Source organism: Duganella sp. FT27W (assembly GCF_009295655.1).
Lineage (GTDB): Bacteria > Pseudomonadota > Gammaproteobacteria > Burkholderiales > Burkholderiaceae_D > Rugamonas > Rugamonas zoogloeoides.
Genome location: NZ_WHIV01000003.1, coordinates 576,125 through 633,795, shown reverse-complemented (window position 1 = coordinate 633,795; position 57,671 = coordinate 576,125). Strand labels below are relative to the sequence as shown.

Genomic DNA, 57,671 nt, shown 5'->3' with positions numbered 1-57,671 from the left:
GCCCGCTCGGGCCGCTGGGCGCGGTCACCGGCGCGGCCGGCGCGGCAGCCGGCGATATCGACGGCCTGAGCATCATCATCCGCAACAGCAATGCCATCGGCTACACGTCGCCCGACTGGTCGGGCGTGCGCCTGGGCCTGATGGCAGCCAGCGGCGAACAGGCCGGACATCAAGGCAGCGGCGGCGCGTTCAGTGCCGCCCTCAAGTACGACGGCGCGGCCTGGCGCGTCGGCCTCGGCTACCAGCTGCTCAAGAACGGTCCGCAGCGTACGGCGTGGGATCCGGCGGCATCGAGCAACTTCGCCAGGTCGCCTGTCAATGCCGGCTACCTGTCGGCTGGCGGTGTGCGCTACCTGGCCGCCGGCGCCCGCCGCCAGCTTGGCGCCGTCAGCGTGGGCGGCACCTTGACCAACGTCCAGTACCGGCCCGACGGCGGCTCGCGCTTTCGCGAGGCGGCCATCTTCAACACAGCCGGCCTGGTGGCCACGTGGCAGACGGCCAGCCCGTGGTTGCTGGGCGTGGCCGCCAACTACACCCGCACCCATGCGGCCAACGGCATCGCCAACGCCGCCAGCTATCGCCAACTGGCGCTGCAACAGGCGTACTGGCTGTCGCCGCGCACCGCGGTATATGTGCTGGAGTCGTTTCAGCGCGCGCGCGGCGCCACCCTGGCGGCCGACGGCGTCACCGTTGTGGATGCGGTGGCGGTGGTGGGCGATTCGCAGGCCGGCACGCCGTCGTCGAATGGTCGCCAAAACGTCATCATGATCGGACTTCGACACGCGTTTTGATCAATTGCCGTATGTAACAATCATCAGCTTGACGCATTTGCCTGATTACTCGCGGTTACACTCCCATTTGCGACCGGACCCTCATGGTGATCCGGCCGGTCCAAAACAACTCAAATGAAGGAGACGTACTTGATGAATTCCTCGAAGCTGCGCCGCTGCCTGACAGGCGCACTCGTTGCCGGCTTGTTCCCGGTGGTGTTCAACGCGGTGGCGCAAGACGCCCCGGCCGCGCAGGAAAAGGGGCCGGCCCCGGCCGACGCCATGCTGCACGCGCTGACGGTCGAGTATCCGACGCCGTACCGTGCCATGAGCGCGGAAGAAGTCAAGACGGTCCTCGACCGCGTGTACACCTACCTCGAACGCACCACGCCGGCAGAGCTGATCCACAAGTCCGACGGCACGCCGATCGCCAATCTGACCACGGCCGATCCCGACGCCGTGTTCAAACCGGGCGACTTCCGCCTGACCAGCTACGAGTGGGGCGTAACGTACCTGGGAATGCTGGCCGCCGGCGCCGCCACCGGCGACGCGCGTTACACCGACTACACCATCAAGCGCCACCAACTCCTCTCCGACCTGACCAGGCTGTACAACCCGGTGGTGCAGGCCGACCTGAAAAATTCGCACGCGCCGCACAAGAGCTTCCTGAACCCGCATGCACTCGATGACGCGGGCGCGCTGTGCCACAGCTTCCTCAAGGCCAAGCTGGGTGGCTCCAAGGTCGATTACACCCAGATGATCGGCATCTGCGGCAACTTCGTCACCAAGAAGGAGTACCGCCTGCCGGACGGCACCTTCGCCCGTGGCGGCCCCGATGGCAATGGCGGCTTCAAGGCCCGTCCGCTGAAAAACACCGTGTGGCTCGACGACATGTTCATGGGCGTGCCGACGATTGCCTACCTGGGCGCCGTCAACGGCGATAGCAAGCAGTTCGACGACGCCGCCAAGCAGGTGCTGCAATTCTCCAAGCGCATGTTCAACCCGCAGCTGGGCATCTACATGCATGGCTACGTGGAAGGCCAGGCCGACCATCCGGAAATGCACTGGGCCCGCGCCAACGGCTGGGCCGTGATGTCGATGGTGGAGGTGCTGGAAGTGCTGCCGAAAAATCACAAGCAGCGCGACGCCATCCTCAAGCAGCTGCGCGCCCACATCAAGGGCCTGTCCACTTACCAGACCCGCGACGGCTTCTGGCACCAGCTGATCGACCGCCCTGACACCTACCAGGAAACCTCCGCCACGGCCATCTACACCTACGCCATCGCCCGCGCCGTCAATCGCGGCTACGTCGAAGCGCAGGCCTACGGCCCGATGGCCAACCTGGCCTGGAACGCCACCGCCTCGAAGGTGCTGGCCAACGGCCAGATCGAAGGCATCTGCGTGGGTACCGGCATGGCGTTCGATCCGGCGTTCTACTCGTATCGCCCGACCAGCGTGAAAGCGGCCCACGGCTACGGCCCGGCGCTGCTGGCCGGCGCCGAGATCATCGAGATGAACAAGAAGTTCAAGTTCGGCCTCAATGACAGCGGCTTGATGTTCCAGGGTCCGCGTTAAACCACACTGACAGGTCAATGCGCGCGGCCCGCGCCGGCAATGCTGGCGCGGGCCGCAGCTTTTCGGGATAAGGATAAAAACGATGAAAACAGTATTCACATTGCGCCGCAGCGTGGCGCTGGTAGCCGCAACCCTGGCGCTGGGCGCCGCGGTGCATGGTCCGGTATCTGCCCTGACGCCGTTCACCCCCAACATTGCACCGCGCTGGGTGGAAGCGCTGGACCGTGGCGTGGTGGCCGTGCCTGCGGTCGAGCAAGGCAACCTGGTGAGCTGGCGCCTGCTGGCCAGCGACGCCCCGAGCACCACCTTCGACGTCTATCGCGACGGCCAGAAGGTCAACGACAAGCCGCTGGCCGGCGCCACCAACCTGGTGGACAAGGCTGGCACCAAGGCATCGCGCTACACGGTGCGCACGCTGGCCGGCGGCAAGGAAGTCGCCGCCAGCGCGCCGGTGGGCGTATGGGCCGACGGCTTCCTCGGCATCGCCATCGACCAGCCGGCGGGCGGTGTCACCCCTACCGGCCAGGCATACACTTACAGTGCGCAGGAAGCCAGCGTGGCGGACCTCGATGGCGATGGCCGCTACGAAATCATCCTGAAATGGGACCCGACCAACGCCAAGGACAATGCCTTCGACGGCTACACGGGACCGGTGATCCTGGACGCCTACACGCTCGAGGGCAAGCGCCTGTGGCGCATCGACCTTGGTAAAAACATCCGCGCCGGCGCCCATTACACCCAGTTCCAGGTGTACGACTATGACGGCGACGGCCGCGCCGAACTGGCCGTGCGCACCAGCGATGGCACCATCGACGGCACCGGCAAGGTGCTGGGCGATCCGAACGCCGACTGGCGCGAGCAGGGCGGCGAAGTACCGTCGCGCGACCGCACCGGCGGCGTGGTCAAGGCCGACGGCACCATGGTCGCGCCGCTGCAGGGCCGCATCCTGAAAGGCCCGGAATTCCTCACCATCTTCGATGGCCTGACCGGCAAGGCACTGGCCAGCGCGCCATACTGGCCGGCCCGCGAGGGAAGCAACCCCGGCACCGATGCGCCGACCGCCGAGCAAATGAAGGAAACCTGGGGTGACGGCTATGCCAACCGGTCCGACCGCTTCCTGGCCGGCACCGCCTACCTCGACGGCCAGCGCCCCAGCATCGTGATGGCGCGCGGCTACTACGCGCGCACCACGGTGGCGGCCTGGGACTGGCGCGACGGCAAGCTCACCCAGCGCTGGACCTTCGACAGCGCCACTCCCGGCAACGAAGCCTTCGGTGGCCAGGGCAACCACCAGTTCAGCGTGGCCGATGTCGATGACGATGGCCGCGACGAGATCCTGTACGGCGCCATGGCGCTCGACGACAACGGCAAGGGCCTGTGGAGTTCGCGCCTGGGCCATGGCGATGCGATGGCCGTGAGCGACCTCGATCCCACCCGTCCGGGCCTGGAAAAGTTCGGCGCCCACGAGGACGTGCGCGGCAACGGCGGTATCGGCTCGGCCATGCTCGACGCCAAAACCGGCCAGATCCTGTGGAGCACCCCGGCCGAGAAAGACACCGGCCGCGCCGTGGCTGCCGACATTGACCCGCGCTTCCCCGGTGCGGAGGCCTGGGCCACCAACAGCACCACGCTGTACACGGCGCAGGGCAAGCCGATCGAGGGCGTCAAGCGTCCCGGCGAAGCGAGCTTCGTGGTCTGGTGGGATGGCGACGACCTGCGCGAACTGTTCGACAAGAACCGCATCAACAAGTGGGACTGGAAGGCAGGCAAATCGCACACGCTGCTGCAGGCGGACGGCGTGGTCGCGTCGAACGGCACCAAGAACGTGCCGGTGGTGTCGGCCGACCTGCTGGGCGACTGGCGCGAGGAAGTGATCTGGCATACGCCAGACGAGAAATTCCTGCGCGTGTACACCACGCCGCACCCGACCGAACGCCGCCTGGTGACGCTGATGCACGACCCGCAGTACCGCGTGGCCGTCGCCTGGCAAAACACCGCTTACAACCAGCCGCCGTACCCGAGTTTCTTCATCGGCGAAAGCATGGCAACGCCGCGGGCGCCAAACGTGGTGGTGCGCAAGGCCGGCCCGGTGCGCTGAACGTGCGAGGAGGGCTACCAGCGGTGCTGGTAGCTCAGGTTGAGCACCGCGCCGGGCGCGGGCAGGCGGCTGGTGTTGTTACTGTTGCGCATCAACTGGCTGTAGGCCGGCAGGTAGTAGCGGTCCAGCAGGTTCTCGATGCCCAGTGACACGGTGTGGCGACGATCGAACTGGTAGCGCGTGACCAGGTCCAGCGTGGTGTAGCTGGACACTTCGCGCCGGCCAAAGCCGGTTTGGCCATTGAGCCGATAGTCGCGCGCGCCGAAGTGGGTCACTTGCAGGCGGCTGCTCCACCGCGCGGCCGGCTTGTATTGCACGTAGCCGGTCACCTTGACGGGTGGGATGCGATAGCCGGACATGGCCTGGTCGCCGATGGCGCCTTGCGGCGTTTCTCGCCCGCGCATGGCGGTGACGGTGGCGCCACCGCCCCACGGCGTTGCAGCAGGTACGTAGTCCACGCTTGCCTCGACGCCGCGGATCTTTTCCGCCGTGCGGGTGAGGATGAGTCCATTGTTAAAACTCTGTACGTCGCCGAGCTTCGAGGTGGTGTGGAACACGGCGGCGGTGGCTGCCAGATCTCCGGTGGCGCCGCGCCAACCGAGCTCGTAGTGGTTGGTCTTCACCGGTTTCAAGTCCGACGACGCCAGGTTGAATGCCGGCGTGGCATTGCGCAGCTGGATGCCCATGTCCGGCAGCTGGAAGCCCTGGCTCAGCGACGCGTATACCTCGTGTGCGGGCGCCGGCTTGAACACCGCGCCGGCATTGGTCATCCACGCCGCATACGACAGCGCGCCGCCGCGCACCGGGCGCGGGCTGGCGGCGCGTAACTGGGACAGCGGCACGAAGTCGTCGAACTTCGCCCGTGCCTGCTCCCGCCGCACGCCGCCCTCGAACGACCACTGGGGATTCAATTTGTATTGCAGCTGGCCGAAGGCGCCCACGCTGCGCGTGGTCAGCGGCGGCATGTACATCAGGGTGCCGGTGCGCTGAAACACGCTGCCGCCGCTGGTGTCGTATGCAACCGGGTCGAACACGTCGTCCGGCATGTCGCTGCGTTCGCGGTTCACGTCCACGCCCCACAGCAGTTTGAGGCCGGTTGCGAGCGGCGTGTCGATGGTGGCGCGGCCGCCGGCCACGCGCGAGTTCTGCATCACCTGGTCCACGTTGTTGCCGCGGGTGGCGACGGCGCGCGCATCGAACGGCGTGAAGCGGGTGTAGTAATCGCGGTAATAGAGCTGGGTGGAGACGGCGCTGCCCAGCAGGTCGCGGTGCTGGTAGCTGAGGCTCGCCAGGCTGTTGCGTAGCTGGTTCTGGCGCGCCAGTTGCAGGCCCGTTCGCGGCAAGGCCACCGCCGTACCGGCCGGCAGGCGCGCCACCGCCGGATCGGAGCCGTAATCGCTGTCCTGGTCGGCCACATAGCGGCTGGCGGCCAGTTGCAGGCGCTGGTTGCGGTCGATGCGCAGGCCGATCTTGGCGCCGAAGGTGTAGTTGTCGCTGTCGAACAGGTCGCCCTGGCTCGGCTCGGGCGCGATGCGGCGCCCCTTGCCGTCGTACGACGCGCCAATATGCTGCAGCCCGGCGTTGACGGCGTAATCGATGTCGCCGCCGGTGCCGGACAAGTAATGCGTGACCTCGGCGCCCAGGCCGTCGCGGCCCGGGCGCGACAGCGACGAGCGCACCGAAGCGCTGGTCTCGGCAAATGGTGCGCCGCCAGCCGGGCGGGTGGTGATGGCAATGATGCCGCCGCTGGCGCCGGCGCCATACAGCGCGCTGCTGCCGCGCAGCACCTCCACTTTATCGATGCTGGCCAGGTTGATCGACGCCATATTGCGCGACGAATCGCGGTTGGTGTTGAGCGGGATGCCATCGACCAGCACCAGCGCCGTACGGCCGCGCAGGGTCTGGCCGTAGTCGGTGATGGTGCGGCTGGAATCGGCCATACCGGGCACCACTTTGGCCAGCACCGTGGCCAGGCTATCCGATGCCTGCCGCAGCTCGTCGAGTTCCTCGCGGCCGATTTCCGTGCTCTGGCGGGTAGGGCGGATCAGGGTACTGTTGGTGCGCTGGGCCGTCACTTCGACGGTTGCCATTACCGGCACGGGCACCTCGCCGCGCGGCGGGGCTTCCGGCGCAGCAGACGGTGCGGCCCCGCCGCCTCTCGCCACGGTTGCCACCTTGAGTGTATAGGCGCCGCCGGCCAGCCGTTCGGCCTGCAGGCCGGTACCGCGCAGCAGTTGCGCAAAGCCGTCATCGACCGAGGCGGCGCCTGTCAAACCCGCGCTGGTTTTGCTTGCCACCAGTGCGCCGTCGAACGACAGGGCCACGCCGGCGCGCGCCGCAAAGCGCGACAGCGCCGGCCCTAGGGCGCCGGCGGGTATGCCGTCGGGTTGGTTCGATGTGGCGACGGCGACAGGTGCGGATTGGGCTTGCGCTGTCGCCACCTGGCTCAAGCCAGCGAGCGCGATGAGCGGTACCAGTGCCAGGGTGGCCGGGTGATGCGGTTGCTGCCGAACTTTCATTGCTGTCCCTTATCAGTTTGTGTGGTTAACTGATATGCCGTACGAGACGCAAAAACAGCTCATTTTTTTGCCTGAACTTCGCTTGGCAGCACCCGTACCCAGTAGCGGGTAAGGTGCTGTATCCGTACCGGCAAGGTTTGCGCCAGCAGCGTCAGCGTAAAGTCGGTGTCGTCCACCGGGAACGCGCCCGATACCGCCAGGTGCGCCAGCGCCGGATCGCACTGGAGCGTGCCGCTGCGGTAGCGCCCCAGTTCGCGCAGGAAGTCTGGCAAGGGCTGGCGGTCGGCGACCAGCATGCCGTTTTGCCAGGCGGCGGCGTTGGCATCGAGCGCCACTGGCGCGGCGATGCTGCGCGTGGTGAAACCGGTCTGCATGCCGGCCCGGATTGCTGATGATGCTGCGGTTGCGCGTAGCCGGATGTCCACTGTGCCCTGCTGCACCGCCAGCCGGCATTCGTCGCCCAGTTGGCGCACCATGAAGCGCGTGCCGAACGTATCCAGGGCTCGCAAGACGCCTTGCGCCACCTCCACCAGGAACGGCTGCGCCGTGGCGACCAGGATATCCCCCCGGCGCAGCTGCACGCAGCGCTCGCCGGCCATGGAGGCGACGACGATCTCGGTATCAGTGTTGAGATGCAGGCGGGTGCCGTCAGCCAGCACCAGCTGGCGGCGTTCACCGACGGTGGTGCGCTCGATACCGGCCGGTTGCCACGGTCCCGCGCGCCACGCCAGCCAGCCGGCGGGCGCGGCCACCAGAAGTGCGGCCACGACCTTGACGGTGCGGCGGCGGTCGGGTCGCGCGGACAGCTTGGTCAGCGCCGCCGCACCGCCCGGCGGCAGGGCCTGGAATTTCCCCAGCAGCGCGGTGGCGCGTTGCCACGCCAGCGCATGCTCGTCGCTGCGCTGGCGCCACTGCGCCAGTTGCGCGCGCCGCTCGGGCGACAGCGGACCGTCGTGCAGTTCCATCAGCCAGGTCGCCGCTTCGGTCAGGATCTCGGGGGCGATGGCGTCTTTCACCCGGTGGCTGCCAGGCAAGCGGCAAACGCCTGCACCATGTGGCGCTTGACGGTGCTGAGCGAGATGTTCAAGCGTTCTGCAATCTCCCCGTACGACAGGCCGTCGAGCTGCGCCAGCAGGAACACCTGCCGCGCGCGGGCCGGCAGGCGGTCGAGCATGGCGTCGATGTCGGCCAGGGTTTGCAGCACAGCCAGGCGCTCCTCGGGCGATGGTTGCGCCGGCTCGGGCATGGCGGCCAGCGCTTCCAGGTAGGCCAGTTCCAGCTTCTTGCGCCGCAGGTGGTCGTTGAGCAATCCCTTGGCGATGGTGGTCAAATAAGCGCGCGGTTCGCGCAGCAGGGGCGGTTGGCCGGCGCCGACCAGGCGCACGAACGTGTCCTGGGCCAGGTCGTCGCCCAGGTTGCGGCAGCGCAGTTGCCGGCCCAGCCACCCGGACAGCCAGCCGTGATGCTCGCTGTACAAGGCGCCGAGCCACTGCTGCTGGTTGTTCTGGGGGAGTTCGATGTCCATGTCAGCGACCGCGCCGGCCACATTATTTAAATGAGAATTATTCTCACTATAGCCGAAACTGCGCGGTGCATGCAAGCTAGCGCCGGCTGCGCTGGCGCAGGTAGTCGAGTAGGTCGTCGGCGATCGGGATGATGGACAGCGCCATCAAGGTCACCGCCAGCGGCACCGTGGCCGAGTAGCCGAGGTGCTTGAAACCGAGCGCGCCGGTCACGCCGCCGACAAAAAAGCACAGCGCCAGCATGGCCAGCAGGCGCAGGCGGGCGCGGTCTGGAGCGTTCGCGTCGGGGCACAGCAGCTTGCCCAGTTCGATGCCGATATCGGTGATCACGCCGGTGATATGGGTGGTGCGGATTTCGGCGTTGGACAGCTTGGTGATCACGGCATTTTGCAGGCCCATGATAAAGCTGAGCAGCATCACCGTGGCCGACACATAAAAACCATTGAAGCCGCTGATCTGGCTGCCCAACAAGCCAAAGCACAGCAGCAGGCCAGCTTCCACCAGCAGCGGCAGCGCGTACTCGCTGTGCAGATTGCGCTGGCGCGAATGACGCACCATCAAGGTCGATAAGGTGGCGCCCAGCAGGAACGACACCAGCGCACTGAAACCCACCAGCACCAGGCTGTACATGCCCAGCGCCAGCTGGTCGGCCATGGCCGAAACGATGCCGGTCATGTGCGACGTGTAGTGCTGCACCGCCAGGAAGCCCCCCGCATTGACCGCACCGGCGATAAAGGCCAGCATGCAGCCCAGTTGCCGGTTGGCCGGCTGGGTGCGGGTGCGGCCGGTCAGCCGCCGCGAGTAGTTGAGTGAGTAGTTGATGGGCACGGGCACAGCCTCCAAAGGACCATGACCGAGTATAGATCAACTGGTCACACCAAGGGGCCTCACGCGCCGAACAGTTGTACATCGAACGCCCGCTCGATAAACCACGCCAACGCCAGCAACGCGATCAGCGCCGAGCCGCCGGTAAGCAGCCAGCGGTAGAACCGCGTATTGCGCAGCACATACGCCAGCGGCAGGAACACCGCCACGATGCACAGCTGGCCCAGTTCCACGCCCACGTTGAAACCCAGCAGGCTGGTGATCAGCGCGCCCTGCGGCAAGCCCAGGTCTCCGAGTACGCTGGCAAAGCCGAAACCGTGCAGCAGCCCGAACGCGAACGCCGCCACCGGCCGCCGGGTGCGGAACAGCGGATAGATATTGTTCACCGCCGCCAGCACCACCGACGCGGCAATCGCCGACTCCACTAGCCGCGAGGGCAGGGAAATCAGCGACAGGCTGGCCAGCGTCAGCGTGAGCGAGTGCGCCAGCGTGAACGCGGTGACCACTTTCAGCACGTCGATAAAGGCGCCGCGCAGGTTGTTCGCCGGTGGCGCGAGCAGCACGGCCGGCAGCAGCAGCGACAGCAGGAACAGGATGTGGTCGTAGCCGATCCAGATATGCCACACGCCTTCCTTGATATACGTGGCGAACTGGCGCCAGCGATCGGGCGCGGCCACCGCCAGCGTCTGGCGCGCGTGCTGCGGATCGAAGATGGCGGTCGAGGTTTCGCCATCGTGGGTCAGGCGCAACAGCCCCTTGTGTTGCGGATCGACGTCGGCAAACAGGCGGTAGTCGAGGTCCAGCGAGTCGATGGCGGCCGGGCAGGTGGCGGTGAAGCGCAGCACGCTGTAGGCGCCGTCGGTATGGTTGTCGATCAGCTGTTCGTTGGCCTTGAGCGCGCACGGCCCCTGGCTGGTCGATAGCGCCAGCCGTTCGATGGCGTAGGCGGCAATCGCCGCATGGCGCGCGCGGATTTCGTCCCAGGTCAGTTTGCCGTCGCCGTCCTGGTCCAGGCCGATGGCGAAATCGAGGTCGCGCAGCGCGATGTCCCACTGGCCGCTCACCTGCGCACCGTGCACGTCGAGCGCCAGGTAGCTGTCGCTGGGCTTGTGGGCCAGCGCCGGCAGCGCCACGCCGCACAGGGAGAGCAGGCAGCACAGCCGCACCAGCCAGTGGGCCATCATGCGGACTCCCCGAGCTGGCGCATCAGCTTTGCGGCGGCTGCATCTTCGGTCTTGTGCTTGGCAATCCAGTCGATCACCGGTTGCGCGGCCTCGCGGTCGCGCGCTTGCAGGGCCGCTTCAAGATAGATGCGCATGTCGGCAGGCTCTTTCTGGATCGTCCAGTTCTTGCGCGCCAAGGTCAGAGCCTTGGCGGTGTCGCGCCGCAGCAGCTCGAAGCGGGCCTGTTCGCGCTGATGCACTGTGTCGCCGCGCAGCATGGCGGCGTCGAAACGCGCGGCCAGTTCCGCCACGTCGGCGGCCAAGGCCGCGGTCTTGCCTTGCTGCTGCAGCGCCAGCGCGCGGCGCAGCAGCAGGGCGTCGATGCGGGTCTGGTCGGCCAGCAGCGCTTCCACGCGCGACGGGCGTTTTTGATCGAGCAGGAAGTCGCTATAGGCGCCGAGCAAATAGCTGTCGTGCGGGTCGAGCGCCAGTGCGCGCTGGAAGCGGGTTTCGGCCAGCGTCACGGCCTCGCGCCGCTGCGCCATTTCGGCCAACAGGGTCAGCACCCATACCTGCAACTCGGGCGCGGTCGTGCCACTGCGCTCGAGCGTCAGTGCCAGCAGCTGCTCGCTTTGCAGCGCGCGGCCGGTGATGCCGCCCACCTGGGCCACGCAGGTGACGGTAATGAGTTCATTGGCCAGCGACGACAGCCGCGCGCAACTGCTGGTGGCGTTGGCGTAGTCGCCCTGCACGGTTTGCACCGTGGCCAGCGTGAGCCAGGCCTGGGCATTTTGCGGTTCGGCCGCCAGCACGCCTTGCAGGTCGGCCAGCGCGGCGGGAAATTGATGGGTGCTTTGCAGCAGCGTGGCGCGCAGCAGGCGCACTGGCGGAGGCGGCGCGGCCTGTTTCCACCACGGCGCCAGCGCGGCCTGGGCGTAGCCAAGGTAGCGTGGATCGGTCTCGCTGCGACCCAGCGCGATGTAGCGGCGCGCCAGCGTGGTGGCCAGCGCCACGTCGTTGGGCTGGGCGTTCAACTGCGCGCGTAGGCGGCGCAGCTCCTGCTGCACCGGATCGCCCCGGCGCGGCAGGGTTTCAATCACTTGTGCGCCGCTGGTCGGCAAATAAGGCGCGGCCTGGGTCCACAGCGGCGCACACAAGGCGGCGCCCAGTAGCGCCAGCAGGGAAAACAAATTCGGTAGTCTGGTCATCGATGGATCCTGCATAGGCAAACGGCGCCGGTCCTGGAGGACCGGCGCCGGAGTTACGTCCGACTGCTTATTTGACCGCGACTGGTTCCGTGTCTTCCGGTGCGGTCGCCACCATGGTGTCGGTGGCTACCGGCTCGGTAGTGGTCTCGGCGCCGTCGCCGATCAGCGCCAGGACCGCCGCATAAAACGCGTCCACCATGCTCACCGGCGGCGTGGTGCCACCGCCGCCGGTGCCGCCGCCGTTGTTGCTGATCGCATGGTCATCGCTGCTGCCGCAGCCGGCCAGTGCCAGCAGCGCTGTAGCGCCTATTACTGCCATCAGTTTTTTCATGGTGCGCTCCTGGCAGCGGTCGTGGTAGCCGCAGTCTGTGGCGAACCGGCGATCGGGGTTTTCAGGTACGGGAAGCTGGCGTTGAAGAAGCTGTCGTCCAGGTATGCGCCGTCAGTAAAGCGCAGGGCGCCGGCCGGGGCATCGGCTGGCGCGCATCCGAGGTTGAGCGTGCACAGTTTGCCCATTACCACGCGCAGCGCGATATCGACCACGTCGTCGCCGGGACGGCGGCCGTTCGGGAAGCCGGCATTGTCGCCGCCGATCACGCCGAGGCGGTTTTGCGCACCCATCGCCACGGCAGGCGTGGACGTGTTCAGGCGCAGCATCTCGGAGGCGGTAACGGTCGCCGGCTGGTTCAGGCCCTTGACGCCGGTGAGGAACGCGGCCACCAGGTCGTTACGCGGGAAGTTGGTCGGCGCCTTGGCACCGGCGCTGCCGTACAGGATTTCGATCAGCGCAGGCAGGGTAGGGTTGGTGACGTAGTCGGCGAACTTGGTGTCGCCCGACGGCTTGCTGGCGTTGAAGGTGTCCTTGTCTTTCAAACCGATGACCACTTCGTTGACTAGCGGCGCACCCAGGCGCGACACCTGGGTCCAGGCGCCGCCTTCTTTCGATGGCGTGGAGCTGTTTGGCGTCGGGTTCAGTACGCGCGCCTGGCGCACGCTGGCCGTGGTCCAGCCGCCGATCACTGGGTCGGTGCTGTTGGCGGCGGTGAGGCAGCTGCTGGCCACTTCCATTTCGATCGAGGTCACGTTCTTTTGCGCCAGGTCGTCCTTGGCGGCGCGTTCGGCGTTGGCGGCAAATTCAACGGCCGGGGCCTTGATGTTGACCAGGTCGAAAGTCTCGCCCAGGTTGACCACGAACGGGTCCTTGCGCTGGCCGACGAACACGCGCGCGGGCGTGGCGCAGCCGGGGATGTTGACGCTATAGACGTGGGCGGCGGCATACGCGGCGTAGTCGGGGATCGACTTGTTACCGATATTGTCGAGCGGCTTGTCGAACGTGGTGGCGCCGGCGGCGTTGGACACTGCGGCCTTGGTGCCGGTGCGGCGGTCGCCGCGCACCACGTTGATGGTGTAGGTTTCGCGCACATTGGCGCCGGGGGCGTTGGCGCCGGCGATGGCGCCGCCGTTGACGACGAGCGGGATCGACATCGACTTGCCGCCGATGGTCAGCTTGGTGTCCTTGTTGGTATTGGTGAAGCGGAACTGGAAGGTGAGGTCTTCCTTGGCGTCGCCGTTGTTATCGATATGGATTTCGTACAGCGCGTTGGGATCCATGGCGAAGTAGTTCGGGCCGCCGTAGGCATCTTGCAGCGGCACGTAGTCGGCGATCAGGGTGACGAAGCCGGCGCGGCCCGTCTCGTAGCTGCGGAACATGTAAAAGTCGGTGCCATCGACTTTCGGACTTTGGGTGACGAACGGTGCTTCGCGGTGGCTCGACGCCAGCGCTGCCGGCGCCAGCGCGCCAGCCAGGGTGCCCAGTACTGCCATGCCGAGCGCATGTTTCATAAACGTTTGCATTGTATATCCCCTTTTGATTGTAACTTCCGTACCTGCACGACTGCGGTTGCTGCCCACTCCTATACGGCGCACGATAGACGCCGGATTCAGATTTGATAATTTTTTTTACATTGTTAAAAACGGTGATTCAGTGTCAGCCGCGCGGTGCGCTGCTCGACCGGGTGAAAGTGGATGTCGTTCACGCCTTCAGCCGGCTCGCCCGGCAGGCGCGAGGCGTAGTAGTAATCGATGTCGCTGGCCTTGCGGTTGAGCAGATTGAAACCGTCGAGCGTCAAGCGGGTGCGCGGCGTGAGCTGGTAGCCGATGCGGCCATACACCAGCGTGGTGGACTTCGAGCGCACGCTGTTGTCTTCGATCAGCGGACGCTGGCCGAAGTAGCGCACTTCCAGTGCGCCCTGCCAGCGGTCCAGGTCCTTGACGGTGACGCCAAACGAGGCCACCTTGCTCAGCGACTCGGGCACGTAGTTGCCGGCCGGGTCGTCCTGGCGATAGCGCGCCCGCGAGGCGGACAAATCGAGGTCGAACAGCAGCCACGGCGCAGCGATGTAGTGGCTGGTCCATTCCACGCCTCGGCGGCGGCTAGGACGGCTCGCTTCGGTCTGGCCGCTGTCGCCGGCGAAGACCAGTTCCGAGTCGATATCGAGAGTCCACAGCGAAAGCGAGGTTTGCAGCCCGGGCAGCCACTCGCTGCGCACGCCCAGCTCCGCGCCGCGCGTGGCTACCAGCGGCATGGCGGGATCGACGGCCTGCACCACGCCGCGCGCGTCGTTGCTGTGGAAACCGCTGCCGTAGTTGATGAAGTACTCGGTGCCGGCCCACGGACCCAGGATGATCGACAGCTTGGGCGACGTGCGGTGCGCAGTCACCTTGTCGCTGTTGACGTCGAAACGGTAGGCATCGTGGCGCACGCCGAGCACCGTGCGCAGCGTGGGCTGCCAGTAGGCGGTGTTCTCGAAATAGAAGCCGGCGCTGCCTTCCTTGACGCGGTCTTCGCGCACGGTGGCAAGGCGCTCGCGCGCCCTGGTGGCGTACAGGCCCAGGGGCGAGACATGGTCGTAGCGGGTTTGCACGCCGACCTTGTTGCGCACATCGACGCCGCCCCAGTTTGCGAGCCACGCGGTACTGGCGTTCACGCCCGTCATGGTGCGCCGCTCGCTTTGCTGGAACTGGTCGCCGTTGACCGGGTCGTTCAAGAAGTAGGTGAAATTGCTGAACAGGTCCAGGCGCGAGCGCACGATGTACGCGGCCGCCTCGGTCACGCTGTCGTCGGTCTTGATGTGCATATTCCAGGACAGGCTGGCGCGGTCGGTCTTGCCGCCGTCGCTGGGATCGATCACGCCATAGCGGCCGATCAGGCCTTGCTGCACGGCGCGCTGCGGCACCTGGTCGGTAGCGTTCCAGCGATTCCGATAAGCCATGGCGGTGACGTTGTAGCCGCGCGCGGCGTCGCCGCTACTGTAGCGCAGCAGGGCGCTGGCCTTGCGCACGTTTTCCGGGGTGTCCCACGGGCCGTCGTTGCGGCCGGCATCGACGCCGTACAGCAGCTTGCCGCTGCCGGCGTTGAAGGAGTCGGCCAGCACCGCGCGCTGGTAGCCATAGCTGCCAAGGGTGACGCTGGCGATGCCCTGCGGCAGGGTATCGACCAGGCTCAGGCGGGCGGCGCCTGCCGAGGAGAAGTCGCCTTCGTCGGCAAAATAGGGGCCCTTGCGGTAGTCGATGCGCTGTACCAGTTCGGGGATGATGAAATTGAGGTCGGAATAGCCCTGGCCGTGGGCGTTGCTGCGCAGGTTGACCGGCATGGCATCGACATAGGTGGCAAAGTCGGTGCCGTGGTCGAGGTTGAAACCGCGCAGGAAGTACTGGTTGGCCTTGCCGTCGCCGCTATGCTGGGTGACGATCATGCCGGGCACGAATTCGAGCAATTCGCCGGTGCGCAGGGCGGGGCGGTTGGCGATCAGGCTGGCCGTGACCGTGCCTTCGCTGGCCGCGTCCGACGTGCCCACGGCGTTGTCATAGTTACCGAGCACCGTCACGCGCGGCGGCGCGGCATCGTCTTCCCCGATGGCCGCAGTCGCCGCATTGCTGGCATCCGCACCGGGCGCCATCACCATGGCCATCATTCCACCCATTACCAAGTCGAATCGCATCCTGTCCCCTGAAGTCGCTGGTTTTATTTGCGTTATGCAAACGATTCTACGTAATGGGCATGAAAGCGGATTCATCTTTCGTACAGTGCGCGGGCGCAGTGTGGTATTTTCATGTCGCTTCAACAATTCAATCCACTTCGTCCCCAACACACAGACAAGCTCATCGTGCCAGACACCATTACCCCCGACCCCCAGCAACTGAGATTGTGGCTCGAAGGCGCCGCCCGCCGCGATGCCGCCTCGTTCCGCGCGTTATATGACGCCACGTCGCCGAAACTGTTCGGCTTCGCGCTGCGTATACTGAACAAGCGGGAACTGGCCGAGGATGTCTTACAGGAGAGCTTTGTGGCGATCTGGAATAACGCAGGCAACTACCAAAGCCACCTGGCCGCGCCGATGACGTGGATGACGACCATCGTGCGCAACAAGGCGTTCGATCTGCTGCGCCGCGCCGATCACGACACCGAAATCGATGGCGACCCGTTCGCTGCCGAGGTCATGGCCGCCTTGCACGATCCCGGCGCCACGCCGATCGAAGCGCTGCAACTGAGCCGCGACGCCAAGGCACTGGCCTACTGCATGTCGGCGCTGGAAGGCTTGCACCGGCAGGTGGTGGGCCTGGCCTTTTTCCACGACCTGTCGCACAGCGAGGTGGCCGCGCAGATGGCGCTGCCGATCGGCACCGTCAAGACCTGGATCCGCCGCAGCCTGGAAAAGCTCAAGGCCTGCCTGGCCAAAGGAGAGCGGGCATGAACCTGCGCGACAACCTGCCGCTGCGCGAAAAACTGGCCGCCGAATATGCGCTCGGCACCTTGAGGGGCGGCGCGCGCCGCCGCTTCGAAGGTTATCTGCACAACGACGCCGCACTGCGCCGTACCACCGCCGAATGGCAGGACCGCCTGGCGCCGCTGGCGGAATTTGCTGGCGCGCAGGCGCCGCGCAAGCAGGTGTGGGCCGGCATCGAACGGCGCCTCGGCCTGCGCCCGGCGGCATCGGGCTGGCAGTTCTGGCGCAGCGACGCTTTCGCCTGGCGTCCGCTGGCGCTGGCCTCCACGGCCGTGGCGCTGGTGCTGGCGGCGATGCTGGCCACCCACACCCTGCAGGCGCCGCAGGTCGATTACATGGCCACGCTGATCGACGACAAGGCGCAACCAGTGCTGGTGCTGGCGGCCGACCATCGCAAGCAGCAGTTGACGGTGCGCGTGGTGCATGCCGCGCCGGTGCCGGACGACAAATCGCTGCAACTGTGGGCGGTGCCCAAGTCCGGCAATCCGCGTTCGCTGGGCCTGGTCGATCCGGCCGGCCAGGTGACGCTGGCGCTGGGCGCACCGGGCCGCGCCATCGGCGACGACGTGGCGCTGCTGGCCGTGTCGCTGGAGCCGAAGGGCGGCTCGCGCGATCCGAACGGGCCGACCGGTCCGATACTCTACAAGGGCAACTGGGTGCGCACGCTGTAGGGGAGACTGTCTCCGGTTGACTGCGTAGCCCAAATGGGCGATGATCGTGAAATCGTTTTCATGGTGACGGCGGGCATGGCTGTCGAACAGTCGCTGTCGGGCCGGCCTTGCGCCGGCCGCAGCGAGGAACCGACTGCACCACGAAAACCAATCACAACAACAATGAGACATGACATGCCAACTTCCCTGAAATATCTGGCGGCCGCCATGGTCTGCCTGGGCGCGGCCGGCGCATCCGCTGCCGAGATCAAGCTCAATCAACTGGGCTTTCTGCCCGGTGCGGCCAAGGTGGCGGTGGTGCCCGCGGAAGCAGCGACGGCGGGCGCCACCACCTTCACCGTGATCCAGGCCGGCGGCGGCGCCGTGGTCCGGCAAGGCACGCTGGGTGCGGCCAGGGCGGCGCCGGATTCGGGCGATACGGTGCGGCTGGCCGACTTTTCTACGCTCACCACGCCGGGACGCTACCGGTTACGCGTGGCAGGTCTGCCCGATTCGCTGCCGTTCGAGGTCGCCCCCGGCGCCTACCAGGCCCTGAACGCCGGCGCCATCCGCGCCTATTACTACAACCGCGCCGGCATCGCGCTCGACACGAAGCATGCCGGCGCCTACGCGCGCGCGGCCGGCCACCCGGATACCAGTGTGATGGTGCATGCTTCGGCCGCGTCCCCGGCGCGCCCGGCCGGCACCATCATCTCCAGCCCCAAAGGCTGGTACGACGCGGGCGACTACAACAAGTACATCGTCAATTCGGGCATCGCCACCTATACCTTGCTGGCCGCGTGGGAAGACTTCCCAGGCTTCTTCCAGTCGCAGGCTTTGAATATCCCCGAAAGCGGCAACGGCATTCCAGACATCCTCAACGAAACGCTGTGGAACCTGGAATGGATGCTGACCATGCAGGACCCCAATGACGGCGGCGTCTATCACAAGCTTACCGATAAAAACTTCGACGGCTACGTGATGCCGGCCGACGCCCACCAGCAGCGCTACGTGGTGCAAAAGACCACCGCCGCTGCACTCGACTTTGCCGCCGTGATGGCCACCGCCAGCCGCGTGCTGGCCCCTTACGACAAGCAACTGCCCGGCATGGCCGCGCGCATGCGCACCGCCGCCGAGCACGCCTGGCGCTGGGCCCAGGCCAATCCCAAGACCTACTACCAGCAGCCGGCCGACATCAAGACCGGCGAGTACGGCGACAAGGACGTGCGCGACGAATTTGCCTGGGCCGCCGCCGAACTGTTCATCACCACCGGCGACCCCGCCTACTACCAGGCCATGCAGGCGCCTGCGCTGCAGGCCACGGTGCCGACATGGGGGGAGGTCAGCGGGCTGGCGTGGCTGTCGCTGGTGCGCCATCGCCAGCACTTGAATCCGGTGGCCGACCAGGCGCTGATCGCCAGCCGCATCGATGCGTTATCGAGCCAACTGGCGGCAGTCAAGCAGCGCTCGGCCTACGGCTTTGCCATGCAGACCGCCGACTACGTCTGGGGCAGCAATGCCGTGGTGCTGAACCAGGCCATGGTGCTGGTGCACGGCTACCGCTTGACCGGCAAGCGCGCCTACCTCGACGCGGCGCAGGCCAATTTCGATGTCATCATGGGCCGCAACGCCGTCGATCTGTCGTTCGTGACCGGCTTCGGCGCTCGCTCGGCACAGCACCCGCACCACCGGCCGTCGGAGGCGGACGGCATCGCCGCACCGGTGCCGGGCTTCGTGGTCGGCGGCCCGCAGCCGGGTCGCGAAGACCAGAAGGATTGCAAGGTGCAGTACGCATCAGCGCTGCCGGCGCGCGCCTATCTCGACGATGCCTGCTCGTACGCCAGCAACGAGATCGCCATCAACTGGAACGCGCCGCTGGTGTACGTGTCGGCGGCGTTGCAGGTGTTGACGCCGGCGCCGGGCAAGTAGCCACCGCCACCGGGACGAGGTGGAATTTGCTGCTGGGGTACTATCGAGTCGCAAGCGCGCCGCCGGTGGCGCGCCACGACGGGAGACACGATGAAGGGGACCAATACACCACGTAGCGCGCTGCTGTTGGCAGGCGTATTGATACTGGCGGCCAGCACGCCTGCCACGGCGCAACGACAATCTGCCGCGAGCCCAAGCCCAACCGCAACCGCAGCCCCAGCCCAAGCGCCAGCCTCAGCCTCAGCCCCAGCCCCAGCCCCAGCCCCAGCCCCAGCCCCAGCCCCAGCCCCAGCCGCCCCTGCCCCCGCAACTGCAACTGCGCCTCAGGACGTGCCCACGCCGCAGCAACTGTTCGGTCCCCTGTACCAGGCGGTGCAGACCGCCCACATCTATCCAGACGCCAAGACCTTCGCCGACGCCGTACCCCGGTCCGATCCGCAAGCGATACTGGCCAAGTACCAGCAAGAGCAGCCGCAGGACAAGGCCGCGCTGCAAGCATTCGTCGAACGCCATTTCGAGCTGCCCGCGCCGGCCACCATCACGCTGCGCCAGCACATCGCCTCGCTGTGGCCGGTGCTCACGCGCCCGCCGCTCGATCCTCCCAAGTGGTCGTCGGCTTTGCCGCTGCCGGCCAATTACGTGGTGCCGGGCGGGCGCTTCCGCGAGATTTATTACTGGGATTCGTACTTCACCATGCTGGGCCTGCAGGCCGACCATCGCAGCGACCTGGTCGATTCGATGATCGTCGGGTTCCAGAGCCTGATCGAGCGCTATGGTCATATCCCCAACGGTACCCGCAGCTACTACCTGAGCCGCTCGCAGCCGCCGTTCTTCGCGGCCATGGCGCAATTGAAACCGCTGGGCGACAAGGGCGCCGACGCCAAGGCGGAAGGCCGCCTGCTCGCTGCGCTCAAGCGCGAACATGCTTACTGGATGCGCGGCACGGCGTGCCTGCCCAAGACGGGGCAGGGTGCGTGCGAACACGTGGTGCGCCTCGCCGACGGCACCATACTCAACCGTTACTGGGATGCGAAAGACACACCGCGCGACGAAGCGACTCAACCCGACCTCGACACTGCGAAGGATACCGACCGTTCCAAACCGGAGTTGTACCGCGACCTGCGCGCCGCAGCCGAAAGCGGCTGGGACTTTTCGTCGCGCTGGCAGGACGATCCGCAGCGCCTGGCCACCGTCCACACCACGACGATCGCGCCGGTGGATCTCAACAGCCTGCTGTACCAGCTGGAGGGCGAAGTGGCGCGCCGTTGCGAGGCCGCGCGCGACACCAGCTGCGCCACCCGGTTCAAGCAGGCCAAAGCCACGCGCGCAGCGGCGATCAACCGCATCTTCTGGGTCGCCGCCGAACAGCGCTACGCCGACTACGACCTGCGCCACCAACGCCCGACCAAGGTGCTGAGCGCGGCCACGTACTACCCGCTGTGGGTTGGCATCGCCACGCCGGCACAAGCAGCAGCCGTGGCCGATACCACGCAACAGCACCTGCTGGCCGAAGGCGGCCTGCGCACCACCTTGCTGCGCACGGGCCAGCAGTGGGACGCTCCCAACGGCTGGGCGCCGCTGCAATGGATCGCCATCGACGGCCTGGCACGCTACGGCCACGCCCCGCTGGCGCACGAGATTGCCAGACGCTGGGTAACCACCGTGCACCGCACCTGGGTGGAAACCGGCAAGCTGCTGGAAAAATACGACGTCGAGGAACGCAAGAGCGGCGGCGGGGGAGAATACCCGACCCAGGACGGCTTCGGCTGGACCAACGGCGTCACCAGCGCGCTGCTCGAGCGTTACCCGGACCTGGCGCAAGGCGGGAAATAAATGCGGCGCAAAAGCCGATGCATTGTTGATCAATGAACGGAAGTAACATCACGTTTCGGTTATTTCGTTTAGAATCAGTGATGATTATTCGCCGAGAGGGCCTTCATGAGTGCTCCCATTATTCCTGTCGCGCTGCCTACAGCGGACGACATCACGCTCGCCCGCGAGTCTGGACGTACATTGTCTTCAGTATCACGAAGCCGTGCAGCTACCCAGAAAATTGATTTTTACGACGAGCAAGGGGGCGTACACGCAGTACGCATCCCGACGTCCGCATTACGCTTGCTGGTGGACGTGCTGACAGAAATTGGTCAAGGCAATGCGGTGTCGATTATCCCGATTCATGCGGAGCTGACGACGCAGGAGGCAGCCGATGTGCTCAATGTCTCCCGCCCATTTCTGATTCAGTTGTTGGAGAAAGGCGAGATACCTTTCCATAGGATCGGCACGCATCGCCGTGTGCGTTATCAGGACGTCATCGCTTACAAAAAACGTGTCGATGTAGCACGACGTACTGCGCTTGAAGAATTGAGCAAGCAGGCCCAGGAACTCGGCCTGGGATATTGATGCGATGAGCTCGCACTTCACCGTCATCTATGACGCCTGCGTGCTTTACCCTGCGCCGTTACGCGACTTGTTGATGCATCTTGCACTATCCGACCTATATCGTGCGCGCTGGAGTGACATGATCCATGATGAATGGACGCGGAATGTTCTGGCCAGCCGTCCTGACCTGACCCAAGCCCAGTTGAATCGGACGCGCCAGTTGATGAATGCGCACGTCCGTGACAGTCTGGTGACCGGATTTGAATATCTGATCCCGTCAATCATCTTGCCTGATCAGGACGACCGTCATGTCGTTGCGGCCGCGATCCATTCTGGCGCCAGCCTTATCGTGACATTCAACCTCAAAGATTTTCCGCAGGCCGCACTCCATCCCTACCATCTCGCAGCCCAGCACCCGGATGACTTCATCGTCGATCTTCTTGATCTGCACACTGCTGCTGTGCTACAGGCAGCGGCCAGCCACCGTCGTTCACTGAAGAATCCACCTAAAGCGACGGATGAATATCTCGATACGCTGCGGGCACAGGGGCTGACACAGTCGGTCGCCGTCATGCGGCAATGGACCGTTGCCATCTGAACGCTGACGGGCAGGATACTTTAGTTGTCAACAAAGGCCGCATATGGCGCAGGCTGGTTTAGAATGCTGTTCAATCATTCATACTTGCCGAAAGACTAAATAATGCACGAATTTCTGACCCTGCTGGCCGCCTGGTTCCTGCACCTCGATGTGCACCTGGCCGAACTGGTGGCGGCATACGGCCACTGGATTTACTTGCTGCTGTTCGCCGTGATTTTCATCGAAACCGGCGTCGTCATCATGCCGTTCCTGCCCGGCGATTCGCTGCTGTTCATCGCTGGTGCGCTGGCCGCCAAGGGGCTGTTCGATCCGTGGATACTGTTTTTCCTGCTGCTGACTGCCGCCATCACCGGCGACGCGCTCAACTTTGCCATCGGCACCTATGTGCGGCGCAAGGCGGTCGATACGTCGCGCATTCCGTTCCTGAAAGCAGAACACATCGTCCTGACGCAAAAATTCTTCGAGCGCCATGGCGGTAAGACCATCATCCTGGCCCGCTTCGTGCCGATCGTGCGCACGCTGGCGCCGTTCGTGGCAGCGCTCGGTTCGATGCCGGCGCGCGTGTTCTTCATGTACAACGTGGTCGGCGGCCTGATCTGGGTGGGCAGCCTGCTGCTGGCCGGCTATATGTTCGGTAACATTCCATGGGTCAGCAACAACCTGACCGCCGTGGTGCTGGGCATCGTGTTCCTGTCCATCCTGCCGGGCATCATCGCCTGGCTGCGTTCGCTGGGCACCCGGTCCAGCAAAGCGTAGTGTTAGACATCCTGGCGATCACCAGCCCCATCTACCTGGTGGTGCTGGCTGGTTACCTGGCCACGCGGTCCGGCGTGTTCAACCGCGCCGACATGGCCGTGTTCGGCAAGTTCGTGCTGAACCTGGCGCTGCCTGCGCTGATCTTCAACGCGCTGGCGCAGCGCCATATCTCCGACGTGCTGCATCCGACGTACTTGCTGGCCTACCTGGGCGGCTCGCTGCTGTCGATGACCACGGCCTACCTGATCGGCCGCCGCCTGTGCGGCTGGAACGGTACCCGCAGCACATTTCTTGCCATGGGCGTGTCGTGCTCGAACAGCAGTTTTATCGGCTATCCCATCTTGCTGCTGATGGTCGCGCCGGTGGCTGGCGTGGCGCTGGCACTGAATGTCCTGATCGAAAACCTGCTGATGTTGCCGCTGCTGCTGGCGCTGGCCGAGAGCGCGCGCGGCAATGGCGGCACGTGGTCGCAGGTGCTGCGGCAATCATTGCTGCGTCTCGCCCGCAATCCGCTGGTGCTGGCGGTGTCAGCCGGCCTGGTGATCAGCCTGGCGCAGGTGGATTTGCCGCAACCGCTGCTGCGCACCGTGAACCTGTTCGCCCAGGCTAGTGGCGGCCTGTCCTTGTTTGCCATCGGCGGCATGCTGGTGGGCTTGCCGTTGCGCTCGGGCTGGCAAAAAGTGGTGCCGGTGGTGCTGGGCAAGCTCGTGGGCCATCCGCTGGCCGTGCTGCTGGTACTGACCGTGGTCACCGCCCTGGGCGTGGCGCCGATGGAACCGCAACTGCGGGCAGCGGCGCTGCTGATGGCGGCCATGCCGATGCTCAGTATTTATCCGATCCTGGGGCAGGCGTACGGCGAGGCCGATCGTAGTGCGACGACCTTGTTGCTGTGCATGGTGGCGTCGTTCTTTACGTTGAGTGCCTGGATGTGGGTGCTGAAGTAAAAAAAAGCCCCGTGAGCGCTGGCGCTGACGGGGCTTCGTACCAAGGGGCGTTCGCCCCTTTATCTACAGCTTAGATCGTATCGAGCGCAGCGTTGAAGGTCGCGCTAGGACGCATGGCCGCAGCCGTTTTGGCTGGATCAGGCTGGTAGTAGCCACCGATATCGACTGCCTGGCCTTGCACCTTGGCCAGCTCTTCCACGACCGTGGTTTCGTTTTCCGACAGGGCCTTGGCCAGCGGCGCGAAGTGCGCTTGCAGTTCGGCGTCGTCGGTCTGCGCGGCCAGGGCTTGTGCCCAGTACAGCGACAGGTAGAAGTGGCTGCCACGGTTGTCCAGTTCGCCGGTGCGGGTCGAAGGCGACTTGCTGTTGTCCAGCAGTTTGCCGGTGGCGGCATCCAGGGTCTTGGCCAGGATCTTGGCCTTGTTGTTGTCCTGCTTGATGCCCAGCTCTTCCAGCGACACGGCCAGCGCCAGGAACTCGCCCAGCGAATCCCAGCGCAGGTGGTTTTCTTCCACCAGCTGTTTCACGTGTTTAGGGGCCGAACCGCCAGCGCCGGTTTCGTACATGCCGCCACCAGCCATCAGCGGGACGATCGACAGCATCTTGGCCGAGGTGCCCAGTTCCAGGATCGGGAACAGGTCGGTCAGGTAGTCGCGCAGGATGTTGCCGGTCACCGAGATGGTGTCCAGGCCGCGCGAGACGCGCTCCAGCGTGTAGCGCATGGCGCGTACTTGCGACATGATTTCGATGTGCAGGCCGCTGGTGTCGTGGTCTTTCAGGTACGTTTGTACCTTCTTGATCACTTCGTTTTCGTGCGGACGATACGGGTCGAGCCAGAAGATGGCAGGCATGCCCGAGTTGCGCGCGCGGGTCACGGCCAGCTTGACCCAGTCGCGGATCGGCGCGTCCTTGACCTGGCACATGCGCCAGATATCGCCTTCTTCCACGGTTTGGGTCAGCAGCACTTCGCCCGTTGCCAGGTCGGTGATGTTGGCGATGCCGCCTTCGGTCACTTCAAAAGTCTTGTCATGCGAGCCGTATTCTTCGGCTTGCTGCGCCATCAGGCCCACGTTCGGCACGGTGCCCATGGTGGTCGGGTCGAAGTTGCCGTGCCATTTGCAGAAGTTGATCATCTCCTGGTAAATACGGGCAAAAGTCGATTCCGGCATCACGGCCTTGACGTCGGCGGTGCGGCCATCGGCGCCCCACATTTTGCCGCCGATGCGGATCATCGCCGGCATCGACGCATCGACGATCACGTCGTTCGGCGAATGGAAGTTGGTGATGCCCTTGGCCGAATCGACCATGGCCAGCTTCGGACGGTGTTCCAGGCAGGCGTGCAGATCCTTGAGGATTTCGTCCTTCTGCGACGCTGGCAGCTTTTCGATTTTTTCCAGCAGGTTGGACATGCCGTTGTTGACGTTTACGCCCAGTTCTTCGAAGACCTTGGCGTGCTTTTCGAACGCTTCCTTGTAGAAGATGCGCACGCAGTGACCGAACACGATCGGGTGCGACACCTTCATCATGGTGGCCTTGACGTGCAGCGAGAACATCACGCCGGTTTTATAGGCGTCGTCGATTTCCTTCTCGTAGAAATCGAGCAGCGCTTTTTTGCTCATGAACATGCTGTCGATGATTTCACCGGCTTGCAGCGAGACCTTCGGTTTGAGCACGATGGTTTTGCCGGATGCGGTGATCAGTTCCATCTTGACGTCGCGCGCTTCGCCGATGGTCATCGATTTTTCACCGTGGTAGAAGTCGCCGGCATGCATGTGCGACACGTGGGTGCGCGAAGCCTGGCTCCATTCGCCCATCGAGTGCGGGTGCTTGCGGGCGTATTCCTTGACGGCCTTCGGTGCGCGGCGGTCGGAATTACCTTCGCGCAGGACCGGGTTCACGGCGGAACCAGTGCACTTGCCGTAGCGTGCCTTCAGGGCTTTTTCTTCGTCGGTTTTTGCATCTTCCGGGTAGTCGGGCAGGGCGTAGCCCTTGCCTTGCAGTTCGCGGATGGCCGCTTGCAGCTGCGAGACGGACGCGCTGATGTTCGGCAGCTTGATGATGTTGGTGTCGGGGTTCTGGGTCAGTGCGCCCAGTTCGGCCAGCGTGTTCGGCAGGCGCTGCGCTTCGGTCAGGAACTCGGGGAATTCGGCGATCACGCGGGCGGCGACGGAAATGTCGCTGGCGACAACGTCGACGCCGGCCGGGGCGGTGAACTTCTGGATGATCGGGAGCAGGGAATAAGTCGCCAGCAGCGGCGCTTCGTCGGTCAGGGTGTAAATGATTTTAGATTTTTCTGTTGCCATGTTGATTCCCTCGGTTTTACCAAATTGGATCGGTGCCAGACGGCAGGAGTGTTAGCGGTCAACTAACCCAAACGAATATTTTAGACGTTCCACGTGTAGTTTGTGCAAATTCCGTGCTCGACAGAGGGCTAATCGCGGCAATTTAATCATTCAGTAAATAAAAAACCCGGATCGTCGAGCGCAACAACATGGCTCAACTTGCCGATTGAATAATTTTGTGCTGGACATCATTGACCGCATGAGTCAATATTGCTTGTTATCAATAAACTACCGATTCCGCCATGCGCGACCATGCCCTCCGCCTGCAGTCCCTGTCCAAGTCGTTCGGCCGCCCGGCTGTCGATCACCTTGACCTGGCGGTGCGCCGGGGCGAGTTTTACGCGCTGCTCGGCCCCAACGGCGCCGGCAAGACCACGACCTTGCGCATGGCTACCGGCCTGCTGGCGCCCGACAGCGGCAGCGTGGAAGTGCTGGGCGTCGATATGTTGCACGACCCGGCCGCCGCCAAGCGCCACCTGGCCTACCTGCCGGACGAACCGATGGTATATGCCAAGCTCAAGCCCACCGAGTACCTGGAATTCGTCGCCGGCTTGTGGGGCATCGGTGCGGCGGAGGCCGAGCCGCGCGCGCGCCACCTGCTCGACTGGCTCGACCTGACCAAGCACGCGCACGAACTGACCGAAGGCTTTTCACGTGGCATGAAGCAAAAGCTGGCGCTGGCCGGCGCCCTGATCCACTCGCCGCAACTGCTGATCCTCGACGAACCGCTCACCGGCCTCGACGCCGCCGCCGCCCGCCAGGTCAAGGACTTGCTGCAACAGCACGTGGTCGATGGCGGCACCGTGGTGCTTACCACCCACATCCTGGAAGTGGCCGAGCGCCTGGCCGAACGCATCGGCGTGATCCGCGCCGGTCGCCTGATCGCCGAGGGTACGCTGGACGAACTGCGCGCACTCGCTGGCCTGGGCGCCGCTGGCACGCTGGAGGACGTGTTCCTGCAACTGACCGGGGAGCCGGCATGACCAAAGTGAACGGCGCCCCGGGCGGTACCTGGTGGCTGCTCCGCCACGAAGTGCGCATGTATTTCAGCGCCACGCGCAAGCTGCGTGCCAATGGCAAGATCAGCGCCAGCTGGCTCGGCACGTCGCTCACTGTGGTGTTGCAACTGCTTCTGCACTGGGGCGCGTACCTGCTCATTCCTCTCATCCATCGCCATGGCCCGACGCCGGCGCTGGCGGCCATCCTGGCCACCGCCGCGTTGCTGGTAGGCGTGACGCTGATGCTGGCGACAGCCTTGCGCGGCAGCGTGGCCGCGCTGTTCGAGCGGGGCGACCTGGACTTGCTGCTGTCGTCGCCGTTGCCGGCCAAGAGTATTTTCTTTGCGCGCTTGCTGGGCATCGTGGTCAGCGTGGCCGGCATCTTCCTGTTCTTCCTGGCGCCGCTGGCCAACATGGGCTTGCTGACCGGCCATCCGCAATGGCTGGCGCTATACGTGGTGGTGATTGCGCTGGCGCTGCTGGTATCGTCTTGCGCGATGCTGCTCACGTTGATCCTGGTGCGCCTGATCGGTGCGCGCCGCACCAAGGTGCTGGTGCAGGTGCTGTCCGCCGTGGCGGGGGCGCTGGTATTCCTGCTGTCGCAGGCGGCCAATAGCCGCAACGAGCTGGGCGCGCGCTTGCAGGAGATGCTCCACGGCGACTGGTCGGGCGTGTTGTGGCTCGGTCACGCCGTGCTGGGCCAGCCGGTGCCGCTGGCCGGCCTGCTGGCGGCCGGCGTGGCGCTGTTCTTCTTCACCACGCGCACGACCCGGGGCTTTTTTGTCAGCGGCGTGCAGCAGGCGGCCGGGTCGGGCAGGGCGGCGGCAGCGCCGTCCGGCGGCCCGCGTTTCAATTTCGGTCGCGGCCTGGTGTGGGCGACCATGGTCAAGGAATGGCGCCTGATCGCGCGCGATACCCGCCTGCTCACGCAAGTGCTGCTGCGCCTGTTGTACATGCTGCCGCTGGGATTCATTATTTTTAAAAATTCCGCCACCATCAACCACGCGGCCGGCGCCTCGCTGGTCTTCGTGTGCGCGTCGCTGGCCGGTTCGCTGGCCTGGATCATCATGTCGGCCGAAGATGCGCCGGACCTGCTGGCCAGCGCCCCGCGCAGCGCCAGCCTGATGCGCCGCGCCAAGCTGGCGGCGGCGACCGTGCCGCCGCTGGCCCTGGTGCTGCTGCCGGTGCTGTGGCTGGCGCTGCACCAGCCGGTGATGGGCGTGGTAACCCTGATCGCCTTGCTGCTGTCGTCACTGGCCAGCGGGATCATCGTCATGTGGAGCGGCCGCCCCGGCACCCGCGCCGACTTCCAGCGCAGCGGTGGCGGCGTGGGCGGCACGCTGCAAGGCGTCAGTTGCCTCGCCTGGGGCGCCGTGGTGTGGTTGCTGCTCGCAGGACTTGAGCACGGCTTGTGGCTGAAATGGTGTGCGCTGGCGTTGGGGATCGCGCTGGCGGCAGTGTTGATCGCTTGGGCGATTCACGGCGCCAGGGTGGGAAGGTGGAAGCGGCAAGCTCCGATTAGTCAGGTCAAGGTGGATTGAGGCGTCTGCGGCCAGGGGGCAAGCCCGGATCAAGCAAAATACACAACAGGAACAGCATGCAGCCAACCAGTATCGCCAGCCTGACCTCCACCTTGCGCGCCATCTTGCGGGGCGCCAGCGACAGCGCGGGACCAAGCCTGGCGCCGGTGCTTGCTACGCTCGAACGCCCCGAAGGAACCCGCCATTACCTGGTCGCCGCGCCGTCAACTGCAAGTTCCGTTGCGACCTCCGGCGAGCGCGCGCTGGTGATCGTGCTGCATGGCGCCGGCGCGTCGGCGCAGCAGGTGCTTGGCCTGGCGTTCCCGCCGTCGCCCATGTCCGTGTGGCTGGAAATCGCAGCGCGCGAACAACTGGTGGTGATCGCGCCCGATGCGGGCAAGGGCGGCTGGAATGACTGCTACGCTGCCGCCGCGCGCGTAGCGCAAAAAAATGACGCGGCCTTTATCGAGGCCTTGATCGATCAGGCAATCGACCGCTACCAGGTCGATCCGCGCCGGGTATACGTGATGGGCGTGTCGCGCGGGGGCTGGATGGCGTACGCGGTGGCCGCAGCGATTCCCCACCGCTTGGCCGCCGTCTCGGCGGTGCTGGCCAGCATGCCGCTGCCGGGCCGCAGTGAGATGCCCAGCCTGCCGCTCTCCGCACTGATCATCGGCTGCACGGCCGACCCGCTGATCTACTACCACGGTGGCAGACCCTGGTATGCACTGGGCTTTGCCGAGCCGGTGCGCGGCATCGAAGCCACGGCCCACGCCTGGCGCGCCATGGCGAAACTGCCGGATACGCCGGAAGTCACCAGGCTGCCAACCAGCGACCTGCACGGCAGGACCAGCGTTACGCGATACCTGTGGGGCGGGGCGGCGGACGGCGTGCAGGTGGGCCTGTACCGGGTCGATGGCGCCGGCCACGCGGAGCCAAGCCGCCTGAAACGCTATCCGCGTTTTATCAACTGGCTGACCGGCTGGCAAAATGCGGACTTCGAGGCGGCCGAGGCGGCCTGGGATTTTTTTCGTCCAAAGAGCTCCGCTCAGGCGTTGCAGCCGGGTTAATCAGTCTGCCGATGCAAAGCCGCCAAACAGCTCCAGTACCTCGCGCGGCGCCTGTGCATCGAAAAACATCGCCATATTCTGCGCCGACTCGTGCGCGCACGGTTCGCTGCGCGCGAACATCGCTGTCTCGTAACTGGCCAGGGCTGCTTCCAGGTCGTGGGGACTGGCGGCAATCGCCTGGCCCAGTTCTGCGCCGTCGAGCAGGGCCAGGTTGGCGCCTTCGCCGGCGAACGGTGACATCAGGTGGGCCGCGTCGCCAAGCAGGGTGACGCCTGGCACGCGGTGCCAGCGGTGCCCGACCGGCAGCGCGTGGATGGGGCGCAGCAGCGGTGCGCCGTCGCCGCCGGTGATGAGAGCGGTGAGTGCCGGCGCCCAGCCGTCGAACTCGCGCGCGAGCAGGGCTGTCGCCTGCGCGAGGGCAGAAAAGTCGATGGCTTTGAACCATGGTTCGGAACGATTGAGGGCGACATAGGTTTGCATGGTGCCGTCGCCGTGCCGGTGCGTGAAGATGCCCTGGCCGGGCGCGGTGGCGATCATGGTGCCGTTGCCGGCCAGCTCGGCGCTGGCCGGATGCCGGCGCTGTGCATCGGTCATCGTGATCTCGACGAACGAGGTGCCGCTGTACGCTGGTACGGCCATCGTCACCAGTGGACGCACGCGCGACCAGGCACCGTCGGCGCCGACCAGCACGGTGGAGGTGACCGTGGCGCCGTTGGTGAAGGTCACTTGGTGGCTGCCGTCGCCGAGTGCGCGCGCACTGGCGAGCTTGTGGCCCCAACGAATGCTTTCCGGCGGCAGCGAATCGAGCAGGACACGCCGCAGCGCGCCCCGGCCCACTTCGGGCCGGCCGCTGTGCACGATGTCCGGGCGGTCCAACAGGATCTCGCCAGCAGTGCTGACCACCCGCTTGGCGTCGGCGCCGGGAATGACGATCGCCAGGAATTGCGCGTACAGTCCGCCAGCCTTGAGCGCCAGTTGGCCGTTGTATTCGTGAATGTCGAGCAGACCACCCTGCACGCGGGCGTCCGGGCCCGCTTCCGCTTCGTAAATGGTGGCGGCGATGCCGTGCACGTGCAGTACGCGCGCGAGCATCAGCCCGCCCAGGCCGGCGCCGATGATGGTGATCTGTGGTTGCATGAGTTTTCCATTGGAATGACGTTCCATTATATTGGAATGTTATTCCAGGTGTGTCAAGATGCGGGATGAGTAAAAAAACCGTCACCAGAGCGCGGCGCGACGACTCGCTGTCGCGCGAACGCATCATCGAGGCCGCCATTGATCTGCTCGACCGTGAGGGCGAGCGAGGGCTGACCTTCCAGGCCTTGTCGGCGCAACTGGCCACCGGTCCCGGCGCGATTTACGGCCACATCGCCAACAAGGCCGACCTGCTCACCGCCGCCTGCGACGCCATCGTGGCGCGGACCGTCATGGCGCCGGAGGACGGTGTCGCACCGCAGGCGGCGATCCGGACCGTGGCATTGGCGCTGTTCGATGCGATGGATGCCCACCCCTGGGCTGGCGCCGCGCTGATCCAGTCTGGTGGAAAAATGCCGGTGGTCCGTATTCTGGAGTGCGTGGGGCGCCAGATCAGCGCGCTGGGCGTACCCGAGCCGGCACGCTGGGCCAGCGCCTGCGCGCTGGTCAACTACATCCTGGGCGTGAGCGGGCAAAACGCCGCCAACGCGCAACTGGCGCGCTCGCAGGGAGCCGACCGTAGTAAATTTTTAGCCGCCGTGGCAGATGCCTGGACCCAGCTCGATCCGGCGCTGTACCCGTTTACGCGCAGCGTGGCGGGGCAGTTGCGGGTGCATGATGACCGCGAGGATTTTTTGGTTGGCGTGGATTTGTTGTTGGCCGGTTTAATGTCGCAGGAAGTGAGGTGAAGTGAAGTGACAGCGCAGAAGCAGCGTGCAAAGGTGGGCAGCGGGCTGCGCGTCATTCGCGAGCAACTGCAGCTGCCCGGCGACGCCTGGCATTACATCCGCTGAACCGCCACCTGCAACGTCGCCCTCAACCCCGGCAAATTATCAGCCAACGCCAGGCTGCCGCCGTGCAGGCGCGCCACTGCCGATACTACCGATAGCCCCAGTCCCACGCCCGGTGTGCCACGGCTGGCGTCGCCCCGGTAGAAGCGTTCGATCACTTTCGGCCGTTCGTCCTCGGCCACGCCGGGGCCGTTGTCGGCCACGACCAGCTCCAGCGTGTCGTCGGCCAGGCGGCGGGCGGTGATCGCGATCACGCCGTTTTCCGGCGCATACTTCAATGCGTTTTCCACCAGGTTGCCCAGCGCTTGCGCCAGCAATACCGGGTCGCCCACTGTGTGCAGGTTGCCGGTGGGCGTAAAACTCAGTGCGATGTCTTTCAATTCCGCCACTGGCAGATAGAACTCGGCCACCTCGGCGCCCAGGCGCGCCAGGTCCACGTCGACGAAACCGCCACGGCGGCTGCCGCTGTCGATTTCGGCCAGGCGCAGCAGGGCGTTGAAGATGCTCATCACGCGATCGACATCGTTGATCGCCGCGTCGATCTCGGCATACGTCTCCTCGTCGGACGGGCGGCCCACCGACAGTTCCTCGAGCCGCGCGCGCAGTTCGGACAGCGGCGTGCGCAGGTCGTGCGCGATGGCGTTGGAGACGTCTTGCACGCCGGTCACCAGGTGTTCGATCTGGTCGAGCATGCGGTTGACGGTCTGCGTGAGCAGTTGCAGTTCGTCGCCATCGCCCGGTTCTTCCAGGCGGCGCGAGAGCTGGCCTTCGATAATGGCCGACGTGGTCTGGCTGATATTTTGCACGCGCGAGAGCAGGGCGCGCCGTATCATCATGCCGCCCAGCGCCGCGACCAGCAGCACCGCGATGGCGCAGCCCAGCAGGCCGTAAATGAACAGGCGCTCCAGCACGTCGAAGCGATTGAGATTGCTGGCGACCAGCAGCCGGTGGCCGTCTTTCAGCGTCACCTGCACCATTTCGATCCGGCGCGGCATGCCATCGACCTCGATGGTGGCCGAGCTGCTGCCATCGACGCGCGGCAAATTGGCCGGCCATCGCGGCAGGTTGCCGGCCAGCTTGACGCCGTTGGGTGCAGTAAACAGGATGATCTTGCGCACGCCGTCGTTGGTGCCCATCACCTGACTGTCGATGGCGGCGGCCAGCGCGAAGGCGCCGTTGCGGGCAAACAGGTTGCACATGCGGCGCGAATCGGCTTGCAGCAGCTCGGTGCGCACCTGCTCGATATTGGTGTTCCATGCCCACCACAGCGGCCCCGCGAACATCGCCAGCACCAGCAGGCTGATGGCGGCGTAGCCGATGGCGATGGTGCGGGCGGAAAAGCCGGGCAGTTTCAGCATGGTGCGTGGTTATTCGTGGTCGGTCAGCATGTAGCCGGCGTTGCGCACGGTACGCAGCAGCGGGGTGGGGAAGCCGGCGTCGATCTTTTGCCGCAGCTTGCTGATGTGGACATCGATCACATTGGTCTGCGGGTCGAAGTGGTAGTCCCACACGTTTTCCAGCAACATGGTGCGCGTGACCACCTGGTTGGCATGGCGCAGCAGGTACTCGAGCAGCTTGAATTCGCGCGGCTGCAGGGCCACCGGCTTACCGGCGCGCACCACCTTGTGCGCCAGCAGGTCCATGGTGAGATCGCCCAACGCCAGCGTGGTCTCCACGGACACGCTTTGCGACCGCCGCATCAGGGCATCGAGGCGGGCCAGCAGCTCGCCGAACGCAAATGGCTTGATCAGGTAGTCGTCGCCGCCGCTTTTCAGGCCGCGAATGCGGTCATCGACGCCGTCGAGCGCCGATAAGATCAGGATCGGCACGCGGTTGCCGTGCATGCGCAGCGCTTCGATGATCGACAGGCCGTCGATCCCGCCGGGCAGCATGCGGTCCATGATGATGGCGTCGTACGGCTCGCTCACCGCGTGGTACATGCCGTCTTTACCGTTGTCTGCGTGGTCCACCGTGTGGCCGGCCTCGGTCAGCCCCTTCTTGACGAAGCGGCCCACGCGTTCATTGTCTTCGACCAGTAATAGTTTCACCGCTGTCCTCCACCCGCCATCACGATGCGGGAATCTGCGCGCCGCTGTCGGCCGCCGCCGGCGCATCGCCCGTGTGCTCGATCCAGCCGCCGCCCAGGGCGCGGTACAAGCCCACCAATGAACTGAGGCGGTTCTGGCGCGCCGTGATCAGGTTGATCTGGGCGTTGTACAGGTCGGTCTTGGCGGTCAGTACGCTCAGGTAGTCGTTGATGCCGTTGTTGTACAGCAGTTCGGCCAGCGTGACGCGGCGCTGCTGGGCATCGACATTGCGCTGGCGGGCGGCGAGCTCGGTATCGTAGGTGCCGCGCGCGGCCAGGCCGTCGGCCACTTCGCGGAACGCCGTCTGCACGCTCTTGCGGTATTCGGCCACGCCGATATCGCGGTTGATGCGGGCCGTATCGAGATTGGCCTGGCGCGTGCCGCCGTCGAAGATCGGCAGCAGCAGTTCGGGCGCGAACGACCAGGCGCCGGAGCCGGCCTTGAACAGGCCCCCCAGCGAATTGCTGGCCGTGCCGGCAGCAGCGGTCAGGCTGATACGCGGGAAGAAGGCCGCGCGGGCAGCGCCGATGTTGGCGTATTCGGCGCGCAGCAGGGCCTCGGCCTGTTGCACGTCGGGACGGCGCAGCAGCAGGTCCGATGGCAAACCGGCCGGAATATCGGCCAGCATGGTTTGCTGCGCCAGCGGCACGGCGGCAGGCAGGTTCTCGGGCAGCGGTTGGCCGAGCAGCAGCACCAGGGCGTTTTCGGCCTGGGCGCGCAGGCGCACTTGCGCGGCGTGATTGGCCTCGGCCTGCTGCAAGGTCACTTGCGCCAGCGATTCATCGAGTTCCGACGTGGTGCCGGTGTCGTATTGCAGCTTGACGATGCGGTACGATTCGCGCGCGGCCCCCAAGGTTTCATCGGTCACCTTGAGCTGTTCGTCGTAAGCCAGCATGGTCAAGTACTGCTCGGTCACCTGCGACACCAGCAGGATGTGCGCAGCCTGGCGCCCGTAGGCGCTGGCCAGGTACTGTTCGCGCGCGGAGTCGCTCAGGCTTTGCAGGCGGCCGAACACGTCGAGCTCCCACGCCGTATTGAGCATCACCGAATTGCTTTGCGTGGTGTTGCGGGTGTTGGCGGCATTGGCCGTGCTGGACGAACGCGCACCGGAAGCTTCGGCATTCAAGGTCGGCAGGGCCGCTGCGCGCTGCAATTGCAACGCGGCTTGCGCCTGGCTTACGCGCAGCAGCGCCACGCGCAGGTCCTGGTTGTTGTCGAGCGCGATGCGCACCAGCGTATGCAGGCGTTCATCGACCAGGAAGTCCTGCCAGCCCGTGTCTGCGGCAGCGGTGGCGTTCGACGTGGTTGGCGCTGCGTAGGCCGCACCGCTTGGGTAGGCCGGCGTGGCGGTCGTGGCGCTGGTGGCCGGCTGCTGGTAGGCCGGCTGCAAGGCGCAGCCCGATACCAGCGCGGCGCCCACGGCAAGGATCAATGTTTTAATAGTCGTATTCATCTCAGTGCGCCTCCGGTTTGGCGGCGATGGCAAGCGGCGGTCCATCTTCGGATGGCTTGCGCTGCTTGATCTTGCCCGCGATGAGGACAAAGAACAGCGGGATCAGGAACGTCGCCACGAAGGTGGCGGTGAGCATGCCGCCGATCACGCCGATACCGAGCGCGTTCTGGCTGGCCGCGCCGGCGCCGCTGGCAATGGCCAACGGCAGCACGCCCAGCACGAACGCCATCGACGTCATGATGATCGGACGCAGGCGCAGCTTGGCCGATTCCATCGCTGCATCGAGGATCGAGTAACCCTGGATTTGCAGCTCGCGCGCAAACTCCACGATCAGGATCGCATTCTTGGCCGAGAGACCGATCGTCGTCAGCAAGCCCACCTGGAAGAACACGTCGTTCTCCAGCCCGAACATGGTGGCCGCACCGAGTGCGCCAAGCACACCCACCGGCACTACCATGATGACGGACACCGGGATCGACCAGCTTTCATACAGCGCGGCCAGGCTCAGGAACACCACCAGGATCGACAGCGCGTACAACAACGGCGCCTGCGCACCGGCCTGCGATTCCTGCAGCGAGATGCCGCTCCACTCGTAACCGAAACCTTCGGGCAGCTGAGCGACCAGGCGCTCCATGATCTTCATCGCTTCGCCGGTACTGTGGCCCGGCGCCGGCTGGCCCAGGATCTCGGCCGACTCGATGCCGTTGTAGCGCGCCATGGCCGGTGCGCCCCACGACCACTGGGCCGTGGCGAACGCGGAGAACGGCACCATGTCGCCCGCCTTGTTGCGCACGTAGAGCAGCTTGATGTCGTCCGGGTTCATGCGGAACTGGGCATCGGCCTGCACGTACACGCGCTTGATGCGGTTGTCGGTGTCGAAGAAGTTGTTCACGTAACGCGAACCCCAGGCGGTGGAGAAGGTCTGATCGACATCGGTCAGGCTCACACCCAGCGCCGCCGCCTTTTCGCGGTCGATATTGATTTTATAGGTCGCATTGTCGGCCTGTCCCGTGTAGCGCACGCGGCCCAGGGCAGGTTCCTTCCTGGTCAGTTCCAGCAACTGGTCCCGGGCCTTGGCCAGTGCTTCGTGGCCGGCGTTGCCGCGATCCTGCAATTGCAGCGAGAAGCCGGAAGCCGATCCGAGGCCGCGGATTGCGGGCGGCTCCACCGCCGTGATCTGCGCACCCTGGAAGTTCGCATAGCGCGCGGAGATGCGTTCACTGAGCGCGGTCACACTGAGCTTGTCGTCTTCGCGTTCGTCCCATGGTTTGAGGCGCACGAACAGGCGACCCTGGTTCTGGCCGCGCTGCGGCTGGCTGGCGCCGTTGGTCATGAAGGTCGATTCGACCATCGCTTTTTCGTCGGTGAGCAGGTAGTTGCTGATCTCGTCGAGCACCTTGCCGGTGGTTTCCAGCGTGCTGCCGGCGGGAGTCTGCACCTGCACGAACATATAGCCCTGGTCTTCCTTGGGCAGGAAGCCGCCGGGCAGGCGCAGGAACAGGAACAGCACCACGCCGATCATCACCGCGTAGAGCGTCATCCACAGGCCACGGCGGCGGATGATGCTGCCCACGCTGCCGAGGTAACGGTCGCGGCTCTTGTCGAAGCTGCGGTTGAACCAGCCGAAGAAGCCTTTCTTTTCGTGGTGGTCCGGGTCCGGGCGCTTGAGCAGCATCGCGCACAAGGCGGGCGTGAGGGTCAGCGCCACGAAGACGGACAGCAGCATCGAGGCCACGACGGTGAGCGAGAACTCGCGGTAGATCGCCCCGACCGTGCCGCTGGAGAATGCCACCGGCACGAACACGGCGGACAACACCAGCGCCACGCCGATCAGGGCACTGGTGATCTGGCCCATGGCTTTTTCGGTGGCCTCGTACGGCCCCAGGCCGTCTTCGTGCATTACCCGCTCGACGTTTTCCACCACCACGATGGCGTCATCGACCAGCAGGCCGATCGCCAGCACCAGGCCGAACATCGACAGGGTGTTGACGGTAAAACCGAGCGCCGACATGATGCCAAAGGTGCCAAGCAGCACCACCGGCACCGTGATTGACGGGATCAGCGTGGCGCGGATATTTTGCAGGAACAGGTACATCACCAGGAACACCAGCACGATACCCTCGATCAGGGTTTTCACCACCTCGTGGATCGACACCTTGATGAACGGCGTGATGTCGTTCGGGTACACCACGCGCAGGCCGTGCGGGAAGTAGGCTTTCAGGTCGTCCAGGCGCGCGCGCACGGCGTCGGCCGTGGTCAGGGCGTTGGCGCCGGGCGCCAGCGAAATGCCCAGGCCCGACGCCGATTTGCCGCTGATGCGCACATCGACGTTGTAGTTCTCGGGGCCGAGCGCCACGCGCGCGACGTCGCCGATGCGCACGGCGGCGCCATCGGGCTGCACCTTGAGCAGGATGCGCTGGAACTGTTCGGGCGTGCGCATCAGGCTTGCCTCGCTGATGGTTGCGCTCAGGGTCTGGCCCGGCACGGCGGGCGAGCCGCCCAGCTGGCCGCCGGAGATTTGCACGTTCTGCGCCTGGATCGCGGCGTTGACGTCGAGCGGCGTGAGCGAGTAGCTGCGCAGCTTGATCGGATCGAGCCAGATGCGCATCGCGTACTGGGTGCCGAACAGGTTCATGCTGCCCACGCCGGGAATGCGCGACAGCGGATCCTGGATGTTCGAGGCCACGTAGTTGGCGATGTCGAACTTGGTCATGCTGTTGTCGTCGGAGACAAACGCCGCCACCATCAGGAAGTCCGACGTGGACTTGCTGACGCGCAGGCCCGATTGCTGGACATCGTTGGGCAGGCGCGGCACGGCCGATTGCAGCTTGTTCTGCACCTGCACCTGGGCGATGTCCGGATCGGTACCGGCAGCAAACGTCATGGTGGTGGTGGACTGGCCGGTGTCGTCGCTGGTGGACGTCATGTAGAGCAGGTTGTCGATCGCGGTCATCTGCTGTTCGATCACCTGCACCACGGTGTTCTGCATGGTCTCGGCGGAGGCGCCGGGGTAGGTGGCCTGGATCTGCACGGTGGGTGGCGAAACCGGCGGGTACTGTTCGACGGGCAGCTTGAACAGCGAGATGCCGCCGACGAGCATGATCAGGAGCGCAATGACGATCGCGAAGATCGGACGCTGGATGAAAAATTTAGGCATTGTCGGACCGTCCCTTAGTGCGCGGCGGCAGGGGCGGCGGCGCCGGTGGCGCCGGCTCCAGCAGCAGCAGGTGCGGACGGCGTGGTCGCAGCACCGCCAGCAGCGGCGCCGTTGGCCGCATTGGCCGCAGCTGCCGGTGCTGCAGCGCGCACCTTGACCACGGCGCCAGGTTTGAGCTTCTGGATGCCGCTGGTGACAATCCGTTCGTTATCCTGCAAACCCTTTTCCACCAGCCAGTGGCCATCGACCAGCGCGCCGGTTTCGATGGTGCGTTGCACCAGCTTGTTGTCGGCGCCGACCAGCATCACGGTCGCTTCGCCTTGCGCGTTGCGGGTGACGGCCGGTGCCGGCACGCGCATCACGTCCGGGCGCACGCCCTGGCTCACCGAGGCGCGCACGTACATGCCGGGCAACAGCAGGTGGTCGGGATTGGGGAACTTGGCGCGCAAGGTGACCGAGCCGGTGGCCGGATCGACAGTCACGCCGGAGAATTCCAGCGAGCCGGTGCGTTTATAAGTGGTGCCATCTTCGAGCTTGAGGGTGACGGTGGCATGGTTGGCGCCGTCGAGCTTGAGCGCGCCGGCGGCGATATCGCGGCGCAGCGCCAGTCCTTCCACGCTCGACTGCTGCAAATCGACATACATCGGGTCGATCTGCTGGATGGTGGTGAGCAGGGTGGCCGAACCGCCCTGCACATAAGCGCCTTGCGTGACCTGCGACACGCTGCTGCGGCCACTGATCGGCGCGACCACGCTGGTGTAACCGAGGTTGATCTTGGCGGTGGTGACGGCCGCCTTGGCGGACGCCACGTCGGCAGCGGCCTGCAATTGCGCCGCTTCGGCGTTGTCGAACGCCTGCTTGCTGACCGCATTGCCGCCGACGAGCACCTTGTAGCGGTCCAGCTGCGCGCTGCTCGACGTCAGGTTCGCCTGCGCGCGCTGCAAGGTCGCCTCGGCGCTGGCCAGTGCTGCGCGGTACGGCGCAGCGTCGATCATGTACAGCGGCTGCCCCTGCTTGACGTCGGCGCCTTCCACGAAGCGGCGTTCCTGCACGATGCCATCGACGCGCGCGCGTACCTCGGCCAGCAGGAATGGCGCCGTGCGGCCGGGCAGTTCCACCTTGAGCGGCACGCTGTCATGTTTGACCGCCATTACCGTCACTTCGGGAACGGGCGGCGGCGCGGGTTTCTTGTCTTCACCGCAGGCGGCGAGGGTGAGCGTGACGGTGGTAACGGCAGCAGCGAGCACGGAACGGCGCGCAAGGGTGGTCAGGGGCATTGGTCGGTCCAGTTGGCAATTTGGTCGTGGCGGTCGAAGTATTTCTGGTCGCACAGTACTATGCCGGGTGGGGGCTTAAATGGGCGTGTGCGATTGATTAAATTTAGTTAATGTAACTGCGACAGTCGCAAAAAGACATCACCCGATGGAAACAGGCGCGGATTTGATCGAATAGGGGGGAGGGATAAAACTGGAGCGGGAGAAGAGTCTCGAACTCTCGACCTCAACCTTGGCAAGGTTGCGCTCTACCAACTGAGCTACTCCCGCATTGGAGTGAATTGCAGACTGCGCCAACCCAGCCTTCCGAAAGAAAACTGGAGCGGGAGAAGAGTCTCGAACTCTCGACCTCAACCTTGGCAAGGTTGCGCTCTACCAACTGAGCTACTCCCGCATGGGGCGCTATTGTAGCAACGTTTTTCAAAAGTTGCCAGAGCAAATTGGCATATCGTTTTGGTTATGTATAACCATGCAAAAGTCATTGGTCCGGCATCGCGGCCTCACTTAGCATAGCGGTAGCTTGCATTACTGCGCCTCACTCACATCTAGAAAGAGACACCATGTCCGCTATCAAACTCGCCATCGTCGGCGTCGGCAAGATCGTGCACGACCAGCACTTGCCTGCGATTGCCGCCAATCCCGATTATCAGTTGATCGCCTCGGCCAGCCGTAACAATACCGTCGACGGCATTCCCGGCTTTAAATCGATCGAAGAGATGCTGGCGCAGATGCCGGAAATCGAAGCTGTCTCGCTGTGCATGCCGCCGCAGTACCGTTACAGCGCCGCCCACGCCGCGCTTACCGCCGGCAAGCACGTGTTCCTGGAAAAGCCGCCCGGCGCCACCCTGTCGGAAGTGGCCGACCTCGAAGCGCTGGCCGCTTCCAAGGGCCTGACGCTGTTTACCAGCTGGCACTCGCGCTACGCACCGGGCGTACAGCCTGCCAAGGCCTTCCTGGCCGAGCATGCGCCAAGCAGCATGCACGTGATCTGGAAAGAAGACGTGCGCCACTGGCACCCGAACCAGGAATGGATCTGGCAAGCGGGCGGCCTCGGTGTGTTCGATCCGGGCATCAACGCGCTGTCGATCGTCACCGAGATCCTGCCGGAACGCGTGTTCCTGTCCGGCGCCAGCCTGGAGTTCCCGGACAACCGCGAAGCGCCGATTGCGGCCGACCTGCAATTCCAGAGCGCGGGCGCATTGCGTGTGCACGCCGAATTCGACTGGCGCCAGACTGGCAAGCAAAGCTGGGACATCCTGGTGGAAACCGCCAAGGGTCAAGTGAAACTGTCGGACGGCGGCTCGCGCCTGTGGATCAACGATGTCGAGCAGCCACTGGAGAAGGAAGCCGAGTACCCGTCGCTGTACCGCGTGTTCGCCGCCCTGGTCAAGGCTGGCAAGTCGGACGTCGATGTGGCGCCGCTGCGCCATGTGGCCGATGCGTTCATGCTGGGCAAGCGCAAGGTAGTAGAAGCTTTCCACGATTAACTGACATCGCAGCAGAAAATAAAGACGGCCCGCGCTTATCACGCGGGCCGTTTTTCATTTCCCGTTAAGGCAGCTTGCCCGCGCCGGCATTGGCCGGTACCGATGTCAACGTGGCCGTTGCCGTCTGCAGCGTGTACGCATAAGGCGGCGTCCACACGTTGTTGCCGGTCGGTGGCGCGTAGCCGCACTGGCCGTCGATGGCGCTGGTGCCTGACTTGTCGCTGGTGAAGATGTGGCCCGACGAGCGGAAGCCGATGAAGTCCTTGCCCTTGATCGCCTTGCCGCACACCTCCGTCACTTTCAGGCCGGTGAAGCTGTAGTAGTGGTTCTCCAGCAGCATGTTGGAGCGGTAGCGCGCGTCGGTGCCACCTTCGAACTTGACGTCGCTGTCCTTGGTGCTGGTGCTGCCGGCGATCAGGTTGTTAAACATGTGCACCTGGCCGTAGCGATTGAGCGGCAGGCGCGTGCTGGCGCCGTCGTACCAGTTGCCCGAGAATGTGACGTGCATGCGGCCCTCGTCGCTCCAGGCGCGCCCCGCATCGCCATTGCCGACCAGCGTGGTCTTGGCGTGCTTGTTGAAGACGTTGCTGGCAATGGTCACGTAGTCGCTGCCGCGCACCACGTCGAGCGCGCCGTCGTGGCGGGTCTTGTTGGTGGATCCGGCCAGCGAGTCGGGCGTGTCGCCGTCGCTGATCGAGAGGTGCGAGATATAGATGTTCTGCGCGCGCGAGAGCGTGATGCCGTCCGCGTAGGCATTGGCCGAGTCTTCCGGGTTGACATCCCACGGCGTGTCGAAGGCGATATTGCGCACGATGACGTTGCGGGTCCAGGTAGGGTAGTCGTCGCCGTCCTTGCCATCGGCAATCCACTTCTTGAAGTCGGCCTGTTCGTCGCCGGTGGCGGTCAACGCCAGTTCGCCGCCGATCAGAATCGATGTGCCGGTCATGCGCGCCGGCCGGCCTTGCGCGTCGTTGATGCCGACCAGCGTGGTATTCGACGGCAGGTTGATCGAGCCGCCAAACTTCTGGTCGCGGTAGCTCGTGTATTCGCGGAACACGGTGTTGTTCTGGCTCCAGCGCAGGTCGATGTGGCCGATTACGCGGATGATCTTCGGCTCGTTGCCGGCCTGGTTGATGGCCGCCACCAGTTGCTGGCCGTTGTACACGGTGTACACGCGGTCGGCGCGCGCGGCACCGCCGCCGGTCACCAGCACTGCGCCCTTGCGCGACCACGCGTGCCAGCCGTTCGATGGCGCCGGCTGGCGCTCGAAGGTGAGCACGCCGCCGGTCGGATCGGCCTGGGCGAAGCGCCATACCGGCAGCGCCGGCGCGGCCATGTAGTTGGCGGGCGAGTGTTTGCCGTCGGTGAGGACTGGCGCCGAGTAATTGCGCACGCCGTACTGGGCGGTTTGCAGCGGCGTGCTGGCGCCGGTCAGGGTGGCGGCGTCGATGGCGGCGGTTGCGTTGGCGGCAGCAAGCCAACCTGCGGCAGCGGCAAGTAGCGTTAAAGCGAGTTTCATTGGTGTCTCCACTATTTTTATATAAATGATATGGACCGTTTCCGCGAGCACTGCGACAGCATGGAAAACGGGAACGTTCAGCACCGCGCGTGGCGGAAACTGAAGCAGGCACCTTGCGTACCTGCAGCCTTAGCGACGAGGGCTTGGGGGAAGCCGAGGTCGGTCAGGTGGCGACGACCGGTGAATAGTAGTCCTGGGAAATGAAATACGCAACCGACAATGTTGGATTTGCGTCATGCGATTTCTGTATACATTTTCGCGGAAAAATGATTGGTCCCGCGACGCGCCCGTCCGTAGCATATCGCTAGTTTTGCCCATACCAACATCAAGAGAGACGACATGAAAAACATCCTTCGCGCTGCGCTTGCCAGCCTGTTACTGGCTGGCGGACACCACGCCACCGCCGCCGAGCCGGGCACCTTCGCCAAGGGCGCCGACATCAGCTGGATCACCGAGATGGAAGACGCGCGCCGCAACATGCTCAACCGCGACGGCAAGCGCCAGAGCCTGCTCACCACGCTCAAGGAGCAGGGCATGAATTCGGTGCGCCTGCGCGTGTGGGTCAACCCGGTGGACGGCTACAACAACCTGCGCGATACGCTCGTAAAAGCCAAGCGCGTGAAGGCAGCCGGCATGCGGCTGATGATCGACTTCCACTACAGCGACGACTGGGCCGATCCGGCCAAGCAGTTCAAGCCGGTCGCCTGGCAGAACTACAGCGTCGATCAACTGGCCACTGCGGTGGCCGACCATACCCGCACCACGCTCACCGCATTGCGTGACGCCGGCATCACGCCCGAGTGGGTGCAGGTCGGTAACGAGACCACCAACGGCATGCTGTGGCCCGAGGGCGAGGCCAGCAAGAACATGAAGAACTACGCGCGCTTCGTCACCGCCGGCTACGACGCGGTCAAGCAGGTATTCCCGCAGGCGCTGGTGATCGTCCATGTCGATAACTGCCACGACGGCGCGCAATTCCGCTGGAACTTCGACGGCCTGGTCGAGAATGGCGGCAAGTTCGACATCATCGGCGCGTCGTCATACCCGACCACGGCCAAGAACATGACCTGGCAAGCCGCCACCGCCGCCTGCCTGACCACCATGAACGACGTCACTGCCCGTTACAAGAAGCCGGTGATGCTGGCCGAAGTAGGCGCGCCGTGGGACCACCCGCAAGGCAAGACCATCATTGCCGACCTGCTGGCCAAGGTACGCGCAGTCAACAACGGCATGGGCGTGGGTGCGTTCTACTGGGAGCCGCAGGCGTACGACTGGAAGGGCTACCCGATGGGCGCGTTCGATTACAAGGGCAAGCCGATGCCGATGCTTGATGCGTTCATGGAAAAATAATCAAGCCACCTTGCGCTAGCCCATCGCGGTATCGAGCACCATCATGATGATAAAGCCGATCACCAGCGAGAACGACGCCGTGCCGTAATTGCCGCGGCGCTGGGCCTCGGGCACCACGTCGTGGCAGATCACGTACAACATGGCGCCCGCCGCGCCCGCCAGACCCCACGGCAGCAGGGCGGCCGACGCTTCGATCATCAGGGCGCCGATCACCGCGCCGATCGGTTCCACCACGCCGGACAGGGTACCCAGCGCGGCCGAGAACAGGCGGCCGTAGCCGGCCACGCGCAGCGCCATGGCCACCACCATGCCTTCGGGGATGTCCTGGATGGCGATGCCCGTGGTCAGTGCGTTGGCCTTGCTCAGGTCCACGCCGGCGTAGCCCACGCCGATTGCCATTCCCTCTGGAATATTATGGATCGCGACCGCGCCGACAAACAGCCAGGCCCGCACCAGGGTGTTGGCGTTGTCGGACTTGGTGTTGTCGAGCACGTTGTCGGAACGGACCAGGCGTTCGAGCAGCATCACGATCAGCATGCCGATCAGGATGCCGCCACCCACCATCAGGCTCGCTGCCATGGGCGTGTTACCGGCGCCCTTGCTGGCGGCAATGGCCGGCAGCACCAGCGAGAACGACGTGGCGGCCAGCATGATGCCGCCACCGAGGCCCAGCGCGGCGTCGTAGGTGCGCGCCGAAAAACTTTGCGACAGCAGCACCGGCAAGGTGCCGACCGCCGTGGCGGCAGCCGCCCACAGGCCGCCGATCAGCGCATGATAAACAGGCGGCGGCATGGCGGCGAGGACACCGGGGCTGCGCACGAGCACCAGCGCGCATAGTCCGACGATCAGGGCGGCCGTCAGCAGGCGGCCCGGCGTAAAGGAACTGGATCTGAGCATGAATTTTAAAATTGTCGAAAGTACACAAAGTGTACAGGGTCTGTGGCTGCGCGGCGCATCGGGATGCGCAATGGTGTGCGTGGCTTCGGCCGCAAACGTGCGGGTGCTAGAATGACAAGGATAACATTTACTTGACGCGCGATGACAGTTGAAACCTCCCTTGTAGTGCAGGCCCTGCCGTTCGCCATCCTCGTGCTCGATGTGTCGCCCGAGTTTGTCATCCTGCACGGCTCCGACGAATACCTGGCCGCCACCATGACGTCGCGCGCCGACGTCATCGGCCGGCCGCTGTTCGAGGCCTTCCCGGCTGCATCCAGCGACGCCGACGGTCCCGATCGGCTGTGCGCCTCGCTGCACGAAGTGTTGCGCACGCGGCGCATGCACACCATGGACTTGCAGCGTTACGACGTGCCCGACCGCAAGGGCGACGGTTTCATCGTGAAATACTGGTTGCCCACCAACCTCCCCGTGCTCGATGCGGACGGCCAGGTGGTTGCCATCATTCACCGCGTGTACGACATGACGGCGCTGGTCAATGGCGACAACACCTTGCCACCCGGCGATCCGTCCGAGCACGTCAAGCGGTCGTTCGACGATCTCAAGCGCGTGATCGAGGTGGTCAAGGAAGGCGAGCGGCGCCGCACTGCGGCCGAGGCGCGCGCCACCGAGGCCGGCGAGCGGCTCGACCTGGCGGTGCAGGCCGGCGAACTGGGCACCTTCTATTGCCCGATGCCGATGGATAAAATCTACTGGAACGACACCTGCAAGGAACATTTTTTCCTGCCGCTCGACGCCGAGGTCGATTTCGACCTGTTTTATGCGCGCATCCACCCCGACGACCGGGCCCACACGCACGCGGCGGTCGAGGCGAGCGTGCGCGACAAGCAAATGTACGATGTCGAATACCGCGTGGTGGCGCCGGATGGGCGCGAGCGCTGGCTGCGCGCCAAGGGCCGCACCTATTTCGACGCCCACGGCACGCCCACCCGGTTCGACGGCATCACGCTCGACATCAGCCGCCAGAAGCAGGTGGAGGCCGAACTCTCGCGCAGCAACCGCCAGAAGGACGATTTTCTCGCCATGCTGGCGCACGAGCTGCGCAACCCGCTGGCGCCGATCAGCGCCGCCGCCGACCTGCTGGCCATTGCGCCGCCCGACCCGGCCCGCATCGCCCGCATGAGCGAGGTGCTGTCGCGCCAGGCGCGCCACATGTCCGGCATGCTCGACGACCTGCTCGATGTCTCACGCGTGACGCGCGGCATGGTGGAACTCGACCGCGTGGTGGTCGACTGCAAGCACGTGGTGGCTGCCGCGCTGGAACAGGTGGCGCCGCTGATCGAACAGCGTGGCCACCGGGTGCACACCCACATCACCCACGAGGGCGCGCTGGTGCTCGGCGACGAGAAGCGCCTGGTGCAGGTGCTGGCCAACCTGCTGGGCAACGCCGCGCGCTACACGCCGGTCAGCGGGCGCATCGAGGTTGCGCTGACAGTGGTCGGCGACGACGTCGTGATATCGGTGGCGGACAACGGCGTGGGCCTGGACCAGGAGCTGGTGCCGCGCATTTTCGAGCTGTTCGTGCAGGCCGCGCGCACGCCGGACCGCGCCCAGGGCGGCCTGGGACTGGGGCTGGCGCTGGTGCGCAGCATGGTCGAGCTGCATGGCGGCCGCGTGGCTGCCGCCAGCCCCGGCGAAAGCCAGGGCGCCACGTTTACCGTGTGGCTGCCGCGCCACCAGGCCGCGCCGCTGGACGCGGCGCCGGTCGGCGGCCACCGCTTCGACGCGGTGCAGCCGCTGAAAATCGTGGTGGTGGACGACAACGTCGATGCCGCCTGGACCCTGGCCACCTGCCTGCGCGCCATCGGCCACGACGTGGTCGAGATCAACAGCCCGAAGGCGGCGCTGGCCCTGGCGCCCGAACACACGCCGGACGTGTTCCTGCTCGACATCGGCATGCCCGAAATGGACGGCCGCGAATTGGCGCGCCGCCTGCGCGCACAGGCGCATACGGCCGGCGCGCGCCTGATTGCCGTCACCGGCTACGCCAACCCGGAGGAAGCCGATTCGCCGTTCGACCGCTACCTGGTCAAGCCGGTCGACTTTCCGGCACTGGCCCGCATGCTCGAGCAGCGCACTTGACGAAGCCGGCATCGCGGCGTTGCAGCGCCTTGCCGTAGCTGCGTACGCTGTTCGTCGCTGCGCCTTGCGCTGAAGGCTGGGGCCGGCGCGTTGTCAGGCGGCCGGGCGGGAGATAGGGCGGCTCAGCGCCTTGTCCAGGTCGTGCACCAGCCAGCCGTTGCGGCCTTGCGCCTTGACCCGGTACAGCGCTTCATCGGCGGCCTGCATCACCTCGGCCGGCTGCGCATGGGCGATGTCGGCCAGCGCGATGCCGATGCTGGTCGTCATCTGCAAGGTCAGCGCGCCGATCTGAAATGGCGGCGCCATGGCGTCGATGATGCGCTGGCCCAGCACGCCGGCCTCGCCGGCCTCATTGTATGACTCCACCAGCTCGAACACCACCACGAACTCATCGCCGGCCAGCCGCGCCACGGTATCGCTGGCGCGCACGCTGTCCGTCAGGCGCCGCGCAAATTCCACCAGCACCGCATCGCCCACGGCGTGGCCATGGGTGTCGTTGACCGGCTTGAACTTGTCCAGGTCCAGCATCGCCAGGCCCACGCGCCGGCCGTTGCGCTGGCCGCGCGCCAGGGCGGTCGGGAAGAAGGCGTCGAACAGGCGGCGGTTGTGCACGCCGGTCAGGGCGTCGGTGGTGGCGATCTGCTGCAAATCCTTTTCGAACTGGTCGCGGCGCTGGCCGATGGCGTGGAACGCGCGGCTCAGCAACCCGAACTCGTCGTGGCGCTGCGTTTCCAGCACCGCCAGGCTGGCGGTGCCGCTGTCGATGGCCACCACGTGGTCACGCAAGCGGTTCAGTGGCCTGATCAAGCGGGTGGTAATGAGCCAGCCCAGCAGCGCGGCAAACGCGGTGATCAGCGTGATCGCCGCCAGCACCCGCAGCCGCACATGGGTCAGCGGCGCAAAAGCGCGTTGCAGCGGCCGCGAGACCGCCACCGTCCAGTCCACGCCGCGCAGGCGCTGGTGGACCAGCAGCGCCGGTTCGCCGCCATCGAGCACGTCGTCGCGCCAGCCGTCGGGCGAGGCCAGCGCGGCAGCGATCACGGCGCCGGCATCGTCGGGCTGGCGGCGCAGGATGAAGTCGCGGTCAGGATGATGGATGATGGTGCCGTCGGCGGCAACGATGAACAGGTAGCCGCCGGTCTTGGCGTCGAGCTCGCGCATCTGGCCCGAGAACGACGGCCGCACCAGGTCCACCGCCCCCACCAGGATGGCGCCGATGCTGCCGTCTTCGGCCAGCATCGGCTGGGTGATGACCACCACCGGTTTGCCGCTCAGCTGGCTGCGAAACGGCGCCGAAATCAGGCCTTCGCCGCTGGCCATGGTGTCGCGAAAGTAGTCGCGCCCGGCGTAATTGCCCTTGCCGATGGTGCGCCGGTCGAGCAGGTTGGCGATCAGATTGCCCTTGGTATCGAAGGCGGTGACGTTATAAAAATCATCGCGCAGCGAGCGATGGGCCTCGAGCAGCGCCTGGATCTGGTCGGGCCCGACGCGGTGGCCGGGCCGTTCCTCGGCCAGCAACCTGAGCGCCTGGCGCTTGCTGTGCAGGTCGTTCTCGATGAAGGCGGCGGTGCTGGTCAGCATGGCCATTTCCTGCGCCGCCAGCAGCTGGCGCATCGACACATCGAAGATCACCAGCGACACCCGGCCCACGCCGATGGCGGCAACGAATACCATGACGGCGACGGTGGCGGTGATCTTGAACTTGAAACTGTGAAAAAACGGGAGCAGGGGCCGCACGGATGGTTCCTGGCGCCAAAGGCGCGCAACAAGTCCGGCGGGGATGGGGCCAGGTGGGCGGCCGCGACGGGTGTTGGGTAGCGGACGCGGCGCTAGTATACCTTGATTACCGCACGAAACTCGGTCGCTTGTTGTCGAATTTCCAGCCCGGGAAGAAGAACTGCATCGCCGCCGCATCGTCGCGGCTGCCCAGGCCTATGTTCAGGTAGCGCTGATGGGCCGCTTCGATGGCGTCCAGGTCCGGCTGCACGCCCAGGCCCGGCGTGGCCGGCACGGCGATCTTGCCGCCGGCGATCTGGAACGGGTTGTGGGTCAGGTGCTGGCCGTCCTGCCAGATCCAGTGGGTGTCGATGGCGGTGATGTTGCCCGGTGCGGCGGCAGCCACGTGGGTGAACATCGCCAGCGAAATGTCGAAGTGGTTGTTCGAGTGCGAACCCCAGGTCAGGCCCCATTCGTGGCACATTTGCGCCACCCGCACCGAGCCCTGCATGGTCCAGAAATGCGGGTCGGCCAGCGGAATGTCGATCGCCTGCAACTGCACCGCGTGGCCCAGTTCGCGCCAGTCGGTGGCGATCATGTTGGTGGCGGTGGGCAGGCCGGTGGCGCGGCGGAACTCGGCCATCACCTCGCGGCCCGAGTAGCCGTTTTCGGCGCCGCACGGGTCTTCGGCATAGGCCAGCACGTCGTGCTGGTCGCGGCACAGGCGGATCGCATCCTTGAGCGACCAGGCGCCGTTGGGGTCGAGCGTGACGCGCGCGTCCGGGAAGCGCTCGGCCAGCGCGGTGACGGCGACGATTTCGTCCTCGCCGCGCAGCACGCCGCCCTTCAGCTTGAAGTCGCGGAAGCCGTAGCGCTGGTACGCCGCCTCGGCCAGGCGCACGACCGCTTCCGGCGTCATGGCCTGCTCGTGGCGCAGGCGCAGCCAGTCGTCGGCGGCATCGGGCGCGGTGTCGTAAGCCAGGTCGGTGGCCTGGCGGTCGCCGATGTAGAACAGGTAGCCCAGCACATCGACCTCGGTGCGCTGCTGGCCGTCGCCGAGCAGGGCCGCTACCGGCACGCCCAGGTGCTGGCCCAGCAGGTCGAGCAGCGCCGATTCCAGCGCCGTCACGGCGTGGATCGCCACCCGCAGGTCGAAGGTTTGCAGACCGCGCCCGCCGGCATCGCGGTCGGCAAACGCCTGGCGCGCCTGGTTCAGGATCGCCTTGTAGTTCCCGATCGACTGGCCCAGCAGCAGCGGGCGCGCATCTTCCAGCGTCTTGCGGATCGCTTCGCCGCCCGGCACTTCGCCCACGCCGGTATGGCCGGCGCTGTCGGTCACCAGCACGATGTTGCGGGTAAACCAGGGGCCGTGGGCGCCGCTCAGGTTGAGCAGCATGCTGTCGCGCCCGGCAACTGGAACGACGCGGATGGCGGTGACGACGGGCGTCGCAGCGTGAGGAGTGGAGGATGCGGAGGCGGTCATGTTCGGACTCACTGTGGTAAAGATTCTCGGGTTGAACGGAAGGGCACGGCAGGCAGGCCGGCGCCGTTGATCAGGTTCGGTTGCGCCGCTTCGTCCCAGCCGAAGCGCACGGCCACGGGGGCCGGCACGTGCGGGCTGGTGACGACGACCTTGCCGTCGCGGACGGTGGCCTCGCCGGCAAAGTAGCGGCCGTCGGCGCCGGCGATGTCGAACCAGGTCAACGGCTTACCGTCGCGCGCGGCCAGGCCGTCGGCATGGTCGAAGCTCAATACAGCCTGCTTGCCGTCGATGGCCAGCGCGCGGAACGCCGGGCCGAAGGCGGCAATGTCGTGCCGGCCGTAGGTCTGGTTGAGCGCCAAGTTGGCCAGGCGCAGGCCCACGGTCTGCTTGTCGCGCGGGTGGATGTCGTACAGGTCGTCCACCAGGTCGGTGGTGACGATCATGCCGGTGTGGGGGATGCGGGCGGCATCGGCTTGCGCTTCCCACAGGCGCGGCGCCGCCTGCGGGTCGAGCACGGTCTGGCGCCGCACGATGTGATAGAAGTGAGGCGCCACCTGGGCGTAATAGAACGGCAGGTCGGGCTGACCCCAGTGCCGGCGCCAGCCTTCGATCAGCGCCTGCATCTGGCCGGTGTAGCGCGACAGGTCGGTGTGGTCGATGTTCGATTCGCCCTGGTACCAGATGGCGCCGCGCAGCGCATGCGGCGCCAGGCCGGCGATCATGCCGTTGAACAGCGCCGACGAGTTGCCGGTACCGGATGCGGACGGCGTCCACGGTTCGATGCGGGTGCCGCCCCAGGTGGCGTCGATCAGGCCGACCGGCGCGCGCAATTGCTGGTGCAGGCGCCGTCCGAAGAAGTACGCGGCGGCGGAAAAATTGATGCGGCCGATGCTGGAGGGGGCGCAGCGCTCCCACACGCCATTCACGTCATCGAGGGGCTGGCCCGCTTTTTTGCGCAGCACCTTGAACAGCCGGATGTCCGGGTAGTCGGCAGCGGCAATTTCCTGTTCGTGGTTCGGTATCGGCTTCTGGCCCGATTTTTCGCCCAGCGGCTTTTCCATGTTCGACTGGCCCGATGCCAGCCATACCTCGCCCACCAGTACATCATCGACAGCAATCGCATTGGCGGCGCCGCGTACATGCAGCACGGCGGGCGCGCTGGCGGCCTGGCGCAGGTCGAGCGCCACGCGCCAGCGGCCATCGGCGCCGGCGCGGGTGCTGGCGCTTTGCTTGCCGAATTCGACCGTGACCGCTTCCTGCGGATCGGCCCAGCCCCACACCGGCACGCTGGCTGCGCGCTGCAGTACCGCGTGGTCCGACAGCACGGCCGGCAGCCGCACAACGGCGCCGGCAGACGCGCATAGCAGCAGGGCGGCAGCGGCAGCAAGCAGATGGCGGAGTGGATGCGAAGTCGAAGTCATGGCGCCGTGATTAGTAAGGGACAGGGCAGTAAAACATTGATATATTAGTGTGTCAACTTTGCGCACTGCATTGGTCAGGTTGTTGAGCAAAGCGTCAGTTGCCGGGTTTACGTACTTCTAAAATGCTAATATTTTAGCGTGAACTTTTTGAGAGCGCTTATGACCACCGTGCCGCGTCTGCTGTTATCCCTGCTGGTTTCCCACTGCGTGTTGACGGCAGCGCACGCCGAGCGCCAGTCCTTCAATTTCAACCCGGCCTGGCGCCTGGCCGTGGCCGATCCGGCCAACGCGTCCGAATCCGGCTTCGACGACCGCGCCTGGAAAGCAGTGACGTTACCGCGCGCCTGGAACGAGGACGATGCGTTCGGCAAGGACATCGTCGATCATTCGACCGGCATCGCCTGGTACCGCAAGCGCTTTACCTTGCCGGCCGGCGCGCGCGGACGCAAGGTGTTCCTCGAGTTCGAGGGCGCGCGCCAGGCGGCCGAGGTGTACGTGAACGGCAAGCAGCTGGCGCTGCACGAAAACGGCATCACCGCGTTTGGCGTGGACATTTCGGCGGCGCTGGTCGATGGCGAAAACACGGTGGCGGTGCGCACCGATAACCGTTGGGACTACCGCGAGCGCGCCACCAACCAGCGCTACCAGTGGGCCGATAAAAATTTCAATGCCAACTACGGCGGCTTGCCGAAGAACGTGCGCCTGCACATCACCGACAAGCTCTATCAGACCCTGCCCCTGTTCGCCAGCCTGGGCACCACCGGCGTGTACGTGTACGCGCAGGACTTCGATATCGGCGGCCGCCGCGCCACCATCCACGCCGAATCGCAGGTGAAAAACGAGTACGCCGAACCGCGCACCTTTACCTACGAGGTGGTGCTGCGCGACCGCGACGGCAAGCAGGTGGCCAGCTTCACGGCGCCAGCGCAAACGGTAGCGCCGGGCGACACCGCCACCGTCAAGGCCAGCGCAAAGGTGGAGAACCTGCACTTCTGGAGCTGGGGCTACGGCTACCTGTACGACGTCACCACCACGCTCAAGGTCGATGGCAAGGCGATCGACAGCGTGGTCACCCGCACCGGTTTCCGCAAGACCGCTTTTGGCGAAGGCATGGTGCGCCTGAACGACCGCGTGCTGCAAATGAAGGGCTATGCGCAACGCACGTCGAACGAGTGGCCAGCAGTGGGCATATCGGTGCCGGCCTGGCTCAGCGACTACAGCAACGGCCTGGCGCTCAAGAGCAACGCCAACCTGATCCGCTGGATGCACATCACGCCGTGGCGCCAGGATACCGAGTCGCTCGACCGCATCGGCCTGATGCAGGCGATGCCGCCCGGCGATTCGGAGGCGGACGTGACGGGCCGACGCTGGGAGCAACGGATGGAAGTCATGCGCGACGCGATCATCTATAACCGCAACAGCCCCAGCATCATTTTTTACGAAAGCGGCAATCGCGGCGTGAGCGCGGCCCACATGCAGGAAATGAGGGCGCTGCGCGACCAGTACGATCCGCACGGTGGCCGCGCCTCCGGCAGCCGCGAAATGCTCAGCAGCGCCCTGCAAAACGTGGCCGAATACGGCGGCGAAATGCTGTACATAAACAAGAGCGCGCGCAACCCGATGTGGGCGATGGAGTACTCGCGCGACGAGGGCGCCCGCAAGTTCTGGGACGCGCTCTCGCCACCGTTCCACGCGGACGGCGACGGTCCACAATACAAGGGGCAAAGCGCGGCCACCTACAACCGCAACCAGGACACCCACGCGATCGAAAACGTCAAGCGCTGGTACGACTACTGGCGCGAGCGGCCCGGTACCGGCACGCGCGTGTCGTCGGGCGGCGTCAACATCATTTTCTCGGATTCCAACACCCACCACCGCGGCGCCGAAAACTACCGCCGCAGCGGCGAGGTCGATGCCATGCGCATTCCCAAGGACGGCTACTTTGCGCACCAGGTGATCTGGGATGGCTGGGTGGACGTGGAGCGCCCGCGCGCCCACATCGTCGGCCACTGGAACTACCAGCCCGGCACGCGCAAGGCGGTCACGGTGATTTCCAGCGCCGAGCGGGTGGAGCTGCGCCTGAACGGCAAGCCGGTCGGCGCTGCCGCGCGTCAGAGTGAGCGCTTCCTGTTCACGTTCGACGATATCGCCTGGCAGCCGGGCGAGCTGAAAGCCATCGGCTACGATGCCGCCGGCAAGCAGGTATGCGAAAGCGTGCTGACCACCGCCGGCAAACCGGTGGCGCTCAAGCTCACCCCCATGACCGGCCCCTCCGGCCTGCAAGCCGATGGCGCCGACCTGGCGCTGGTGCAGGTGGAAGTGGTCGATGCCAAGGGCCGCCGCAACCCGGTGGCGCTGGACACCATCACCTTTGAACTGGACGGCCCGGCCGAGTGGCGCGGGGGCATCGCCCAGGGACCGAACAACCATGTGCTCGACAAGTCGCTGCCGGTGGAAGGCGGCATCAACCGGGTACTGGTGCGCAGCGCCACCGAGGCCGGCAAGATCGTGCTGCGCGCCCGCGCCCAGGGATTGAAGGGCGCGCAAGTGGTGCTGCAATCGAAACCGGCGCCGGTGGTGGCGGGCTTGTCGCAGCGCCTGCCGGGCGCGGATTTGCCGCTGTACCTGGAGCGCGGACCGACGCCGGCCACGCCGTCGTTCAAGGTGAGCCGGATCGCGGTGCCGGTGCAGGTGGCCAGCGCCGCCAGCAACGCCGCCGACGCCGGCAACTCCATCGACGACGACGAAACCACGCGCTGGGCCAGCGCCCCGGGCGCGTCGGCGATCACGTACCGCATGGCGCAGCCCACCACGCTGACCGAGGTCACCATGAAACTGTCGGGCTGGCGCGAGCGCAGCTACCCGGTGCGCATTGCTATCGATGGCGAGGAAGTCTTCAACGGCATGGCCCCGCGCAGCCTCGGCTACGTCACGCTGCCGGTCAAGCCAAAGCAGGGCAGCCTGGTGACGGTGGAACTGGTGGGTGCGGCCGAGGAGGGCAATGCCGTCAAGATGACGGAGGTGGCCAACCAGGCCATCGTCGATACCGGCGCCAACTCCACGCCGAAGGGAGTGTTGTCGATCGTCGAGATCGAGTTTTATCGGGCAGCATTGCCGCAATAAGTTTGCAAGTAAGCCGGCAATATTGATATGTTAATATATGAGACCATCACAACACCCCGGTCTCAGCATGGCTTTGCAATCGTTGCCAGGAAATTTCAACCTTGACCGTTCGCGCAACGCGACGGTCCAGGTGTTCGAGCATTTGCGCGAATTGATCGTTACCATCGCGCTTGAACCTGGCACCGTGCTCGCGCGCCAGCAATTGGCCGAGTATTTCAAGCTGTCCACCACGCCCATCCGCGATGCGCTGCTGCGCCTGGAAGAGGAGCGGCTGGTGGACATCTACCCGCAGCATCTCACCCGTGTCAGCGCCATCGACCTGGCGTCCGCGCGCCAGGCCCACGTGCTGCGGCTGTCGGTGGAGCTGGAAATGGCGCACCAGTTGTCGAAGCAGCGGCCGCCGAATCTGGACGGCTCCCTGAGCGACCTGATCACGCGCCAAAAACAGGCGCTCGAACGCAAGGACCTGGAAAGCTTCGCCCGCATCGACCTGGAATTCCACCGCACCATGTACGCGGCGGCCGATATTGCCGACCTGTGGGACCTGGTGCGCCGCCTCAGCGGCAACCTCGACCGCCTGCGCCGCCTGCACCTGCCGCTCAACAGCAAGGCCCAGCGCATCCTCGACGACCACAGCGCGATTGCCAACGCGATTGCCGCCGGCGCCTCGGACCAGGCGCGCGAAGCGGTGCGCCACCACCTGTCGGGCACCCTGTCCGAAATCGACGCGCTGCGCGACAAATACCCCGACTTCGTGCTGCCGCCGCCGGGGTAAGTGCCGGCAGGCTCACTCCGCCAGCTTTGGCGTACCGATCTGCTGCTTCGGCAGTCTATCCCGCTACGGCTATCCTTCTTAGCCCCTCCCGATCCAGCAAGCTGATCCGCCGGTTCTGCACATCGAGCAACCCTGCCGCCCGGAACTGGGTCAGCTGGCGGCTCACGCTTTCCAACGCCAGGCCCAGGTGCGAGGCGATGTCGTCGCGCGACATGCGCAGTTCCACCGTGTCGGCCGGTTCGACATCGCCGCCATCGGCCAGGTCCAGCAGGAACGTCGCCAGCCGCTGCGGCGCCTTGGCCGTGCCCAGCATCAGCATACTGGTTTGCTGACGGTCGAGTTCGGCGCCGACCAGCTGGTGGAAGCGGCGTGTGAGCGCCGCGTATTGTTTCATCAGGCGCGTCAGCCCCGTGTACGAGATGGCGCAGGCGGTGCTGTCGCACAGGGCCAGGACGTCGCAGCGGTGGGTATTGGCGGCCAGCGATTCCAGGCCCAGCAACCGGCCCGGCTGGTAGAAGCCGATTACTTGCGGGCGGCCGTCCGGCATGGCGCGCTCGGCTTTCAGTTGGCCGTGCTGGACCGAGTACAAGGTGTCGAACGGCGTACCGCGTGCGACCAGGCGCTGGTGGCGCTTGAGTTCGTGGCGCCGCATTACCACCTGGTGTTCGAACGCTTCCAGCGCGGTCGCGTCGAGGCCGGCGGCCAGGCAGTGGCTGCGGGTGTCGCAGTCGCGGCAGCACGGTGGCAGGGCGCCTCGTTGCGAAGGCCTTGCTGGACGTGCGGGGAGGGTGGAAGTTGATTGCATGGAAATTGCTCGAGTCACGATGTGCCAAGACTAGCAACTCTTACCTGAAAAATATTTGATCCACGTCAAGTTTCTCCCGGTAGGCGGTTATCCCAAAATTTGATATGGATCAATTTTATTATTGATGAAAATCATTATCCTTTGCTCTTGTGATTTATTGCTGAGGAAATATCAATGAGATCTGCGATGCCTGTCGAGACGCCCGGCACCATCGACGCCCTGACCCGGCGCATCGCCGCGCTCGAGTCGGAGCTGCGCGTGGCCACCGCCGCGTTTGAAACGGCAGAAGGCATGCTGGTGACCGACGCCCACGGCATTATCCTGCGCGTGAACCAGGGGTTCAGCCGCATTACCGGCTACACCGCCAGGGAAGCCGTCGGCCAGCGGCCCGCCATGCTCAGCTCGGGCAAGCACGATGCCGGTTTCTACCGCAAGATGTGGGACGCGATCCACTGCGACGACCGCTGGGAAGGCGAGATCTGGAACCGCCGCAAGGACGGCGAGAAATATCCGCAATACCTGAGCATTGCCGCCGTGCGCGACCAGGACGGCCGGCTGACCAACTACGTGGCCGTGCTGACCGACATCACCCAGCGCAAGGCCGCCAGCGAAGAGATCGAGATGCTGGCGTTTTACGATCCGCTCACGCGCCTGCCCAACCGCCGCCTGCTGCTCGAGCGGTTGCGCCAGGTGCTCAACACCAGCCGCCTGCACGACCGCTATGGCGCACTGATGTTCATCGACCTCGACAACTTCAAGACCCTCAACGATACGCTGGGCCACAACGTCGGCGACATGCTGCTGCAACAAGTGGCCGGCCGGCTGCAGGCGGCGCTGCGCCATGGCGACACGGTGGCGCGCCTGGGCGGCGACGAGTTCGTGGTGCTGCTCGAAGGATTGAGCAGCGACCAGGACGAGGCTGCCGCCCACACCGAAATGCTGGGCGTGGCCATCCGCAACGCGCTCAACCTGCCTTACCTGCTGGGCAGTCACACCTGCCACAGCACGCCGTCGATCGGCGTGACCCTGTTCCACAACGGCCATCCGCCGCACCCGGACGAGCTCTTGATGCAGGCCGATATCGCCATGTACCAGGCCAAGCAGGGCGGACGCAACGGCATGCGCTTCTTCGACCAGGGCATGCAGGACAATATCAACGCCCGCGCCGACATGGAGCGGGCGCTGCGCATCGCCATCGACCTGCACCAGTTCGAGCTGTACTACCAGATCCAGGTGGACCAGCACGGCCGCGCGCGCGGCGCCGAGGCGCTGGTGCGCTGGCGCGCGGACGGCAAGATGATGTCGCCGGCGCAGTTCGTGCCGCTGGCCGAGGAGACCGGCCTGATC

Annotated in this window: 43 protein-coding genes and 2 tRNA genes (2 of these 45 running past the window's edge); 21 read left to right on the top strand and 24 right to left on the bottom strand. The window is 65.4% G+C overall.

The genetic code is table 11. From position 1 onward, the window contains the following. The 3 genes from F8197_RS14600 to F8197_RS14590 all read left to right on the top strand — a co-directional run. On the top strand, positions 1–791 hold the 3' portion of the coding sequence (locus tag F8197_RS14600; protein WP_152882454.1) for a porin. It extends 385 nt beyond the left edge of the window; only the last 791 of its 1,176 coding nucleotides appear in the window; the start codon falls outside the window, past its left edge; the stop codon is at positions 789–791. 132 nt (positions 792–923) lie between these two features. After that, positions 924–2,345, top strand: a complete 1,422-nt coding sequence (locus F8197_RS14595) for a glycoside hydrolase family 105 protein (RefSeq protein WP_227012255.1) — start codon at positions 924–926, stop codon at positions 2,343–2,345. A gap of 82 nt (positions 2,346–2,427) precedes the next feature. Next, positions 2,428–4,443 (top strand): rhamnogalacturonan lyase, encoded by a 2,016-nt coding sequence (locus F8197_RS14590; protein ID WP_227012254.1) that lies wholly within the window; start codon positions 2,428–2,430, stop codon positions 4,441–4,443. 14 nt (positions 4,444–4,457) lie between these two features. On the opposite strand, the gene F8197_RS14585 is transcribed toward F8197_RS14590, so the two are convergent. The 9 genes from F8197_RS14585 to F8197_RS14545 form a co-directional block, all read right to left on the bottom strand. Further along, positions 4,458–6,962 (bottom strand): TonB-dependent receptor, encoded by a 2,505-nt coding sequence (locus F8197_RS14585; protein ID WP_152882451.1) that lies wholly within the window; start codon positions 6,960–6,962, stop codon positions 4,458–4,460. Positions 6,963–7,021: 59 nt separating this feature from the next. After that, positions 7,022–7,996 (bottom strand): FecR domain-containing protein, encoded by a 975-nt coding sequence (locus tag F8197_RS14580; protein ID WP_227012253.1) that lies wholly within the window; start codon positions 7,994–7,996, stop codon positions 7,022–7,024. Then, complete coding sequence (locus tag F8197_RS14575) at positions 7,975–8,487, bottom strand: sigma-70 family RNA polymerase sigma factor (RefSeq protein ID WP_152882449.1); 513 nt, start codon at positions 8,485–8,487, stop codon at positions 7,975–7,977. Before F8197_RS14575 ends, F8197_RS14580 begins: the two co-directional genes overlap by 22 nt. A 76-nt stretch (positions 8,488–8,563) precedes the next feature. Then, the gene (locus tag F8197_RS14570) at positions 8,564–9,313 is read right to left on the bottom strand and encodes a YoaK family protein (protein ID WP_373996881.1); all 750 of its coding nucleotides are present in this window, start codon (positions 9,311–9,313) and stop codon (positions 8,564–8,566) included. Between the two features lie 59 nt (positions 9,314–9,372). Next, positions 9,373–10,494: a HupE/UreJ family protein gene (locus F8197_RS14565; RefSeq protein WP_152882446.1), complete on the bottom strand. Its 1,122-nt coding sequence runs from the start codon at positions 10,492–10,494 to the stop codon at positions 9,373–9,375. Beyond that, positions 10,491–11,681 carry a hypothetical protein gene (locus tag F8197_RS14560; RefSeq protein WP_152882444.1) on the bottom strand — a complete coding sequence of 397 codons (1,191 nt, stop codon included), beginning with the start codon at positions 11,679–11,681 and terminating at the stop codon, positions 10,491–10,493. The genes F8197_RS14565 and F8197_RS14560 overlap by 4 nt, the downstream gene beginning before the upstream one ends. 67 nt (positions 11,682–11,748) lie before the next feature. Then, positions 11,749–12,012, bottom strand: a complete 264-nt coding sequence (locus F8197_RS14555) for a hypothetical protein (protein ID WP_227012252.1) — start codon at positions 12,010–12,012, stop codon at positions 11,749–11,751. Continuing rightward, the gene (locus tag F8197_RS14550; protein ID WP_056144180.1) at positions 12,009–13,523 is read right to left on the bottom strand and encodes a DUF4331 domain-containing protein; all 1,515 of its coding nucleotides are present in this window, start codon (positions 13,521–13,523) and stop codon (positions 12,009–12,011) included. Before F8197_RS14550 ends, F8197_RS14555 begins: the two co-directional genes overlap by 4 nt. 125 nt (positions 13,524–13,648) lie before the next feature. Beyond that, complete coding sequence (locus tag F8197_RS14545) at positions 13,649–15,682, bottom strand: TonB-dependent receptor (protein WP_227012251.1); 2,034 nt, start codon at positions 15,680–15,682, stop codon at positions 13,649–13,651. 165 nt (positions 15,683–15,847) lie between these two features. Between F8197_RS14545 and F8197_RS14540 the strand changes: the two genes are divergently transcribed. From F8197_RS14540 to F8197_RS14505, 8 genes are all read left to right on the top strand, one after another. Further along, positions 15,848–16,435: a sigma-70 family RNA polymerase sigma factor gene (locus tag F8197_RS14540; protein WP_373996880.1), complete on the top strand. Its 588-nt coding sequence runs from the start codon at positions 15,848–15,850 to the stop codon at positions 16,433–16,435. After that, entirely contained in the window at positions 16,432–17,139 is a 708-nt protein-coding gene (locus tag F8197_RS14535) for an anti-sigma factor domain-containing protein (protein WP_152882443.1), read from the top strand. The genes F8197_RS14540 and F8197_RS14535 overlap by 4 nt, the downstream gene beginning before the upstream one ends. Before the next feature lie 174 nt (positions 17,140–17,313). Beyond that, positions 17,314–19,047, top strand: coding sequence for a glycoside hydrolase family 9 protein (locus F8197_RS14530; RefSeq protein ID WP_152882442.1), 1,734 nt, complete (start codon positions 17,314–17,316; stop codon positions 19,045–19,047). Positions 19,048–19,377: 330 nt separating this feature from the next. Continuing rightward, positions 19,378–20,880 carry an alpha,alpha-trehalase TreA gene (gene treA / locus F8197_RS14525; RefSeq protein WP_373996879.1) on the top strand — a complete coding sequence of 501 codons (1,503 nt, stop codon included), beginning with the start codon at positions 19,378–19,380 and terminating at the stop codon, positions 20,878–20,880. Between the two features lie 105 nt (positions 20,881–20,985). Further along, a complete protein-coding gene (locus F8197_RS14520) occupies positions 20,986–21,447 on the top strand; it encodes a helix-turn-helix domain-containing protein (protein WP_152882440.1) in 462 nt (153 codons plus the stop codon). 4 nt (positions 21,448–21,451) lie between these two features. Further along, positions 21,452–22,024, top strand: a complete 573-nt coding sequence (locus F8197_RS14515) for a PIN domain-containing protein (protein WP_152882439.1) — start codon at positions 21,452–21,454, stop codon at positions 22,022–22,024. Positions 22,025–22,126: 102 nt separating this feature from the next. Beyond that, positions 22,127–22,780: a VTT domain-containing protein gene (locus F8197_RS14510; protein ID WP_152882438.1), complete on the top strand. Its 654-nt coding sequence runs from the start codon at positions 22,127–22,129 to the stop codon at positions 22,778–22,780. Continuing rightward, positions 22,780–23,724: an AEC family transporter gene (locus F8197_RS14505; RefSeq protein ID WP_373996878.1), complete on the top strand. Its 945-nt coding sequence runs from the start codon at positions 22,780–22,782 to the stop codon at positions 23,722–23,724. The genes F8197_RS14510 and F8197_RS14505 overlap by 1 nt, the downstream gene beginning before the upstream one ends. Before the next feature lie 70 nt (positions 23,725–23,794). Here the strand turns inward: F8197_RS14505 and F8197_RS14500 are convergent, their stop codons facing one another. Then, complete coding sequence (locus F8197_RS14500; protein WP_152882437.1) at positions 23,795–26,026, bottom strand: NADP-dependent isocitrate dehydrogenase; 2,232 nt, start codon at positions 26,024–26,026, stop codon at positions 23,795–23,797. A 281-nt stretch (positions 26,027–26,307) separates the two neighbouring features. On the opposite strand from F8197_RS14500, the gene F8197_RS14495 reads away from it, so the two are divergent. The 3 genes from F8197_RS14495 to F8197_RS14485 are packed head-to-tail and all read left to right on the top strand — an operon-like array spanning position 26,308 to position 29,653. Then, positions 26,308–27,048, top strand: coding sequence for an ABC transporter ATP-binding protein (locus F8197_RS14495; RefSeq protein WP_056144201.1), 741 nt, complete (start codon positions 26,308–26,310; stop codon positions 27,046–27,048). Next, the gene (locus F8197_RS14490; RefSeq protein WP_152882435.1) at positions 27,045–28,604 is read left to right on the top strand and encodes a hypothetical protein; all 1,560 of its coding nucleotides are present in this window, start codon (positions 27,045–27,047) and stop codon (positions 28,602–28,604) included. Before F8197_RS14495 ends, F8197_RS14490 begins: the two co-directional genes overlap by 4 nt. A gap of 56 nt (positions 28,605–28,660) precedes the next feature. Continuing rightward, entirely contained in the window at positions 28,661–29,653 is a 993-nt protein-coding gene (locus tag F8197_RS14485; RefSeq protein ID WP_152882433.1) for a PHB depolymerase family esterase, read from the top strand. Here the strand turns inward: F8197_RS14485 and F8197_RS14480 are convergent, their stop codons facing one another. Continuing rightward, entirely contained in the window at positions 29,654–30,790 is a 1,137-nt protein-coding gene (locus tag F8197_RS14480) for an NAD(P)/FAD-dependent oxidoreductase (protein ID WP_152882431.1), read from the bottom strand. A 65-nt stretch (positions 30,791–30,855) separates the two neighbouring features. Here F8197_RS14480 and F8197_RS14475 point away from each other — a divergent pair, with 65 nt between their 5' ends. Continuing rightward, positions 30,856–31,536 (top strand): TetR/AcrR family transcriptional regulator, encoded by a 681-nt coding sequence (locus F8197_RS14475; protein WP_152882429.1) that lies wholly within the window; start codon positions 30,856–30,858, stop codon positions 31,534–31,536. A 92-nt stretch (positions 31,537–31,628) separates the two neighbouring features. On the opposite strand, the gene F8197_RS14470 is transcribed toward F8197_RS14475, so the two are convergent. The 7 genes from F8197_RS14470 to F8197_RS14440 all read right to left on the bottom strand — a co-directional run bounded on the left by F8197_RS14470 (position 31,629) and on the right by F8197_RS14440 (position 40,003). After that, positions 31,629–32,996 (bottom strand): HAMP domain-containing sensor histidine kinase, encoded by a 1,368-nt coding sequence (locus F8197_RS14470; RefSeq protein WP_056144220.1) that lies wholly within the window; start codon positions 32,994–32,996, stop codon positions 31,629–31,631. A 9-nt stretch (positions 32,997–33,005) separates the two neighbouring features. Next, positions 33,006–33,686: a response regulator transcription factor gene (locus F8197_RS14465; RefSeq protein WP_019922278.1), complete on the bottom strand. Its 681-nt coding sequence runs from the start codon at positions 33,684–33,686 to the stop codon at positions 33,006–33,008. Between the two features lie 19 nt (positions 33,687–33,705). Beyond that, a complete protein-coding gene (locus tag F8197_RS14460; protein ID WP_152882428.1) occupies positions 33,706–35,178 on the bottom strand; it encodes an efflux transporter outer membrane subunit in 1,473 nt (490 codons plus the stop codon). Position 35,179: 1 nt separating this feature from the next. Beyond that, complete coding sequence (locus F8197_RS14455; RefSeq protein ID WP_152882427.1) at positions 35,180–38,335, bottom strand: efflux RND transporter permease subunit; 3,156 nt, start codon at positions 38,333–38,335, stop codon at positions 35,180–35,182. Between the two features lie 14 nt (positions 38,336–38,349). After that, complete coding sequence (locus F8197_RS14450) at positions 38,350–39,612, bottom strand: efflux RND transporter periplasmic adaptor subunit (RefSeq protein ID WP_152882426.1); 1,263 nt, start codon at positions 39,610–39,612, stop codon at positions 38,350–38,352. 191 nt (positions 39,613–39,803) lie between these two features. Further along, positions 39,804–39,879 (bottom strand) — tRNA-Gly (locus tag F8197_RS14445). A gap of 48 nt (positions 39,880–39,927) precedes the next feature. Next, positions 39,928–40,003 (bottom strand) — tRNA-Gly (locus F8197_RS14440). 166 nt (positions 40,004–40,169) lie between these two features. Here F8197_RS14440 and F8197_RS14435 point away from each other — a divergent pair. Then, positions 40,170–41,096, top strand: coding sequence for a Gfo/Idh/MocA family protein (locus F8197_RS14435; protein ID WP_152882425.1), 927 nt, complete (start codon positions 40,170–40,172; stop codon positions 41,094–41,096). A 64-nt stretch (positions 41,097–41,160) separates the two neighbouring features. Here the strand turns inward: F8197_RS14435 and F8197_RS14430 are convergent, their stop codons facing one another. After that, complete coding sequence (locus tag F8197_RS14430) at positions 41,161–42,615, bottom strand: polysaccharide lyase family 1 protein (RefSeq protein WP_152882424.1); 1,455 nt, start codon at positions 42,613–42,615, stop codon at positions 41,161–41,163. A 339-nt stretch (positions 42,616–42,954) separates the two neighbouring features. Between F8197_RS14430 and F8197_RS14425 the strand changes: the two genes are divergently transcribed. Continuing rightward, entirely contained in the window at positions 42,955–43,965 is a 1,011-nt protein-coding gene (locus F8197_RS14425; RefSeq protein WP_152882423.1) for a glycosyl hydrolase 53 family protein, read from the top strand. Between the two features lie 15 nt (positions 43,966–43,980). Here F8197_RS14425 and F8197_RS14420 read toward each other — a convergent pair whose 3' ends face one another. Next, positions 43,981–44,862, bottom strand: coding sequence for a ZIP family metal transporter (locus tag F8197_RS14420; RefSeq protein ID WP_152882422.1), 882 nt, complete (start codon positions 44,860–44,862; stop codon positions 43,981–43,983). Between the two features lie 141 nt (positions 44,863–45,003). Here F8197_RS14420 and F8197_RS14415 point away from each other — a divergent pair, with 141 nt between their 5' ends. Then, positions 45,004–47,001: an ATP-binding protein gene (locus F8197_RS14415; protein WP_152882421.1), complete on the top strand. Its 1,998-nt coding sequence runs from the start codon at positions 45,004–45,006 to the stop codon at positions 46,999–47,001. 93 nt (positions 47,002–47,094) lie between these two features. On the opposite strand, the gene F8197_RS14410 is transcribed toward F8197_RS14415, so the two are convergent. From F8197_RS14410 to F8197_RS14400, 3 genes are all read right to left on the bottom strand, one after another. Further along, positions 47,095–48,738, bottom strand: a complete 1,644-nt coding sequence (locus F8197_RS14410) for a diguanylate cyclase domain-containing protein (protein ID WP_373996877.1) — start codon at positions 48,736–48,738, stop codon at positions 47,095–47,097. 106 nt (positions 48,739–48,844) lie between these two features. Then, the gene (gudD, locus tag F8197_RS14405) at positions 48,845–50,200 is read right to left on the bottom strand and encodes a glucarate dehydratase (protein WP_152882420.1); all 1,356 of its coding nucleotides are present in this window, start codon (positions 50,198–50,200) and stop codon (positions 48,845–48,847) included. A gap of 8 nt (positions 50,201–50,208) precedes the next feature. After that, on the bottom strand, positions 50,209–51,621 hold the full coding sequence (locus F8197_RS14400; protein ID WP_227012249.1) for a sialate O-acetylesterase: 1,413 nt from the start codon (positions 51,619–51,621) through the stop codon (positions 50,209–50,211). 159 nt (positions 51,622–51,780) lie between these two features. On the opposite strand from F8197_RS14400, the gene F8197_RS14395 reads away from it, so the two are divergent. Further along, the gene (locus F8197_RS14395) at positions 51,781–54,744 is read left to right on the top strand and encodes a DUF4982 domain-containing protein (RefSeq protein WP_152882419.1); all 2,964 of its coding nucleotides are present in this window, start codon (positions 51,781–51,783) and stop codon (positions 54,742–54,744) included. Positions 54,745–54,811: 67 nt separating this feature from the next. Further along, positions 54,812–55,519 (top strand): GntR family transcriptional regulator, encoded by a 708-nt coding sequence (locus tag F8197_RS14390; RefSeq protein WP_152882418.1) that lies wholly within the window; start codon positions 54,812–54,814, stop codon positions 55,517–55,519. A gap of 55 nt (positions 55,520–55,574) precedes the next feature. On the opposite strand, the gene F8197_RS14385 is transcribed toward F8197_RS14390, so the two are convergent. Further along, complete coding sequence (locus tag F8197_RS14385) at positions 55,575–56,324, bottom strand: Crp/Fnr family transcriptional regulator (protein WP_152882417.1); 750 nt, start codon at positions 56,322–56,324, stop codon at positions 55,575–55,577. A 174-nt stretch (positions 56,325–56,498) separates the two neighbouring features. Here F8197_RS14385 and F8197_RS14380 point away from each other — a divergent pair, with 174 nt between their 5' ends. Then, positions 56,499–57,671, top strand: the 5' portion of a protein-coding gene (locus F8197_RS14380) for a bifunctional diguanylate cyclase/phosphodiesterase (RefSeq protein ID WP_227012248.1). It continues 597 nt past the right edge of the window; 1,173 of the gene's 1,770 nt are visible here — the first part of the coding sequence; it begins with the start codon at positions 56,499–56,501; its stop codon lies beyond the right edge, outside the window.

What these genes read in the sequence shown, in the direction of transcription:
- F8197_RS14595 (WP_227012255.1), top strand. Translation starts at nt 924, where the DNA reads ATGAATTCCTCGAAGCTGCGCCGCTGCCTGACAGGCGCACTCGTTGCC.
- F8197_RS14590 (WP_227012254.1), top strand. Translation starts at nt 2,428, where the DNA reads ATGAAAACAGTATTCACATTGCGCCGCAGCGTGGCGCTGGTAGCCGCA.
- F8197_RS14585 (WP_152882451.1), bottom strand. Translation starts at nt 6,962, where the DNA reads ATGAAAGTTCGGCAGCAACCGCATCACCCGGCCACCCTGGCACTGGTA.
- F8197_RS14575 (WP_152882449.1), bottom strand. Translation starts at nt 8,487, where the DNA reads ATGGACATCGAACTCCCCCAGAACAACCAGCAGCAGTGGCTCGGCGCC.
- F8197_RS14565 (WP_152882446.1), bottom strand. Translation starts at nt 10,494, where the DNA reads ATGATGGCCCACTGGCTGGTGCGGCTGTGCTGCCTGCTCTCCCTGTGC.
- F8197_RS14560 (WP_152882444.1), bottom strand. Translation starts at nt 11,681, where the DNA reads ATGACCAGACTACCGAATTTGTTTTCCCTGCTGGCGCTACTGGGCGCC.
- F8197_RS14555 (WP_227012252.1), bottom strand. Translation starts at nt 12,012, where the DNA reads ATGAAAAAACTGATGGCAGTAATAGGCGCTACAGCGCTGCTGGCACTG.
- F8197_RS14550 (WP_056144180.1), bottom strand. Translation starts at nt 13,523, where the DNA reads ATGAAACATGCGCTCGGCATGGCAGTACTGGGCACCCTGGCTGGCGCG.
- F8197_RS14545 (WP_227012251.1), bottom strand. Translation starts at nt 15,682, where the DNA reads ATGCGATTCGACTTGGTAATGGGTGGAATGATGGCCATGGTGATGGCG.
- F8197_RS14535 (WP_152882443.1), top strand. Translation starts at nt 16,432, where the DNA reads ATGAACCTGCGCGACAACCTGCCGCTGCGCGAAAAACTGGCCGCCGAA.
- F8197_RS14530 (WP_152882442.1), top strand. Translation starts at nt 17,314, where the DNA reads ATGCCAACTTCCCTGAAATATCTGGCGGCCGCCATGGTCTGCCTGGGC.
- F8197_RS14520 (WP_152882440.1), top strand. Translation starts at nt 20,986, where the DNA reads ATGAGTGCTCCCATTATTCCTGTCGCGCTGCCTACAGCGGACGACATC.
- F8197_RS14515 (WP_152882439.1), top strand. Translation starts at nt 21,452, where the DNA reads ATGAGCTCGCACTTCACCGTCATCTATGACGCCTGCGTGCTTTACCCT.
- F8197_RS14510 (WP_152882438.1), top strand. Translation starts at nt 22,127, where the DNA reads ATGCACGAATTTCTGACCCTGCTGGCCGCCTGGTTCCTGCACCTCGAT.
- F8197_RS14500 (WP_152882437.1), bottom strand. Translation starts at nt 26,026, where the DNA reads ATGGCAACAGAAAAATCTAAAATCATTTACACCCTGACCGACGAAGCG.
- F8197_RS14495 (WP_056144201.1), top strand. Translation starts at nt 26,308, where the DNA reads ATGCGCGACCATGCCCTCCGCCTGCAGTCCCTGTCCAAGTCGTTCGGC.
- F8197_RS14490 (WP_152882435.1), top strand. Translation starts at nt 27,045, where the DNA reads ATGACCAAAGTGAACGGCGCCCCGGGCGGTACCTGGTGGCTGCTCCGC.
- F8197_RS14485 (WP_152882433.1), top strand. Translation starts at nt 28,661, where the DNA reads ATGCAGCCAACCAGTATCGCCAGCCTGACCTCCACCTTGCGCGCCATC.
- F8197_RS14480 (WP_152882431.1), bottom strand. Translation starts at nt 30,790, where the DNA reads ATGCAACCACAGATCACCATCATCGGCGCCGGCCTGGGCGGGCTGATG.
- F8197_RS14475 (WP_152882429.1), top strand. Translation starts at nt 30,856, where the DNA reads ATGAGTAAAAAAACCGTCACCAGAGCGCGGCGCGACGACTCGCTGTCG.
- F8197_RS14470 (WP_056144220.1), bottom strand. Translation starts at nt 32,996, where the DNA reads ATGCTGAAACTGCCCGGCTTTTCCGCCCGCACCATCGCCATCGGCTAC.
- F8197_RS14460 (WP_152882428.1), bottom strand. Translation starts at nt 35,178, where the DNA reads ATGAATACGACTATTAAAACATTGATCCTTGCCGTGGGCGCCGCGCTG.
- F8197_RS14455 (WP_152882427.1), bottom strand. Translation starts at nt 38,335, where the DNA reads ATGCCTAAATTTTTCATCCAGCGTCCGATCTTCGCGATCGTCATTGCG.
- F8197_RS14450 (WP_152882426.1), bottom strand. Translation starts at nt 39,612, where the DNA reads ATGCCCCTGACCACCCTTGCGCGCCGTTCCGTGCTCGCTGCTGCCGTT.
- F8197_RS14435 (WP_152882425.1), top strand. Translation starts at nt 40,170, where the DNA reads ATGTCCGCTATCAAACTCGCCATCGTCGGCGTCGGCAAGATCGTGCAC.
- F8197_RS14430 (WP_152882424.1), bottom strand. Translation starts at nt 42,615, where the DNA reads ATGAAACTCGCTTTAACGCTACTTGCCGCTGCCGCAGGTTGGCTTGCT.
- F8197_RS14425 (WP_152882423.1), top strand. Translation starts at nt 42,955, where the DNA reads ATGAAAAACATCCTTCGCGCTGCGCTTGCCAGCCTGTTACTGGCTGGC.
- F8197_RS14420 (WP_152882422.1), bottom strand. Translation starts at nt 44,862, where the DNA reads ATGCTCAGATCCAGTTCCTTTACGCCGGGCCGCCTGCTGACGGCCGCC.
- F8197_RS14415 (WP_152882421.1), top strand. Translation starts at nt 45,004, where the DNA reads ATGACAGTTGAAACCTCCCTTGTAGTGCAGGCCCTGCCGTTCGCCATC.
- gudD (WP_152882420.1), bottom strand. Translation starts at nt 50,200, where the DNA reads ATGACCGCCTCCGCATCCTCCACTCCTCACGCTGCGACGCCCGTCGTC.
- F8197_RS14400 (WP_227012249.1), bottom strand. Translation starts at nt 51,621, where the DNA reads ATGACTTCGACTTCGCATCCACTCCGCCATCTGCTTGCTGCCGCTGCC.
- F8197_RS14395 (WP_152882419.1), top strand. Translation starts at nt 51,781, where the DNA reads ATGACCACCGTGCCGCGTCTGCTGTTATCCCTGCTGGTTTCCCACTGC.
- F8197_RS14390 (WP_152882418.1), top strand. Translation starts at nt 54,812, where the DNA reads ATGGCTTTGCAATCGTTGCCAGGAAATTTCAACCTTGACCGTTCGCGC.
- F8197_RS14385 (WP_152882417.1), bottom strand. Translation starts at nt 56,324, where the DNA reads ATGCAATCAACTTCCACCCTCCCCGCACGTCCAGCAAGGCCTTCGCAA.